Here is a 48,320-nt window from a genome sequence, read left to right on the forward strand (position 1 = left end):
GGGGGGGCTTCCTCATAGGACATCCCTTTGCCGCACACCCCCTCCACCATGCTCTGCATGGTCCCCCTCCCCGCCAGCGGGGAGGATTTGATCCCCCAAAAGGTTCAGATTGGCGCAAGGGTCGATTTGCTCTACAGCCTCCCCATTCCTTCCCTTGTCGTAGAGATATGATGCGCGTTTTCGCCGCTCTTGCCGTCCTGATGGCCAGCCCGATCGCCGTTCCGGCACAGGCGCAGAAACAGGCCGAAGTCCAGCCCAAGTTCAGCACGCCTGCCAAGGCCGCACAGGTGCTGGAGGCCAATGTCGCCGACCGCGCGCCCCCGCCGCCGATCACCGACAAGGAGAATCTCTGGCTGCTCGACCTGTCGACCGGTGGCCGGGTGACGATCTGGCTGCGCCCGGACGTCGCGCCCAAGATGGTCGAGCGGATCAAGACGCTGACCCGCCGCCATTTCTATGACGGCCTGACCTTCCACCGCGTGATCGACGGCTTCATGGCGCAGGGCGGCGATCCCAAGGGGGACGGTACCGGCGGCTCGGACCTGCCCAATGTTCCGGCCGAGTTCAACTATCTGCCGCATGTGCGCGGATCGGTTGCCGCCGCGCGCGCCGACGATCCCAACAGCGCCAACAGCCAGTTCTACATCGTCTTTCAGCCGCGCTTCGCGCTCGACAAGAAGTACACGGTGTTCGGCCGGGTGATCGACGGCATGCAATATGTCGACGCGATCGAGCGCGGCGAGCCGCCCGCGAACCCGAGCAAGATCGTCCACGCCTATGTCGCGGCGGACAATCCCCCGGCCTATGTGCCGCTGGCGCCTGCGCCCGCCCCCAGCCTGGGTGCGCCGGTGACGTTGCCCGGCGCGGCGGCCAAGCCCGCCCCTGCCCGTCGCCCCGCCCCCAAGGCGGCTCCGGCCAAGAAGGCGGCAACGGCCACCAAGTGAACGTAGATCTGTTCGACTTCGCGCTGCCGCCCGAGCGGATCGCGCTGTACCCGGCATCCCCGCGCGATTCGGCGCGGATGCTGGTTCTGGAAGGGGACGCTACCCGCGATGCGCGGGTGAGCGACCTGCCCGCCGTCCTGCGCGCGGGCGACCTGCTGGTCTTCAACGACACCCGCGTCATCCCCGCTCAGTTGGAGGGCACGCGCGGCGAGGCGCGGATCGGCGCGACGCTGCACAAGCGGGAGGGGACGCGCCGCTGGCGCGCCTTCATCCGCAACGCCAAGCGATTGCATGACGGTGACGTGATTGACTTCGGCGCGGGCGTCACCGCCACCGCGCGCGACCGGGCCGAAGATGGCAGCTTCGCGCTGGACTTCGCCGGGGACGAACCCGTCGAGCTGCTGCTGGAGCGGGCGGGCACCATGCCCCTGCCCCCCTATATCGCGCAGAAGCGGGGCGTCACCGAGAAGGACGCCGACGACTATCAGACGATGTTCGCCAGCGAACCCGGCGCGGTCGCCGCGCCGACGGCGGCGCTGCACTTCACGCCCGAGTTGCTCGCTTCGCTCGACGCGGCGGGGATCGAGCACGCCACGCTGACGCTGCATGTCGGCGCGGGCACCTTCCTGCCGGTCAAGGCCGACGACACGGTCGATCACAAGATGCACGCCGAATGGGGCCGCATCGACGCCGCCACCGCCGATCGGCTGAATGCGGTCAAGGCGCGCGGCGGCCGGGTGATCGCCGTCGGCACCACCTCGCTGCGCCTGATCGAGAGCGCGGCCGGAGAGGATGGCGTGATCCGCCCGTTCGAGGGCGATACCGCGATCTTCATCACGCCCGGCTATCGCTTTCGCGGGATCGACGGGCTGATGACCAATTTCCATCTGCCGCGCTCGACCCTGTTCATGCTGGTGTCGGCGCTGATGGGGCTGGAACGGATGCAGGCGGCCTATGCCCATGCGATCGCCACGGAATATCGCTTCTATTCCTATGGCGACGGATCGCTGCTGCTGCCGGAGCCCGCCGCATGATCCTGCTGGCGCTGCTGCTCCAGGCGGCAACGCCCGGCGCCAACGAAACGGTGACGGTGACGGCGCGCCCCAAGCCCTTTGCGCAGACGCCCGCGACCATGGTGGTCGAACCGGTCGCGATGATGATCGCCGCCTTTGATGCGGACGGCGACGGCAAGACCACGCGCGCCGAGATGGAGGCCGGGGTCAAGCGCTCCTATGACCTGATCGACACCGCGCATCAGGGTTCGATCGGCTATATCCAGTTCGCCGACTGGGCGGAGCGCTGGCTGGGCGACCGCAACGCGCTGCCCAGTCCGTTCGATGTCGACAAGGACACCGACAACCGCATCACCCTGGCCGAGTTGCAGGCCCATTTCTCGCGCCTGTTCTCACGCTTCGACCGCGATCAGGACGGCGCGATCACCCGCGCGGAGGCGTTGACCATCCGCACCATTCCCGCCGACGCCAACGGCCCCACCGGCCCGCTCGCGCCCAGAGACAGAAAATGACCGCCCGCTTCTCCTTCGCCATCCACGCCACCGACGGCCGCGCCCGCACCGGCACCATCACCATGAAGCGGGGCGAGATTCGCACCCCTGCCTTCATGCCCGTCGGCACCGCCGCCACCGTCAAGGCGATGAAGCCGGGCGACGTGCGCGCGAGCGGCGCGGACATCATTCTGGGCAACACCTATCACCTGATGCTGCGCCCCGGCGCGGAACGGGTGAACCGGCTGGGCGGCTTGCACGGCTTCATGGGCTGGGACCGGCCGATCCTGACCGATTCGGGCGGCTATCAGGTCATGAGCCTGGCCGAGCTGACCAAGCGGTCAGAGGATGGCGTGGCGTTCAAGAGCCATCTCGACGGCACCCGCCACCTGCTCAGCCCCGAACGCTCGATCGAGATCCAGCGGCTGCTGGGCTCCAACATCGTCATGGCGTTCGACGAGCTGGTCCCGACGACGTCGACGCGTGAGGTTCAGGCCAGCGCCATGGAACGCTCGATGCGCTGGGCCAGGCGCAGCCGCGACGCCTTTAACGCGGGTGGGCAACATGCCGAGGACAATGCGATCTTCGGCATCCAGCAGGGCGCGCTGGACGAAGGGTTCCGCAAGTCTTCCGCCGACGCGCTGATCGATATCGGCTTCGACGGTTACGCCATCGGCGGCTTGGCGGTCGGCGAGGGGCAGGAGGCGATGTTCGGCTGTCTCGACTTCGCGCCGGGCCAGTTGCCGGTCGAGAAGCCGCGCTATCTGATGGGCGTGGGCAAGCCGACCGATATCGTCGGTGCGGTCGAACGCGGCGTCGACATGTTCGACTGCGTTCTGCCAACCCGCTCTGGGCGCACGGGGCAGGCCTTTACCCGCAATGGCCCGATCAACATCCGCAACGCGCGCTTCGCCGAGGACCAGGGCCCGCTCGACCCCGCCTGTGGCTGTCCGGTTTGTGCGACCTGGAGCCGGGCCTATCTGCATCATCTGGTTCGTGCCGGGGAAATCCTGGGTGCGATGCTGATGACCGAGCATAATATCTGGTTCTATCAGCAAATGATGGCCGATCTGCGCGCCGCCATCACCGAAGGGCGACTGACGGCCTTTGCGGACGACTTCCGGGCGCGCTACGCTGCCAGGGAAACATCGGGCCAGTAGGAGAGTAACGATGACCGATCATATCGAAGACGCCCCCAACGAGATCCTCGCCGCCGCGAAGGAAGCCAAGGATCACGCCGTCGCCGCCGCCGAAGCGACCGCCGCGTCGGTCAAGGACAAGACGCGCAACTGGCCGCTGGGCAAGATCGGTCTGGGCGTGGGCATCGGATCGGCCGCGATCGCGGCGGCGGTGATGTACGGCACCCGCAACAAGTCCAAATAACGTAACGTCCAACAAAGAGGGTTTTCATGCGCCTTTTCCGTGCCGCGCTTCTGCTCGGCGTCGCCGCCCTTCCCTCGCTGGCGGGAGCACAGACCGCCACTCCAGCGCGCACGGAAAGCGTGAAGCCGATCGAATTCACCACGCGCACCCTGCCCAACGGCCTGCGCGTCTATGCCATTCGCGACACGACGACGCCCAACGTCTCGGTCCAGGTCTGGTATGATGTAGGGTCGAAGGACGATCCCAAGGGTCGCTCGGGCTTTGCCCACATGTTCGAGCATCTGATGTTCAAGGCGACGAGGAACCTTGTCCCCGAACAGATGGATCGCCTGACCGAGGATGTCGGCGGCTATAACAACGCCTCCACCGCCGACGACTATACCAATTATTTCGAGGTGGTGCCCGCCAACCACCTGCAGCGCCTGCTGTTCGCGGAAGCCGACCGCATGGCCGCGCTGGTCGTCGAGCCCAAGAGCTTCGCCAGCGAGCGCGACGTGGTGAAGGAGGAACTGCGCCAGCGCACCCTCGCCCAGCCTTATGGCAAGCTGTTCTCCATCTATTATCCCAAGCTCGCCTACACGACGCATCCCTATGCGCGGCCGGGTATCGGCAGCCTGGAGGAACTGGAGTCGGCGGGCATCGACGATGTGCGCGCCTTCCACGCCACCTATTACCGGCCCGACAATGCCGTGCTGGTCGTCTCGGGCAATTTCGATCCCGCCCAGCTGAACGCTTGGGTCGACCAGTATTTCGCCAACATCAAGCGCCCGGCCGCCGCGATCCCGCGCGTGACGGTGCAGGAACCGGCCCGGACCGAGGCCGTCACGCGGACCGTCTATGAGGCGAACGTGCCGCTTCCCGCCGTCCTCATCAGCTATCATATCCCGCCCGAGCGGAGCGCCGACACCCCCGCCATCATGGTGCTGAACGCCATCCTGTCGGCGGGTGAAAGCTCGCGGCTGTACGAGGATCTCGTCTATCGCGACCAGCTGGCGCAATCCGCCTCGACCTTCCTCGACACCAAGCAGTCGACCGGCAATCTGGTCGCCTATGCCATGATGGCGGGCGGCAAGCCGGTGGCCGAGGGCGAAGCCGCCCTGAAGAAGGAAATCGCCCGGCTGCGCGACGCCCCCGTCTCCGCCGCCGAGCTGGCCGAGGCGAAGAACGAGCTGCTGACCGCCGCGCTCAAGCAGCGCGAAACCGCCGAGGGCAAGGCGAACCTGATCGCCAACAGCGTCATCGTCGATGGCGACCCGACCGCCGCCGACCGCCAGATCGCCGCCGTCCAGAACGTGACCGCCGCCGATATCCAGCGCGTCGCCCGCGAGTATCTGAAGGACAGCCAGAGCGCGACCATCCGCTACCTGCCCGAGTCCGAGCGGCCCGCCAATGTCCGCGTGATGCCGATCGAGCTCGCGCCGACCGTGCAGACGGCGGCGCTGACCCCGCCCGCCAATATCGAGGTGGTCACGCCCGCGCCCGAGGGGCAGCGTATCCTTCCCCCCGCCCCCGGCGCGCCGATCGCGCCCACCCTGCCCCAACCGGTGGTTGCGACACTGCCCAACGGCCTGCGCGTGGTGACGGTGGAGCGGCACGAACTGCCGCTCGTCACCGCTTCGCTGGTGGCGCTGGGCGGTGCGGCGACCGATCCGGTCGGCAAGGCGGGCGCGAGCAGCCTGTCGGCCGAGCTGATGACCAAGGGCACCACCACCCGCTCGGCGACCGAGATCGCCCGTGCGGTCGAGAGCCTGGGCGGCTCCATCTCGGCGGGTGCGTCGGATGACGGCGCGACGATCGACCTGACCGTGCCCTCGGCCCAGGCCGACACCGCGATGACGATCCTGGCCGACGTCGCGACCCATCCCGCCTTCCAGCAAGCCGAGATCGATCGCGCGCGGACCCAGTCGATCGACGGCCTGAATGTCGCGATGAAGGACCCGGCGCAGCTTTCGGCCATGGTCGCCGACCGCGTCGTCTATGGCGGGCGGCCCTATGGTCAGCCGCTGTCGGGCACGCCCGCCTCGCTGAAGGCGCTGACCCGTGCCGACCTGACCGCTGCTTATGCGCGCAGCTGGAAGCCCGGTCAGGCGACCCTATTGTTCGTCGGCGACGTCACGCCAGCCCAGGCCAAGGCACTGGCCGAGCGGTATCTGGGCAGCTGGCGGGTCGCTGGCCCGGCATCGGCTTCGGTCAAGCCCGCCGAGCCCGCCTTCCCCGCGCCGCGCGTGATCGTGGTCGACATGCCCGACGCCGGACAGGCGGGCGTGGTCGTCGCCCGTTCGGGTATTCGCCGCGCCGATGACCGCTATTACCCGCTCGCCGTCGCCAATACGGTGCTGGGCGGCGGCTTCTCGTCGCGGCTCAACCAGGAAATCCGCATCAAGCGCGGTCTGGCTTACGGCGCGGGCAGCTCGGTTTCGGTGGGGCGCGATATCGGCATGATCTCGGCGCGGACCCAGACCAAGAACCCCTCCGCCGCCGAAGTGGTCGGGCTGATCGACCAGCAGATGCGCCTGCTCGGCACCGCGCCCGTCCCGCAGGACGAGCTGGCAACGCGCCAGGCGGTGCTGGTCGGTGGTTTCGGCCGGACGATCGAGACGACCGACGGTATCGCGGACATCCTCGCCAACTATACGCTCCAGGGCGTGCCGCTGGAGGAGCTGAGCCGCTACATCCCGCGCGTGCAGGCGGTGGATTCGGCGGCGGTGCAGTCCGCCTCCGCCGCGCTGCTCGATCCCAAGGCGGCAAGCATCATCGTCGTCGGCGACGCCAAGCAGTTCCTGCCCGCGCTGAAGGCCGCGCATCCCGATGTCGAAGTCATCCCGGCCGACGCGGTGAACCTGGACTCGCCCAAGCTGCGCTGATCGTCCCACTCCTCCCCAGGCGATGCTTGGGGAGGAGTTCTTGTCGGACGGCCGCACCGCCATCATCCGCCGATACGCAAAATCCTTAACCCTATCGGGTATAAGCGCCTGAGCGAACACGGACAGGCCAAGGACACTCCACGCATTGCAGGTGGCGAAGCGAACGATACGGCGGATGGTGCAGGGCTGGCTGATACTGGTCGGCGTGTTGCTGACGTTCGGCCTGGTGCTCGCCGCCCATGGGGCGTGGCGCCGGGCTTCGCGCCCTGTCCCGATCGCCAGTCCCTCGCCTGCCCCCCGGCCCACCACCCAGGCCCCCGCCCCCGCGCCGGAAATATTTCCCGCCGCCGACGGCAGCACGGGCACGGTCGCCCTGCCCAACCTGCCGATCCCGCCGGGCGCGGTCCTGACCGACAGCGGCGTGGTCGCCGCCGCCCCGTTCCGCTGGGGCCGCGCCACCGCGACCGACAAGGCGCGGGCGATGCAATGCCTGACCGCCGCGCTCTATTACGAGGCGAGCGGGGAAAGCATCGACGGACAGCGCGCGGTTGCGCAGGTCGTGCTCAACCGGGTCCGCCACCCCGCCTTTCCGGGCACCGTCTGCGGCGTGGTCTATCAAGGCGTCGAGCGTGCGCATTGCCAGTTCAGCTTCGTATGCGACGGTGCCTTGTCCCGCCCGCCCGCCATATCGGGATGGTCGCGCGCGGCGCGGATCGCGGCGGCGGCCTTGTCGGGCAGCGTCTATGCGCCGGTGGGCCTCGCCACCCATTACCACACCTATGCGGTCACCCCGGCCTGGAACCGGGCGATGGTAATGACCGATATGGTCGGCGCGCACCTGTTCCACCGCTGGAAAGGCTATTGGGGCACGGCGGCGGCGATGAGCCGGGCCTATGCCGGAGGCGAAGTCCTGCCGGTTGCGGTGCCTGCGCCCCAGCCGGAGGTGGTGGCAGTCGCGACGACCGACAACGGGACGCTACCGCCCGTGTCGGCGACTCTGCTGGTCCCGCCCCTGCCCGGCACGGTGGCCGCCCCCACGCCTGCGTCCGCTCCGCGCACACCACAAAAGACAATGCCCGCGGCACCTACCGGCACCACGGGCATCACGGAAAAGCTGATCCAATCGGGCGACATCCTCGACAAATGGAAGGATAGCGGCCGTCCGATCGATCGTCCCGGCGAGCCGCGCCCGGTCAGTCCGGGCACGGTCACCGCATCGGGTCAGCGACGATAGTTGCGGTCATGCTTCTCGAAGCGGACCTGGCGGCTCAGCACGTCATAGCGCCGGTCCAGATCACGCTGCTCGCCGATGCTCAGCCCACCGCCCGACCGGCGATAGCGATATTCCAGCTGGCTCAGGTCGCGCAGCTGCGAGCGCAGGCGAACCGCTTCACGCCGGTTGAGCGCACCCGAACGGATGCCCTGGTCGATCCGGGCATTCAGCTGCCCCTGGCGCTGCGCGATCGGCGTCCAGCGCTGCGCCTCGGCGATCGTCGGGACCGCGATGGTGGCAAAGCCCAGCGTAGCGAGAATCATGGCCTTCATGACGTTACTCCCATAAATAAGCGGGCGAATACTGGCCCGATCAGGAATATGGTGACGACCGTTCGCAAAGCTGTCGCACCATGATGACGAAAGTGTCATCAATTGTCGCAAGGCGATGCACTTCGTTCATCTGGAACGGCCCAACGCTCGAGCGGAGAACCTTCAAGACATGAATTGGGCCGATCGATTGCGCATCTTGATGCACGACCGACCGGCCCGGTCCTTAGGATAAATTGTGGACCGCGTTTAGCGGCAGCGGACGTTATCCCGCTCGATCGCACGACCTGCGAGCGCGCCGCCGGCCGCGCCCAACAGCGTGCCCAGCGTCTGCGATCCGCCCGACGTAATCGCGGCGCCCAGTGCGCCACCGGCGATGCCGCCGACGATCAGGCCCGTGGTGCCGTCGTTGCGGCGGCAATAATAGCGACCGTCCTGACCGACATAGACGCGGTCGTTCCGGCTGAGACGACGCTCGCGATAGCGCGCATTGTCGACATAATAGCGGTCGGCATAATAGCCGCCATAAGCCGGGTCGGGCCGATTATAATCATAGGCGTAACGCGGCCCACCATAATCGCCGCCCAAGCCGCCACCATAGGTCGAACAACCGGAAACCAGCGTCGCGGCCGCCACCAGGCCGAGTGTCCATGCACGCATCTCATCCTCCCTATCAGGTGATGCGGGTGGAAGCGCGCGGCGCGGGGAAAGGTTGCGATAGGTTAAAGGCTCACGCGGAAATTGGCGAGGTTCGGGTTATCCAGTTGATGCCGCTCGGCGGGAACGGCGGAAGGCTGTATCAATCGCCTCTCCCGCCAACCAAACGCCGCCCCTGCTTCAGCCTAGGTGAAGTCGAAGCCAAGGCAAATCCTGTCGGCGCAGGGCGCTATCGGACATGCCTCTCTGACGGGAAGGTTACTGCCGCACCTTTTCGATACAGGGCCTCTTAGCAAGAACTGGGATAGAATGGAGGCGATGACAACCAATGCCTCCTCCGTCCCGCAACTGACCCCGGCCTTCGCCGAGGTGGGGGCAGAGCAAGAAGTTTACTTCTTACAGCAGCGTCCCCCTTTACCATGCTGCGAATGCCGCCCCCCCGTACAGGGGCGGATGGTCACTCCGCCGCCTGGGCCTGCCGTTTATCGAGCAACGGTTTCAGATACTTGCCAGTGAAGCTGCGCGGTTCGGCGGCGACCACCTCCGGCGTACCGACCGCGACGATCTCGCCGCCCTTGACGCCGCCTTCGGGACCCAGGTCGACGATCCAGTCGGCGGTCTTGATGACGTCGAGATTATGCTCGATCACCACCACCGTATTGCCCTGCTCGACCAGGGCATGCAGCACTTCGAGCAGCTTGCGCACATCCTCGAAGTGAAGCCCCGTCGTCGGCTCGTCGAGGATGTAGAGCGTGTTGCCCGTCGCCCGGCGCGACAGCTCCTTGGCCAGTTTCACCCGCTGCGCCTCACCGCCCGACAGGGTCGTCGCCTGCTGGCCGACCTTGACATAGCCCAGCCCCACCTCGACCAGCATCGCCATCTTGTCGCGGATCGGCGGCACCGCCTGGAAGAACGCGGCGGCGTCCTCGACGGTCATGTCGAGCACATCGGCGATCGAGTGGCCCTTGAACTTCACCTCCAGCGTCTCGCGATTGTAGCGCGCGCCGTGGCACACGTCGCAGGTGACATAGACGTCGGGCAGGAAGTGCATCTCGATCTTGAGCACGCCGTCGCCCTGGCACGCCTCGCACCGCCCGCCCTTGACGTTGAAGCTGAACCGACCGGGCTTATAGCCGCGCGCCTGCGCCTCGGGCAGTCCCGCAAACCAGTCACGAATCTGAGTGAAGGCCCCGGTATAGGTCGCCGGGTTCGATCGCGGGGTGCGGCCGATGGGCGACTGGTCGATGTCGATCACCTTGTCGAGATGCTCGAGGCCGGTGATCTTCTCATGCTTGCCCGCCAATATGCGTGCGCCGTTCAGCGACCGCGCAGCGGCGGCATAGAGCGTGTCGATGGTAAAGCTCGACTTGCCCGATCCCGACACGCCGGTGATGCAGGTGAAGGTGCCGAGCGGAATGCTCGCGGTGACGCCCTGCAAATTGTTGGCCGTCGCCTTGTGCACGGTCAGCTTCTTGCCCGACCCCTTGCGGCGCTTGGCGGGCACGGCGACCTCGCGCGTGCCGTTCAGGTAATCGGCGGTGACGCTGGTCTTGGACTTGAGCAGTTGCTTGAGCGTCCCATGCGCAACGATCTGGCCGCCATGCACGCCCGCCCCCGGCCCCATGTCGATCACATAGTCGGCGGTGCGGATCGCATCCTCGTCATGCTCGACCACCAGCACCGTGTTGCCCAGGTCGCGCAACCGGCGCAGCGTCGCGAGCAGCATGTCGTTGTCGCGCTGGTGAAGCCCGATCGACGGCTCGTCAAGCACGTACAACACGCCCGACAGGCCCGAGCCGATCTGCGACGCCAGGCGAATGCGCTGGCTCTCGCCACCCGACAGCGTGCCGCTGGTCCGGTCGAGATTCAGGTAATCCAGGCCGACATTGTTGAGGAAGCCCAGCCGCTCGACGATCTCCTTCAGGATCGGCTGCGCGATGGCGCGCTGCTGGTCGGTGAGGTGCTCCGGGAGTCCGGTAAAGAAGGCCAGCGCATCGACCACCGACAGGTGCGTGGCGTAAGAGATGTCCTGCATGGCGATTTTGACCGCCAGCGCCTCGGGCTTCAGCCGCGCGCCGTGGCAGACTTCGCAGGGCTGCGACGACTGGTAGTTGGACAGCTCCTCGCGCATCCAGGCGCTCTCAGTCTGGAGCATCCGGCGGTTGAGATTGCCGATCACGCCCTCGAACGGCTTCTTCACGTCGTACGACTTCTTGCCGTCGATGAAGGTCAGCGTGACCGCCTTGCCCTTGGTACCGTGCAAAATAGCTTGATGCACGGACGGGTCGAGATCCTTCCACGGCGTCTCAAGCGAGAAACCGAACTCGCGCGCCAGGCTGCCCAGCACCTGCATATAATAGGGGCTGGGCGGGTTGGACTTGGCCCAGGGCACGACCGCGCCCTTCTTGATCGACAGCTCGTGATTGGGGACGACCAGATCCTCGTCGAAGATCAGCTTTTCGCCCAGACCGTCACAAGCCGGGCACGCCCCCTGCGGCGCGTTGAACGAGAACAGGCGCGGCTCGATCTCGGAAATGGTGAAGCCGCTGATCGGGCAGGCGAACTTCTCCGAAAACACGATGCGGCCATCGGGCGCGTTGTTGCCCAGCACGGCGGACTTGGGCGTCGCGGGCTCGACCGGATCGGCGGGGTCGACATAGGCCAGACCGTCGGCCAGCTTCAGCGCGGTCTCGAAACTGTCGGCCAGCCGCGTGGCGATATCCTCGCGCACGACCAGACGATCGACCACCACCTCGATGTCGTGTTTGAACTTCTTGTCGAGCGCGGGGGCCTCATCGATTTCGTAAAGCTGGCCGTCGATGCGGACACGAGTGAAACCCGCCTTCTGCCACTCGGCCATTTCCTTGCGATACTCGCCCTTGCGGCCGCGCACGACGGGGGCAAGCAGGTAAAGGCGCGTCCCCTCGGGCAGGGTCATCACCCGGTCGACCATCTGGCTGACCGTCTGCGCCGCGATCGGCTCACCGGTGGCGGGGCTGTAAGGAATGCCGACCCGCGCCCAGAGCAGGCGCATATAGTCGTAGATCTCGGTGACGGTCGCCACGGTCGAGCGCGGATTGCGGCTGGTCGTCTTCTGCTCGATCGAGATGGCGGGCGACAGCCCCTCGATATGGTCGACATCCGGCTTCTGCATCATCTCCAGGAACTGGCGCGCATAGGCCGAAAGCGACTCGACGTAACGCCGCTGCCCCTCGGCATAGATGGTGTCGAACGCGAGGCTGGACTTGCCCGACCCCGACAGGCCGGTGATAACCGTCAGCGTGTCACGGGGAATGTCGATATCGACATCCTTGAGATTATGCTCGCGCGCGCCGCGGACGGAAATCTTGGTCAGCATGGGGCAGGTTCTACTTCTGTTCCGGGAGGAATGCCAGAGGCGAGATAGGAAGGGCAGCGGAAGGTTTCGAGGGGGGCGGGCTTGCGGTAACGTGCAACGATCGCTCATGATCCCGTCCGTGCATGGGGATTGCACTTCCCGGCGGCTCCATGTGATATTGTATCACACCTTGCGTGGAGACGTGCCATCTTGTCGAAGACCCTGCACCTGACCGCCCTGCTGCTGCTGGCGACCAACACCGCCCCCGCCTTTGCGCAAAAGGCCGAGAAGACCGAGACCAAGGCCACCACCGAAAAGAAGGATGACGAGGCCAAGCGCCCGCCCCTGCCCGACGACAAGACGATCACCCAGAGCGCGCGGATCGGCGGCAAGCTGATCACCTACAAGGCGACCGTGGGCAAGATTTCGGTGCGCGACGACAAGGGCAAGGAGATCGGGCAGGTCGTCTATACCGCCTATACCGTGCCTGGCGGCGATGTGCGGCGCCCCGTCACCTTCGCCTTCAACGGCGGCCCGGGCGCGTCGTCGGTCTATCTGAACATGGGTGCGGTCGGGCCCAAGCGCGTGCCGTTCGGGGCGCAGGGCGATGCGCCGTCCGACGCGCCGATCGCCACCGACAATCCCAACAGCTGGCTGGACTTCACCGACCTGGTGTTCATCGATCCGATCGGCACCGGCTTCAGCCGCAGCCTGGTCGATGAGGCGGAGACCAAGAAAGACTTTTACGCCAACGACCCGGACATCAAATATCTGTCCAAGGTCGTCTATGACTGGCTGGTCCAGGCCGGGCGGCTGCGCTCGCCGAAGTACATCATGGGCGAAAGCTATGGCGGCTATCGCGCGCCGCGCATCGCCTATGAGCTTCAGTCGCAGATCGGCGTCGGGGTGAACGGGCTGGTGATGGTGTCGCCCTATCTCGACCCCGCCTCGGGCGACGATGCCACCGCGCTGTCACCGTTGCCGTGGATGATCGACCTACCCTCGATGGCCGCCGCGCAGCTGGAGCGGCAGGGCAAGCTGACGCCCGAAGCCATGGCGGGGATCGAGGCCTATGCGCGTGGCGACTACCTGCGCGACCTGATGCGCGGGCGCTCGGATACCCAGGCGGTCGACCGGTTGGTCACCCGCGTCACCGAGCTGACCGGGCTCGACCCGGCCCTGGTCCGCAAGCTGGGCGGGCGGGTCGATACGCGCACCTATCTGCGTGAGATTCACCGCAATGATTCGACCATCGGCAGCATCTACGACTCGAACGTCACCGCCTTCGACCCCTTCCCCTGGTCGTCGCAGCAGCGGTCCAACGACCCGCTGCTCGATTCGCTGATCGCGCCGACGACCAGCGCGATGGTCGATTTCGTGACGCGCGAAGTGGGCTGGAAGACGGATGCTCGCTATCACGCGCTGTCCTATGAGGTGAACAGCGCCTGGGATCGCGGCAAGCCCGACGACACGCCCGTCACCGACCTGCGCAAGGCGATCGCCAACGATCCGAAGATGAAGGTCATGATCGTCCATGGCTGGGACGACCTGTCCTGCCCCTATTTCGCGTCGCGGCTGATCGTCGACCAGATGCCGAGCTATGGCGTGGCGCAGCGGGTGAAGTTGAACGTCTATCCCGGCGGGCACATGTTCTATAGCCGGACGGATAGCGGCGCGGCATTCCGACGGGATGCGATGGCGATGTACGGGGGATAAGGTTCTTCGTCCGATACGGATTGATTCTTCCCTCGCCTATTCTCCGGCACGCTCCAGAACGGAGAGAACATCGCTCGCCACTATCAAAATCCTCCCGATGATCCCCATCGGGAGGATTTCAAACTATGGCGACGCCAGCGGCGATCGAGGCTTTCATACGGCGCTGGCAGGCGTGCGAAGGCGGGGCGGAGCGCGCCAATTACGCGCTGTTCCTGACCGAGCTGTGCGCGATCATCGGTGTCGCCCCGCCCGATCCGGCGCACGCCACCAGCACGCGTAACGACTATGTATTCGAGCGGGCGGTCGTCCTGCCCGGCGACGACGAGGACCGACGCGGCCGGATCGACCTCTATAAGCGCGGCTGTTTCGTGCTGGAGGCCAAGCAGAGCCGCGAAGGACTGGGCGCGAAGTCGCTCGCGGCCGAGGGACCGATGCTCCCCGGCCTGCTGCCCGACAAAGCCGGAGCCGCACCGCGCTCGCGCCAATGGGACGTATTGATGCGACGCGCGCGCGAACAGGCCGAGCAATATGCCAGGGCGCTGCCGGTCGAACATGGCTGGCCGCCCTTCCTGATCGTGGTCGATGTCGGCCGGGTGATCGAGCTGTTCGCGGACTTTTCCGGCCAGGGGAAGCATTACAAGCAATTCCCCGACCGCGCCCGGTTCCGCATCACGCTCGACGACCTGCGCCGCGAGGAGGTGCGCCAGCGTCTGGCGACGATCTGGGACGCGCCGCTCTCGCTCGACCCGACCCGCCATGCCGCCGCCGTCACCCGGGACGTGGCGGCGCGGCTGGCCAGTATATCCAAGCTGCTGGAGGAACGCGGCCATGACCCGGAAGGGGTCGCGCTGTTCCTGATGCGGTGCCTGTTCACCATGTTCGCCGAACATAGCGGGCTGTTGCCCGCAGGCGGCTTCGTCACCTTGTTGTCCGATGCGCGCGAACGGCCCGACGCGTTCGTGCCGTGGATCGAGGATTTGTGGCATTCGATGGATCGGGGCGGCGAGGCCAATGTCCTGCGCTGCGCGGTGCGGCGGTTCAACGGCGGCCTGTTCCACACCGCCGACGCCCTCCCCCTCAACCGCGAGGAGATCGGCGAACTGCTCGCCGCCGCCCGGCGCGACTGGCGCGATGTCGAGCCCGCCATCTTCGGCACGCTGCTCGAACAGGCGCTCGATCCGGTCCAGCGGCGGCGGCTGGGTGCGCATTACACGCCGCGCGCCTATGTCGAGCGGCTGGTAACCGCGACCGTGATGGAGCCGCTGCGCGACGACTGGGCGCAGGTGCTCAGCGCCGTCGAGGCCGAACGTCCCGACAATCCCCGCGCCGCCGTGCAGCGGGTGCGCGATTTCCACCGCAAACTGGCGAGCACGCGCGTGCTCGACCCGGCCTGCGGCACCGGCAATTTCCTGTACGTCACGCTCGAACTGATGAAGCGGCTGGAGGGCGAGGTCCTCGAAGTGCTCGCCGAACTGTCGGGCGAGGAAATCCTGCATCTGGATACCGAGACGGTGCACCCACGCAATTTCCACGGCATCGAATATAATGCCCGTGCCGCCGCTATCGCCCAGCTGGTGCTGTGGCTGAGCTATATCCGCTGGCAGTTGCGCAATGGAGGGCAGGTGTCCGACCCGGTGCTGGAGGATGTCCAGTCGATCGTCACCGCCGATGCGCTGCTCACCCCGTCGGGCGCGAAGACGCCCTGGCCCGTAGCGGAGTTCATCGTCGGCAACCCGCCCTTCATCGGCGGCAAGGACCTGCGCGGGCGGTTGCCCCAGGGCATGGTCGAGGCGCTGTGGCGCGCCTATCCGAAGATGCCGCGTGCCGCCGATTATGTCCTCTATTGGTGGGACCGCGCGGCGCAGGCACTGGCGGCCAAGGGCTCGCCACTGATCCGCTTCGGCTTCGTCACCACCAACTCGATCACCCAGACCTTCGGCCGCCGCGTCATCGCGCGTGCGATCGAAGGCCCGGTGCCGCTGTCGATCCTTCATGCCATTCCCGACCATCCCTGGACCAAGGCGACACCCGATGCCGCGATGGTGCGCATCGCGATGACGGTGGTGGCGCGCGGCTCGGCCGAAGGACGCCGCCTGCGGATCGTCCACGAAAGCGGGCTGGACAGCGACACCCCGACGATCCGCTTTGCCGAGACGATCGGGCAGATCAATGCCGACCTGTCGGTGGGGGCGAATGTCGGCAGCGCCCAGCCCTTGCTGGCCAATAACTGGCTCTGTTCTCGCGGCGTGTCGCTGCACGGCGCGGGCTTCATCATCTCGCCCGCCGAAGCCATGCTGCTGGGGCTCGGCAGTCGTGAAGGGCTGGAGCGCCATATCCGCCCCTATTGTCACGGACGCGACCTGACCGCGCGGACACGCGGGGCCATGGTCATCGACCTGCTCGGCCTGTCCGAAGCTGAGGTGCGGCAACGCTTTCCCGAAGTGTACGGGCATCTGCTGCGGACGGTCCGCGTCAGCCGACAGGCGCAATTCTCCAAATCGCCGACAGCCGATGCCGCCGCCTATCTGGATAAATGGTGGCTCATGGGGAAACCTAGAACTGAACTCCGCTCCGCGCTCGAAGGGCTGTCTCGCTACATCGCGACGGTGGAGACGGCCAAGCACCGGATCTTCCAGTTTCTGGATGCCGATACACTGGCGGACAACATGCTGGTATGCGTCGCATCCGAGGAAGCGCTTCACCTCGGCGTGCTGTCGTCCTCGGCCAGCCTGGCCTGGACCTATGCCAATTGCGGGCTGATGGGCGTTGCCAAGTTCGAGCAGGGCCACCGCTACACCAAGACCCAGGTCTTCGACCCCTTCCCCTTTCCCGAGGCGAACGGGACCGCGACGCGCACCATCGCTGATCTCGCCGAAGAGCTCGACGCGACCCGCAAGCGCATCCTAGCCGAGGTGCCCGACCTGACCCTGACCGGTCTCTACAATCTGCGCGCCAAGCTGGTCGCAGGTGCCCGGCTGATCGGTGAGGAGGAGCACCTGCGCCGCGCCGGATCGGTCGACCTGATCGCGCGGCTGCATGACCAGATCGATGCCGCCGTCATCACCGCCTATGGCTGGCCCGCGACCATTACCGCGCCCGAGATGGTCGAGCGGCTGGTCGCCCTGAATGCCGAGCGGCGGGCCGAGGAACGCAGCGGCAGGGTCCAGTGGCTCCGTCCCGATTTCCAGAGCCGCCGCGCGGGCGCGACGCCGATCGCCCCCACCGATCGCGCGCTGCCGCTGGCCGAGCCGACCACCGCCAAGCCCCTCTTCCCCCGCGATCTGGGTGGCCGCATCGCCAGCGTCTTTGCGCTACTCGCCACCGACCGCCCGCTGAGCGCCACCGCGATCGCCCAGCATTTCGCGCAAGGCCGCCAGGTCGAACGGGCGGTCGTCGCCGCGCTGCAAGGCGCGGTGCGGCTCGGTTATGTGGCGCAGGAACCCGATGGCTATCGCCTACGCCGGGTGGCGTGATGCCCGAACTCGCGTTAGACGCTCCAACGGTATACGAAATGGAGCAAGCGAGATGGCAGGGATGATCGGCGGATCGACGGCGGAGCGCGAACTGGCAAGCCTGTCGCCTTGGGCGAACCCCGCGCCCGTCATCACGGCGCAGGAACGCGCGCGCCGGATGGACCGCGCGCGCGAGTTGACCGCGCAGATGGGTGCCGATGCGCTGCTGATCGGGGCGGGCGCGTCGCTGCGCTACTTTACCGGCGTCGCCTGGGGCGCGACCGAGCGACTGGTCGCGATGCTGTTGCCGGTCAAAGGCGATCCGATCTTCATCTGCCCGGCGTTCGAGCTCGGCTCGTTCGAGGCGAGCCTCAGCATCCCCGCCACCGACATCCGCCTGTGGGAAGAGGATGAAAGCCCCTCCGCGCTGGTCGCGGACGCGCTGAACGGTGCGAAGACCCTGGCGATCGATCCGGCGTTGGCCTTCCTGTTCGTCGACCGCATTCGTCAGGCCGCACCGGGCGTATCGCTGGTCAGCGGCGCAGCCGTCGTGGACGGCTGTCGCGCGATCAAGTCGCCCGCCGAGATCGCGCTGATGAGCCAAGCGATGGACATCACGCTGGAGGTCCATCGCCGCGCCGCGCGCATCCTGCACGAAGGCATTCGCGCGTCGGAGGTGATCCGCTTCATCGACCAGGCGCACCGGGCGCTGGGTGCCTCGACCGGCAACTATTTCTGCGCAGTGCAATTCGGCCGCTCGACCGCCTTTCCGCATGGCCTGCCGCAGGACGACGTGCTGCGCGACGGCGACCTCGTGCTGGTCGATACCGGCACGCTGATCGACGGCTATCACAGCGATATCACCCGCACCTATGCGTTCGGCGAGGTCGGTGACGAAATCCGCCGCATCTGGGATATCGAAAAGGAAGCCCAAGCCGCCGCCTTCGCCGCCGTTCGGCCGGGCGAGCCTTGCGAGTCGGTCGACTATGCCGCGCGCGTGGTGCTGGACCGCTCGGGCCTGGGCCCCGACTATCGCCTGCCCGGCCTGCCGCACCGCACCGGCCACGGCATCGGCCTGTCGATCCACGAGCCCGCCTATCTGGTGCGCGGCGACAAGACCCCGCTGACGCCGGGCATGTGCTTTTCCAACGAACCGATGATCGTCGTGCCCGACCGCTTCGGCGTACGGCTGGAGGATCATTTCCACGTCACCGAGACGGGCGCGGCCTGGTTCACCGAGCCGCAGCCTGCGATCGACGATCTGGGGTGAAGGATCGCCATTTATCCTATTCCTCCCCTTGCAGGGGAGGTGGCAGGCCGAAGGCCTGACGGAGGGGTGTCCCGGCGGGAAAGGCGCGGCACATATGCGACCGGGGACACCCCTCCACCATGCTTCGCATGGTCCCCCTCCCCTTGCAGGGGAGGAATGCTGTCGATCCAGTCCCTTCGCGACTTCGCGTGAGCGTCGGCCTTACACCACCGTGAACCCGGCCCAGAACGGGTCCTCGCGGTCGATCCAGATCGTGTTGTAGCCGGTCGATACCGCAGAGCCCTGGATCGACGGCACGATCGCCGTCTGTCCGCCGAGCTCCGTCGCTTCCTCGACCCGGCCGATGAAACGGCTACGGATATAGCTTTCGTGCACGAAGCGGTCGCCGACCTTCAGCCGCCCCTTGGCCGCCAGATGCGCGAGGCGTGCGGAGGTGCCGGTGCCGCAAGGGCTCCGGTCGATCGCCCGCTCGCCATAAAAGACCGCGTTGCGCCCGTCCGCATCCTCGGCCGACGGCTTGTCGGCCCAGAGCACATGGCTGACCCCCCGGATCGAAGGTTCGAGCGGATGCACCGGCTCGAACTTCTCGCGCACCAGTTCGCGGATCGTGCGGCTGAGTTCCACCAACTTCGACGCGCCCAGATCGTCCAGCCCGGTATAGGCCCCCTGCGGCTCGACGATCGCGTAATAGTTACCGCCATAGGCGACATCGAGCGTCAGCGGACCGAAGCCCGGCACGTTGATCTCAATCCCCTCGGCCGCCAGATAGGCGGGCACGTTGCGGATGCGAACGGCGGTAACCTTCGCGCCGTCCTTCTCATATTCGATATGGATGGTGCCTGCGGGCACCTCGACCTTCAGCTTGCCCGGCTCGCGCGGGGTGATCAGACCGTTTTCCAAGCCGAAGGTGATCATCCCGATCGTGCCGTGTCCGCACATGGGCAGGCAGCCGCTCGTCTCGATGAACAAGATCGCCGCGTCGCTATCGGGTTCGCACGGCGGATAGAGGAAGCCGCCCGACATCATGTCATGCCCGCGCGGCTCGAAGCACAGCCCGGTGCGAATCCAGTCGAACCGCTCCAGAAAATCCAGTCGCCGTTCGGCCATGCTGGCCCCGCGCAGTAGCGGCGCGCCGCCCGCTACCAGCCGGACGGGATTGCCCGCCGTGTGGCCGTCGATGCAGAAAAAGGTATGGCGGATCGTGGGTGACGTCATCGGGATTCCCTTGCTGTAAAATCCGTATACGATATGACCAGCCTTATGCCCAAGCCGGAAAATAGCCCTTCAGCCTCGGACCGTCGCACGGCCATCGTGGTCGGCGGCGGCGTCATTGGCACGACCACGGCGCTCGCGCTGCAACGCGCTGGTTGGGCCGTCACGCTGATCGAGGCCGAGGAGACCCCGCGCGCCGCATCCTGGGGCAATGCGGGCCATATCGCGACCGAACAGGCCGAGCCGATCGCCTCGCCCGCTATGGTGCGCGGTTTCGCCAAGCGACTATTCGTCCGCGGCGGCGCACTGGCCCTGCCGCCGCGCGAGATCGCGACCTGGCTACCCTTCTCGCTCCGCCTGCTAAAGGCCGCCCGCCCCGCGCGGTACGAGCGCGCGCATCAGGCACTGGCCGCGCTGCTTGCCCAGGCGATGCCCGCATGGCAGCGGCACGTCGCCGCGCTCGGAGAACCCGATCTGCTCCGCCCCGATGGCCATGTCGTTCTATGGGAAACACCGGAAAGCGCCGCACGCGGTCTAGCCAACTGGCAGGCCGCAGATACCGGCACCGCGCGCTTCCGCCCGCTGACCGAGGCGGAGTTGCAGGACTGGCGCGCTCGCGTCCGCGCGCCCATCGCTGGCGGCATCCGCTTCGAGGGCAGCGGCCAGATCGCCGACCCGACCCGCCTTGCCGAAACCACGACCGCGCGCTTCGTGGCGGACGGCGGCACCCGCCTCGTCGCGCGGGTCGCGAGCATCGGCGACGGCGAGGTCCGCCTGACCGACGACCGCCGCCTGACCGCCGACCAGATCGTCGTGACGGCAGGCGTGGCGAGCGCCGCGCTGCTCCGCCCCTTCGGCCTGAAGGCCCCCATCATCGCCGAGCGCGGCTATCACCTCCAGACCGGCCCGGATGTCGACTGGCCCGCCGACCTGCCGCCAGTGGTGTTCGAGGACCGCTCGATGATCGTCACCCGCTTCGCCGAGGGCCTGCGCGCCGCCAGCATCGTCGAGTTCGCCCGCGCGCAGGCCAAACCCGACCCCGCCAAATGGAACCGCTTGCGTCGCCACATCACCGCGCTGGGTCTGCCGATCGGCGCGGATGCGAAGCCCTGGATGGGCGCACGGCCGACCCTGCCGGATTACCTACCCGCGATCGGTCGGGTGCCGAGGACGAAGGGCGTGTCCTATGCGTTCGGACACAACCATCTGGGGCTGACCCTCGCGCCGATTACGGGAGAATTGGTAGCGGCGATGCTTGAGGGAGCTACAACGGCGACCCCGATGCAATCATTTGCTCTAGAACGTTTCGGGTAACGCTAGCGCCTGCTTTTCTGGAGATTGCCCGTGTTTCTTGCGCTTCTCGCAACGCTGAACACTTCGCCCCCATGCGCACTGCCCTTTCCCATAGCCGCCGATCAAGCCGCCGCACTCGCCATTGCCAAGGTCGTGATAGCGGGCGCGCCCAAAATGCCGCCCAAGAAGGATATCGTGGGTTATGAGCTTGTCGCACGATACCTTCCCGATTCTCTGAGCTGGGAAATCACACAGAAGCCCATATCCGCGTTAAAGGGTCTCCGATTCCTCGATGGCGAAGGGCTCAGCATGGAAATCGCCGCCTGTGACGGCACGGTCTCGGACATCCGCCTGAACAGAGCGTCGCTCGCAAAAGTGCCAGAGGCAAAAGCCAGGTAGTCCTGTCTCGCCCTCCCCCCTCGACATCTTGCCCCCATTCGCTATCGGTTAACCACACATCGGGGGAGCGGCGACCGGGTCCGTGCAGATCAAGCGGCTTCGCATTTCGGGTTTCAAGAGCTTCGTCGATCCGGCCGATCTGGTCATCGAACCGGGGCTGACCGGTGTTGTCGGGCCCAATGGCTGCGGCAAGTCGAACCTGCTCGAAGCGTTGCGCTGGACGATGGGCGAGAACAGCGCGCGGTCGATGCGCGGGGCGGGCATGGAAGACGTGATCTTCGCCGGGACCGCCACCCGCCCGCCGCGCGACTTCGCCGAGGTCATGATCCTGGCCGAGCGCGAGGGCGAGGAGACCGAGATCGTCCGCCGGATCGAACGCGGCGCCGGCTCGGCGTACCGGATCGACGGGCGTGACGTGCGGGCCAAGGATGTGGCCCTGCTCTTCGCCGATGCCGCTACCGGCGCGCACTCGCCCGCCTTGGTCAGCCAGAACCGGATCGGCGCGGTCATCGCCGCCAAGCCCGCCGAGCGCCGCGCGATGCTGGAGGAAGCGGCCGGGATCGCAGGGCTCCACGTCCGCCGCCGCGATGCCGAGGGCAAGCTTCGCGCGACCGAGGCGAACCTGACGCGACTAGACGAGGCGATTGCCGATCAGGACGCCCGCATCGCCACCCTGCGGCGACAGGCGCGCGCGGCGGAGCGCTATCGCCTGATCTCCGAGCAGATCCGCCTGGCCGAGGCACGGATGATCTTCGCCCGCTGGCGCGACGCCGCCGGGGCCGCAACCACTGCCAAGGCCGAAGCCGAGGCCGCCGAGGCCCAGGTCGCCAGCACGACCGCTGCCGAGCGGGACGCCGCCCAAGCGCAGGAGGCGGCCGCGCTACTCGCCACGCGCACCCGCGCCGCCGCCCTCGCCGCGCGCGATGCCCTGAGCGAGGCGGGCCATGCCCTGTCGCGCGCGCGCGACCGCCGCCACGGCCTGCAACGCCGGATCGAGGAACTGGCGACCACCCGTGCGCGGTTGGCCGAGGACCGGGCGCGCGAGGACTCGCTGGCGCATGACGCGGCTGCCGCGATCGGGCGGCTGGTCGAGGAGCGCGAGGATCTGGACGCGCGCATCGCCCATGCCATGCAGGCCATGCCCCGGCTCGACGCGCTGCTGGCCGAGGCGGAGACGAAGAATCGCGATGCCGAGGTGGCGCTCGCCCGGGCGCTGTCCACCCAGGCGGCGGAGGCTGCCGAGCGCCGGATCGCCGAGGCTGCGCTCGCCCATGCGCAAGGTCGCCACGCCCGCGCCGAACGCGACGCCCGCGCGGTTGCCGCCGCGATCGAGGCGCTGCCCGACATGGCCGAACAGGAGGCCGCGCGCGAAGCCGCCGTCGCGACCCAGGCCGCCGCCCGGATCGATGCGGACAAGGCGCACGCCGCGCTCGGCTGGGCCGAGGAAAGCGAACTGACCGCCAGTGCCGAGCGCGATGCGGCCGAGGCGACCCGCGCCCGCGCCATCGCCGCGCTCGCCGCGCTGGATGCCGAAGCGGCAACGCTGACCCGCGCGACCGAGCGCAAGAGCGGCGACCGGCTGCTCGACGAAGTGCAGGCCGAACCCGGGTTCGAGCGGGCGCTGGCGGCGGCGCTGGGCGATGAACTGGATACGCCGCTGATCGACTGGCACGGCTCGGACGTCTCGCCCGGCGACCCCGCCCCGCCGATCGGGACGCTGAGCCTGGGCGAACGGATCGCCGCGCCGGCGACGCTCGCCCGGCGGCTGTCGCAGATTTTCCTGGTCGAGGTAGATTCGGGCCAGCCACTGGCGGTCGGTCAGCGACTGGTCACGCGCGAGGGGAGGCTGCGGCGCTGGGACGGCTATATCGGCGAGGGCGGCGGGGCGGCGGCGGCCGAGCGGATGGAGCGGCGCAACCGGCTCGCAGCGCTGGAGGCGGAGCGTCCGGCGGCCGAGGCGGCGGTTCAGGCCGCGACCGAGGCGCGGGCGGTGATCGAGGATCGCATCGCCCGCGCCCGCGCCGCCGCCGCCAGTGCGCGCACGCTCCACGCCACCGCCGTCACCAACTTGCGCGATGCCCAGCGCGCCGAGGACCGCGCGCAGGCCATGATCGAGCGGCTGTCCGCCCAGCGCGCCGACCTCGCCACCCGCGCCGAACGGATCGCCGCCGAGATGGAAGAGGCGCGTGCCGAATGCGACCGCGCGGAGGCGGCGCTGGCCGCGCTGCCCGACGGAACGGCCAGCGCGGCGGAGACGGCGCGGCTGCAGACCGAGACGCAGCTGGCGCGCTCGGCAGTGGCACTCGCCCGGTCGGAGCGGACGACACTGGAGCGCAGCCTGGCCCAGACCCGCGACCGGCTGGCCGCCGCGACGTCGGAAGCAGAAAGCTGGGACCAGCGCGCAGGCCAGGCGGCGGGACGGATCGCCGACATGGATGCCCGCGCCGCCGCACTGGACCAGGATGCCGCCGCGCTCGCCGACCGCCCGGCGCAACTCGCCGAGGAGATCGCCACCCTCGCCGCCGCGCACGACACCGCCAAGGTCGAGGCCGAACGTACGCAAGACGAAGAGGCGGAGGCCGAACGCACCCTCCGCGCCGCCGAGGCCGCTCATGCCGGGGCCAATGCCCTGTTGTCGGCGGCGCGGGAGGCGCGCGCGGGGGCGTTGGCACGGGTCGAGAATCACGAGCTTCGTCGGGTCGAACTGGGCCGCGTATCGGGCGAGCGCTTCGCCTGCCCTGCCCCGGTCCTGCCCGAAAAGCTGGGATTTGAGAGCGCGGGCGTCGGCTCGCCCCAGGCCGAGGCCGCCGCGCATGACAAGCTGTCCGCCGATCGCGAACGGATCGGCCCGGTCAACCTGGTCGCCGAACAGGAACTGGCCGAGCTGGAGGCGAGCGGCGCGGCGAGTGCCGCCGAGCGCGAGGATCTGGTCCAGGCGGTGGCACGCCTGCGCGGCTCGATCGGGCTGCTCAACCGCGAAGGGCGGCAGCGGCTACTGGAGGCGTTCGAGGCGGTGAACGGCCATTTCCAGACGCTGTTCGCGACGCTGTTCGACGGCGGATCGGCGCATCTGGCGCTGGTCGATTCGGACGATCCGCTGGAGGCCGGGCTGGAGATCATGGCACAGCCGCCGGGTAAACGACTCCAGTCGCTGACCCTGCTGTCGGGCGGCGAACAGGCGCTGACGGCGGTGGCGCTGATCTTCGGCCTGTTCCTGACCAACCCCGCGCCGATCTGCGTGTTGGACGAAGTCGATGCGCCACTGGACGATGCCAATATCGACCGATTCTGCGGGCTGCTCGACCGGATGACGCGCGAGACGGATACGCGCTATCTGATCGTTACGCACAATGCCGTGACGATGAGCCGGATGCACCGGCTGTTCGGCGTGACGATGATCGAACGCGGGGTCAGCCGGCTGGTGTCGGTGGACCTGCAGGCCGCAGAGACATTGCTGGCGGCGGAGTGAGGTTGGTCCACCGATCGCGCATGGCCGCCCCGCGGATCAAAGCTCTATCGACGCGAGACGCTGGCAATCTTCCAGCCGCCGTCTTCCTTGGCCAATTGGACGGAAAGCCGCCATGGCTTTGCGCCGCTGCCCAAGGTCACGACCGTCCGGGCAGTATTGCCGCGAACCATGGCCGGGGTCGATGCGACATGACCGATCCATGAGTCCATATAGTCCTGCGCCTTGACGAAGTAATCGGCCTCCATGCCGTCCGGGCTGGCGATCTGCCGGGCGATGCTCGCGCGGAGCGACTTGCTCACGTAACGGGCATAGACCTGAGGCTCGTCGGTCGGCTCCTTGTCGTGAGCCATCAGGCCGACATACCAGGTGTAAAAATCCCGTGCGACGGCATCAGGCGCTTTGAGCCGTGGCGCCGTAACCGCCATCGCGGTCGCATCGGCGGGGAGGTTGCCGATAACCATGGCCGAGGCCAGACATGCCAACGCGATCGTCCGAATGCCGGGCTTCATGGCCTTGCCTTTCCGGCGGGCACGCCCACCTGTTCTTCGGCACGGCTTGCGGTGCCTGCGCCGGGATAACGATAGATCTGATAGGATGGCTTCAGCTTGCGATAACTCGGTCCTGGATAAAAGCCGTGCAACTGCTTGAAATCGGAAATCCAGTAGCGGCCGTCATACATGCAGATGTGACCATGCGGATGGCCCTTGATCGGTTGAATGATCGCGATATCGCCAGCCCGAAAGCCGGTGGCCAGTGCGCCTTGGGAAACGAAACCGACCTTCGTGAGACTGCTGCCATAGTCTTTGGCAGATGTATGGCGAACCAGCGCCACACCGCCCGCCTCTACCGCTTCACGCACATATCTGGCGCATTGTCCGCGACTTGCTTCTTTCGCATGAAGCCGCAAATGTTTCAGCGCCGCGTCCACGTTCCACATCAGCCGATGCTCTCACCGTAGAGACCGCCCGCCATAATAAGGTGAGAATTGGACGACCGCAACGATTCACCGATCGACGCGCGATCACGGCAGCAGGAACGTCCCCTCGATCACCGTCACGCATCCGCCGCCCAGGATCACCCGGTCGCCGTCCAGTCGACAGGTCAACCGCCCGCCCCGCGCGCTGGCCTGTTCGGCGGTGAACGCGTCGTGGCCCAGCTTTTTCGTCCAATAGGGCGTGATGACCGCATGGGCCGCACCCGTCACCGGGTCCTCGTCGATGGCAAAGGCAGGTACGAAGACTCGGCTGACCACATCCACCTCGCCCGCCCCGCCGCGCGCGGTCAGGATGACGACATAGCGTCCCGCCCTGGCCAGTGCGGCAAAGTCGGGTGCACAACTCCGCACGGCTGCCGCCTCGTCGACCACGACGACGGAATAGCCCGCCGGATGGCGCAGCGTCTCGACCACGCCGTCGACGCCCAGCGCCTCGACCACGGCGGGCAGCGGCTCGGGTGACGGCGTGCGCTCGGGCAAGGACAGGCTATAGCCCAGCCCGTCGCGTGCCACCTCCAGCACCCCGGCATGGCGCGTGGCGAAGCGCACCCGGTTCCGCGTCGTATCTGACGACAGCACGACATGCCCGCTCGCCAGCGTGGCATGGCCGCACATCTCCACCTCGTCGCCCGGCGTGAACCAGCGCAGGCCGAAATCCGCCTCATCGCCGTCATGCGGCACGAGGAAGGCGGTTTCGGACAGGTTGTTCTCCTGCGCGATCGCCAGCAGCGTGGCGTCGTCCAGCCAGGCGGACAACATCATCACCGCCGCCGGATTGCCGCCAAAGGCTGCGTCGGCAAAGGCATCGACCTGGGTGAAGGGAATGCGCATCAATAGCCTACGCGCTTACCGAACCAGTGGGGGGTCACGTCCGCCTCGACCAGCGGATTGTCGGTGTCGACATGGCCTTCGGGATCGAGGTGGATCAGCACCTCGACCTTGGGGAAAGCGTGACGCAGCGCCCGCTCTACGCCTTCGACCACGTCATGCGCGGCGGCGACCGTCATGTTGCGGTCGACCTCCATATGGAACTGCGCGAAGTCGTGGCTGCCCGAGCGACGGGTGCGGAAGTCGTGAATGCCCTTCAGACCCGGCTGGCGCGCGGCGACGTCGAGGAAGGCGGCGCGCTGGTCGTCGGACCATTCCTTGTCCATCAACTGGTCGATCGCGGTCGAGGACGCCTGGAACGCCCCCCAGGCCAGCCACAGCGCGATGGCGATGCCGAAGATGGGGTCCGCGCCGTGCCAGCCGAGATACTGGTCCAGCACCATCGCGATGATGACCGATCCGTTGAGCATCACGTCCGACTGGTAATGGACATTGTCCGCCAGGATCGCGACCGATCCGGTGCGGCGGATAACGCTGCGCTGATAGGCGAGCAGAACGACGGTCGCGGCGATCGCGATCACCGACACGCCGATACCAAACTCGGCGTCGCTGGTCGGATTATCCGCGCCCAGCGCCATGACCGCGCGCCAGGCGATGCCCGCCGCCGAGGCGGTGATGAGCGCGACCTGGAACAGCGCCGCCAGCGCCTCCGCCTTGCCGTGCCCGAACCGATGGTCGTGGTCGGCGGGCGTCGCCGCCAGCCGCACACCGTACAGCGTCACCAAGCTGGCGAGCAGGTCGAGCGCGGTGTCGGCCAGCGAGCCCAGCATCGCGACCGATCCGGTCCGCCACGCGGCGAACCCCTTCAGCGCCAGCAGGAACAGCGCCATGCCGACGCTGGCCAGCGCCGCGCGGGTCGCCAGCGGAATGACTCTCTTACGTTCGTCCTGGGTCACGGAAACAGCAATCCTTCGTTCCAGCCACCTTCGGCCGTACGGGTGAAAACCCGGCGCTCATGCAGCCGGTGTTCGCGGTCGAGCCAGAACTCGATCCGTTGCGGGGTCACGCGATATCCGCCCCAATGCGGCGGGCGCGGCACGTCGCCGCCCTCGAACCGGGCACGCATCGCCTCGAACCGCGCCTCGAACGTCTCACGCGCGTCGAGCGGGCGCGACTGGTCCGAAGCCCAGGCCCCCAGCTGCGAATCGCGGCCGCGGCTGGCGAAATAGGCGTCCGACTCGGCATCATCGACGCGCGAGATGGGGCCCTCAATGCGAATCTGACGACGCAGCGACTTCCAGTGGAACAGCAACGCGGCCTTGCTGCCTTCGCCCAGCTCCTGCGCCTTGCGGCTTTCGCGATTGGTGTAGAACACGAATCCGCGCTCGTCATGACCCTTGAGCAGCACCATGCGCACCGAGGGCTGGCGCTGCGCATCGACCGTCGCCAGCGCCATCGCGTTGGAATCGTTGATTTCGCTCGCCCGCGCCTCGGCGAACCAGGCGCGGAAGAGTGCATGGGGATCGTCTGCCATGCGCCCGCCCATACGCCCATGGGCCGGGAAAACCAACGTCACGAACGGAAACGCTGAGTCCTGTCCTCATGGCTTTGACGACCAAGGATTTATTCAGACCAAATCGGCCCATCGCCAATCATGTGTTGCAACATCGGTCCGATCCGGCGATTTTCCCGCCCACATGGACCCCGCAGAGGACAGCCCCGCCCAGGCCGCCGCCTGGATCGCCGCCTATCGCGCCACCGCGGGTGAGGCGGACGTGATGGCGGGCTCCGACAACCCCGCCTGGCGCGCGATGCTGGAGGAACTGGCCGCCGTCGCCAGCGACCTGGCCCATGCGCGCGAACGGGTGCAGCGGCACGCCGCCGATATCGGCACCGGCTTCCGTATCATCGGCGAAACCGACGAGCGGCCTTGGCCCGTCTCCCCCGTGCCCCTGCTGATCGACAGCGGCGAATGGGCGGGGATTGCGGCGGGCGTGACCCAGCGCGCCGATCTGTTGGAGACGATCCTCGCCGACCTCTACGGCCCCGGACGGCTGGTGGCGGAGGGGCATATCCCCGCCGCGCTGGCGACCGGCAGCCCCTATTTCCTGCGACCGATGGTCGGCGTGACGCCGCCGGGCGGCCATCATCTGAGCTTCGTCGCCTTCGACCTGGCGCGCGGGCCGGATGGCGAGTGGCGGGTGCTGGCCGATCACCTGCGCAACCCGGCGGGCGCGGGCTATGCGCTGGAGAACCGGCTGGCGGTCAGCCGGACGCTGGGCGGCCTTCAGAACCGGCTGAACGTGGAGCGGCACGCGCCCTTCTTCGCCGCCTTTCGCGCCGGGCTCGCCGCCCAGTGCCGGAGGGCCGACCCGCGCATCGGCCTGCTGACGCCCGGCCGCTTCAACCCCAGCTATCCCGAACAGGCGCATCTGGCGCGCTATCTGGGCCTGTTGCTGGTCGAGGGCGCCGACCTCGCCGCGATCGAGGGACAGGTCTATGTCCGCACCGTCGCAGGGCTGAAACGGATCGACGCGCTGTGGCGGCGGCTCGATCCCCGGATGCTCGACCCGCTGGCCTTCGACAGCCATTCGCAGATCGGCGTGCCCGGCCTGATCGACGCCTATGTCGAGGGGCAGGTGGTGATCGCCAATGCACCCGGTGCGGGCGTGATGGAGAGCCCCGCCTTCTCCGCCTTCCTGCCCGCGCTGGCCAAGCATCTGTCGGGCGAGGCGCTCCGGCTGCCCAATATCGCGACCTGGTGGTGCGGCGGCCCGGCCCAGGCGGCGCATGTCGCCGAGCATCTCGACCGGCTGCTGATCGCCCCCGCCTTCGGCCCCCGCCCGCTGGGCCTGCCCGATGGCGCGCGGACGGGGGCGAGCCTGTCGGCCGAGGAACGCGCCACGCTGCGCGACGACATGGCCCGACGGCCGCAAGATTATGTCGGGCAGGAGATGGTCCGCCTGTCGACCATGCCCGTCGTCATCGGCGACCGGCTGGAGCCGCGCCCCTTCTCCCTGCGGGTCTTTGCCGCGCGTGATGCCGAGGGCAGCTGGACCGTCCTGCCCGGCGGGTTCGGCCGGATCGGCGAGCATCCCGAGGCGACCGCCGCGATGATCGGCGAGGGCCTGTGGTCCGCCGATGTCTGCATTCACGGGGCCGAGCCGGTGGCCCCCGTCTCGCTGCTTGCCGATCCCGACTCGCTGCATGTCCGGCGCAATCCGGGGACGCTGCCCAGCCGGGTCGCGGACAATTTCTTCTGGCTCGGCCGCTATCTGGAGCGGGGCGAGGCGCTGCTCGCCGCGATCCGCGTCATGCTGGGCAATTCGATCGATGTCGATGGCGGCGGCGCGCTCGACCCGCGCACGCTGGGGCGGCTGGTCGGGCTCATCACCGGCGGCGGCGCAGCCCCGCATCCCGACAGCCTGCGCCGCGCCGCGCTGACCCAGTTCGCGCGCACTGCGATGGAGGATGAGGGCTGGCACTCGGTGGCGCGGATCAACCGACTGGCGCGCGGCATCAGCGAAGGGTCGCGCGACCGGCTGTCCGCCGACATGGTGCGCCTGCTGGAAGCCCCCTTCCCCAGCCATCCGGGAATGCTCGACCGGGCGGGCTCGCTACAGCGGCGCTATGCCGCCATTGCCGGACTGTCCGCCGAGCATATGGTCAGGACCACCGCCTGGCGTTTCCACGATCTCGGTCGCCGGGTCGAACGCGCAATGGCGGTGGCAAGGGCAACGCGGCTGTTCGGCATGGCAGGCGCGTCGGCGGACGACCTGTCCACCCTGCTCGACCTCGCCAACAGCCAGATCAGCTATCGCCAGCGTTATCCGACCGGTATCGCGCGCGTCGCCGTGGTCGATCTGGTCGCGCTCGATCCCAACAATCCGCGCGCGCTAGCCTATCAGACCGCGCGCATCGCCGACTGCCTGTCGCGCCTGCCTGTCCTGTCCGACGACGACATGGCCGAGCCGCAACAGGCCCAGGCCATCGCGGTCCGCGCCGCGCTGGAAACGGCGGATGCCCGCACCCTCGACGCTGATACGCTGGGCGATGTCGAGCGGCGGCTGGGCCTGCTGTCGGAAGCGATCGCCAGGCGCTATTTCCTGCAAGGCGCGGAGCCGTTGCGCGCCGGGGGACTTACCCTGGCATGAGAGACGGGGCATGATCTACGACATCCGCCACATCACCCGCTTCGATTATGGCGCGCAGGTCAAATATGCCCGCTGCAACCTGCGTTTGAAGCCCATCGACTGGCCGGGCCAGACGTTGGAGACCTACGACCTGATCGTCGAGCCGGTCGGCCGCACCCGCTCCGCGCGGGCCGAGGCGGGGCTGGCGCATGTCACGCGGCTGGTCGTCGATCGCCCGGTGCGCAGCCTGACCATCGAGAGCCGTGCGCGCATGGTCGTCGACCGCCCGGTGCCGATGCCCTCTCCCAGCGATCCCACGCTGGCCGAGGTATCCGCGCTTGCCCGGTCGAGCCGCGACCTGTCGGCGGCGGGGCCCGCCAACTATATCTTCCCTTCGCCGCTCATCCCGCTCGACCCCGCCATTGCCGAATGGTGCGCGCCCGACCTGTCGCCGGATCGCGGCGCATTGGAGGCAGGCTTCGCGCTGGCGAACCGTATCCAGCGCGAATTCGCCTTCGATCCCGCCGCCACCCTGGTCGACACGCCCCCGGCCGAAGCCTTTCGCCAGCGGCGCGGCGTGTGCCAGGACTTCGCGCAGATCATGATCACCGGCCTTCGCGCTGCAGGCATCCCGGCCGCCTATGCCTCGGGCTATATCCGCACCCTGCCGCCGCCGGGCCAGGCGCGACTGGTCGGTGCGGACGCGACCCATGCCTGGGTGCTGATCTGGGGCGGCCCGCAAGCCGGCTGGGTCGGCGTCGATCCCACCAACGGCATCTGGATGGCGGGCGACCATATCATCGTCGCGGTCGGCCGCGACTATGCCGAGATCGCGCCGGTCGATGGCGTGGTGCTGGGCTCGGGCGCGCAGAAGATGGATGTCAGCGTGGATGTCGCGCCGGTCGAGCGCGCCGACACGCCGGAGGCCGCGCTGTCCGACTGATCGGCAACCTGCCGAGGAGAGGAACCAGCCGATGACCTTGAGATCCATGCCGCGCCGGGGCCGATCCATCCTCGCCGTCCTGTTGTTCGCGATCCTCGGCGCTCTGCTCGCCCTGCTGCTCTATGCGGCCATGGGCTATGCCGATGCCTTGCGCGATGCGCCCCGGCTGAAGGCGCGAGCGGACCGGCTGATCGCCGAGGGGCGCGGCCCCGATGCGCTGACACCCGCTGAGCTGCGGCAATTGATTCGCGTGGAAGACCCCGATTTCTGGCATCATCACGGGGTGGGCAATGACACGCCCGGCGCAGGTGTGACGACGATCACCCAATCGCTGTCCAAGCATCTGGCCTTCGCCGCGTTCAAACCGGGCGTTCGCAAGCTCCGGCAGACCACCTATGCCAAGGGGCTGGAGGCCCGCTTGTCGAAACGGCAGATCCTGGCCCTGTTTTTGGCAGAAGCTTCGTTCGGGCGCGGCCCGAAGGGCTGGATGCAGGGCGTGTTCACTGCCAGCGCGCAGGTTTACGGCAAACCACCCGCCGACTTGCCCCAAGCGCAATGGCTAAGGCTGGTCGCGGTTCTGGTGACACCGTCCGACTTTCACCTGTTCGGTCCGGACCCGCGCCTTGACGAACGGGTCCGGCGGGTCGAACGACTCTTCGCCGGGCGGTGCCAGCCAAGGGACAATGGTGATGTCATGCTCGACGGCTGCGCCTGACGAGGGAGCCGTCATCCCGTGGCGACGATATTCACCCCTCTTCGGTCACCGCATTGGGATTGTCCTTGTCCGGGTCGGGATGACCACCCTTGCCATGATAGGCCGCGCCGCTCTGGCCGCCGTGGAAGTCGCCCTTTCGCTCGGGTACGCCCTCGTAACCGCCGCCCTGGCTCTCGCCGCCCTTCTTGCCCGGCGTGTCCGACACGCCGTCCGGCGCACCTTTTTTGCCGTCTTTCCCAACGGCCTGCATCGGCTGAGTCATGATCCGTCTCCTTCTCCATGCTGCAACGCGTGGGACACGGATTGCGCTCCGGCGCGGACTTCCCCACATAGATCGGTAATACACTGCCAACGGGGAACAGAGTGGCCGATCCATATCAGACGCTGGGCGTGAGCCGAACGGCCAGCGAAGCCGATATCAAGAAAGCCTATCGCAAGCTGGCGAAGGAACTGCATCCCGACCGCAACAAGGACAATCCCAAGGCGGCGGAGAAGTTCAGCCAGGTCACCAATGCCTATGACCTGCTGAACGACAAGGACAAGCGCGCCCGGTTCGACCGGGGCGAGATCGACGGCGACGGCAACCCGGCCTCGCCCTTCGGCTATGGCGGCGCGGGCGGGTTCGGCGGCGGGGCCGGGCCCCGCCCCGGCGGCGCGGGCGGTTTTCGCCAGCAATTCGACTTTGGCGGCGAGGGTGCCGACATGTCGGATATCTTCGAGGGGATGTTCGGTGGCGCCGGTCGTGGCGGCTTTTCGGGGGGCTTTGGCGGCTTCGGCGGCCGGGGTCGTTCGGCCGCGAAGGGTGCCAATTCGGCCTATGCCCTGCGCGTGCCCTTCGTCGATGCCGCCGCGCTCAGCCCGCAGCGGATCACGCTGGCCGATGGCAAGACCATCGACCTGAAACTGCCCGCAGGCGTCGACACCGGCACCCAAATGCGATTGGGCGGCAAGGGCGAACAGGGCCCTGGCGGCCCTGGCGATGCGATCATCACGATCGAGGTCGTGCCGCACGCCTTCTTCACCCGCGACGGCGACGATGTCCGCCTGGACCTGCCCATCAGCCTGAACGAGGCGGTGCTGGGTGGGCAGGTGAAGGCCCCCACCGTCGAGCGTCCGGTGATGCTGACCATCCCCAAGGGCACGACGTCGGGCAAGACGCTGCGCTTGAAGGGCAAGGGCTTTCACAGGAAGGATGGCGGGCGCGGCGATCAGCTGATCACGCTCATGATCGACATTCCTGCCGATGATGCCGCGCTGCAACAGTTCGCGGCGGAATGGACCGACGGCAGGAACCCGAGGGCCGCCATGGGCGTCTGATCGTTCGATGAGCGATGCGAATGGCCTGACCCCTGAAGAACGTGCACATGAACATGGGAAGGCCCGCACCCGGCTGGACCGGCAACTCGCCAAGGTCCGGCCGGGCTCCTATGCCTTCGAAATCCTGAAGCGAACCTCGCTCGGCGTCTTCAACGACGGGTTCATCCATGCCGGGAACCTCGCCTATCTGGCGTTGATGACGCTGTTTCCGTTCTTCATCACCACGGCGGCGCTGCTCTCGCTGTTCGGCCAGAGCAACGAGACGCAGCATGCGGTGGAGAGCTTCCTCCATGTCCTGCCCCCCGATGTCAGCGATCTGTTGCGCAAGCCGATCGCCGATGTGCTGGCCGCACGGACCGGCTCGCTCCTCTGGCTGGGCGGGCTGGTCGGGCTATGGACGGTCGGCGGCTTTATCGAGACGATCCGTGACATCTTCCACCGTGCTTATGGCGTAAAAGCGACGGCCGCCTTCTGGAAATCGCGCCTGTCCTCGACGCTGGTCATGATCGCCTCGGTCGTGGTGGCGCTGCTGTCCTTCCTCGCCGCCGGTATTCTGACCGCGGCGGAGCAGTTCATCTACCGCCTCGTTCCCTTCGCCCAGGATATCGCGGGGTGGGTCGGCCTGTCGCGGCTGATCCCCGGCGTGGTGATGTTCGGTGCGCTCTACATGCTCTTCTACTCGGTCACGCCGGGCAAATATCGCGAGAGCGACTGCCCCAAATGGCCTGGAGCTTTGTTCACCGCCGCGTGGTGGGTCAGCATGACCGCGCTGCTGCCCTGGGTGCTGTCGAAGCTGGGCGGCTATGATCTGACCTATGGCAGCTTGGCGGGCGTCGTCGTGATGCTATTGTTCTTCTATCTGATCGGCCTGGGACTGGTTTTCGGTGCGCATTTGAACGCGGCACTGGCGGAACCACCGGAAACGGGGCTAGAGAGGGCGATTGATGGAAGTGAACCGGCAGGAGCGGTAACGGCGTGAACGGATTGATGGCAGGCAAGCGGGGGCTCATCATGGGCCTGGCCAATGACAAATCGCTGGCCTGGGGCATCGCCAAGCAGCTTTCGGAGGCGGGCGCAGAGCTCGCCTTTTCGTATCAGGGCGCGGCGATGGAAAAGCGGGTCCGCCCGCTGGCCGAACAGCTGGGCGTGGCGCGTCTGTTTGACTGCGACGTGTCCGAGATGGAATCGCTCGACGCACTGTTTGAGGGGCTGAAGGCCGAGTGGCCGACGATCGACTTCGTGGTCCATGCCATTGGTTTTTCGGACAAGTCGCAGCTGCGCGGTCGTTACTATGACACCACGCTCGACAATTTCCTGATGACCATGAACATCTCGGCCTATTCGCTGGTCGCCGTCGCCCAGCGCGCGCGGACGATGATGCCCGAGGGCGGCTCGATCCTGACGCTGACCTATTATGGCGCGGAAAAGGTCATCCCGCATTATAACGTCATGGGCGTGGCCAAGGCGGCGCTGGAGACGAGCGTCAAGTATCTCGCGGTCGACCTCGGCCCGGAGAATATCCGCGTCAACGCCATCTCGGCGGGCCCGATCCAGACGCTGGCGGCGCGCGGTATCGGCGACTTCAACTATATCCTGAAGTGGAACGAACTGAATTCACCGCTGCGTCGCACCGTGACGATCGAGGATGTCGGCGGCGCGGGCCTGTACATGCTGTCCGACCTGTCGTCCGGCGTGACGGGCGAGATCCACCATGTCGACGCCGGGTATAACGTCATCGGCATGAAGGCCGAAGACGCGCCGGATATCGCGCTTGCCTGAACACGCGTTGATTTGGGCTGGCGGAAGTGCGGCGATCATGGCGGTTATCCTCGTCGCTGCCCGTGCGTTTGGCGTCGGCACATGGAGTGGCAAGGGCAATATGATTGCCCTGCCGTTCATCGTCTTCATGATCAGTCTGAGCCAGATCATGGGCCGAGATGCGGTTCATCCCTGGATATGGGTAGCGGGCGGCGCTGCGATTGCCGCCGCCGGGGGTAGCCTGATCGGTCGCGTCGTACGATGACCATAACCATCCGCCCCGCCCAGGGGACCGACGTCGCCGCGCTCGACGCGCTGCTCGTCGCCAGCTTCCCTGCCCCCGCAGAAGCCGCCTTGGTCCGCGACCTGTGCGTGGAGGGCGACATGGTCCTGATGCTCGTCGCCATCGATGAAGATACCGACACGCTGATCGGCGCCATCGCGTTCAGCCGGATGGCTGTCGAGATCGGCGGCAAATCGATCAATTCGGTTGCCCTCGCCCCCATCGCCGTCGCCCGCGAATGGCGGCAGCAGGGTGTGGGCGAGGCGCTTGTCGCCGCCGGGCTCGAACGGCTGGAGAAGGAACGCGTCGTCCTGTGCTTCGCGCTGGGCGACCCCGCCTTCTATGGCCGGTTCGGTTTCGCCGCCGATGTCGCGAGCGGTTTCGACAGCCCCTATGCGGGCGACTATTTCCTGGCCGTCCCGCTGCAGGGTGGCCTGATCCCCTGCGGCGTGCGCGGGGCCGCCACACATGCGCCGGCCTTTGCCCGGCTGGGAGATGCTGCGTGAGCTTCAATAGTTTCGGCCGCCTGTTCCGCTTCACCACCTGGGGCGAGAGCCATGGCCCGGCGCTGGGCGCGGTGGTCGACGGGTGCCCGCCGGGTATCGCGCTGTCGGAAGAGGACATCCAGCCCTGGCTCGACAAGCGCCGCCCGGGCACCAGCCGCTTCACCACGCAGCGGCGCGAGCCCGACCAGGTCCGCATCCTGTCCGGCGTGTTCGAGGGGCGGACGACCGGCACCCCGATCAGCCTGATGATCGAGAATGTCGACCAGCGGTCCAAGGATTACGGCAATGTCGCGCTCGCCTATCGCCCCGGCCATGCCGATTATGCCTATGACGCGAAATACGGCTTTCGCGACTATCGCGGCGGCGGACGCTCTTCGGCCCGCGAGACGGCGGCGCGGGTGGCGGCGGGCGCGGTCGCGCGCGCGGTGATCCCGCAGGTCAAGATTCGCGCCTGGGTCGAGTCGATCGGCGGCGACCGGATCGATTACGAGGCGTTCGACGATGCGCAGATCGACGCCAACCCGTTCTTCTGCCCCGATGCGGCGGCCGCCGAACGCTGGGAAGCGATCGTCGACGGCGCGCGCAAGTCCGGGTCCTCGGTCGGCGCGGTCGTCGCCTGCGAGGCGACCGGCGTCCCCGCAGGCTGGGGCGCGCCACTCTATGCCAAGCTGGACAGCGAACTCGCCTCCGCGTGCATGAGCATCAATGCGGTCAAGGGTTTCGAGATCGGCGACGGGTTTGCCGCCGCCGCGCTGACCGGTGAGCAGAACGCCGATCCGATGCGCGCCGGCAATGGCGGCCCACGCTTCCTGGCGAACCATGCGGGCGGCATTGCGGGCGGGATCGCCACCGGCCAGCCCGTCACGATGCGAGTCGCGTTCAAGCCGACCAGCTCGATCCTGACCCCCGTCGATACGATCACCCGCACCGGCGAAGAAACGCAGATCGCCACCAAGGGGCGTCACGACCCCTGTGTCGGCATTCGCGGCGTTCCCGTGGTCGAGGCAATGGTCGCGCTGGTTTTAGCCGATCAGGCGTTGCTTCATCGCGGCCAATGCGGCTGACCAGAGGAACGGGCCTCCTCCTGCCTCGTTGATAACACGAGAAAAAAGCAGGAGAGAAACAATGCGTTATATGCATGTGATCGCCGCCAGTGCCCTGATCCTACCCGCCGCCGCCATGGCGCAGGTGTCGGGCGGGACGACTGGCGGGATGTCTGGACAGACCACCGCGCCGGGCCAGACGATGCCCGGTCAGATGCCGGGACAGACCACCACGCCCGGCCAGTCCACCATGGGCCAGCCCGGCGACACGATGAGCACGATGCCGAGCACCAGCACGCGCTCGACGACTCGGTCCAAGAACCGTTCGCGCACTACGACGCCGGACAGCACGGTCAATACGCCCTCGACCATGCCCGACACGACCGGCGGCAGCACGATGGGGAGCGATACGACTACCAGCGGTCAGGTCGGCAGCGGCACGACCGGTGGGACCACCACACCGCCGGGCAGCAGCGGTGGCATGCGCTGATCCCTTTCGGGTCAATCACTACGGGAAAGACCCGGTCGCGCGAGCGGCCGGGTCTTTTTGTTGGCGAACGGCTTCAACGAAGTCGGACGCTGTGGAGTTTACCAAAAAGGCCCCGACGTGTCGCCGGGGCCTTCCGAGATCAATCCGCGAAGGGATCGCGAACCAGGATCGTGTCCTCGCGTTCCGGGCTGGTCGACACCAGTGCCACGGGGCAACGGATTAGTTCCTCGATCCGGCGGATATACTTGATCGCCTGGGCCGGGAGGTCTGCCCAGCTCCGCGCACCCGCGGTCGATTCCTGCCAACCCTCCATCGTCTCGTAGACGGGGACGACCTTGGCCTGATCCGCCGCATGGGTCGGGTAATAGTCGAGCGTCTCGTCGCCCAGCTTGTAGCCGACGCAGATCTTCACCTCGTCGAACCCGTCGAGCACGTCGATCTTGGTCAGCGCGATGCCGGTGATGCCGCCGACCGCCGCCGACTGGCGCACCAGCACCGAGTCGAACCAGCCGCAGCGGCGCTTACGCCCCGTCACGGTGCCGAACTCATGGCCGCGCTCGCCCAGACGCTGGCCGGTTTCGTCCTCCAGCTCGGTCGGGAAAGGCCCGGAGCCGACGCGGGTGGTATAGGCCTTGGCAATGCCCAGCACGAAGCCGACGCCCGATGGCCCCAGGCCCGAGCCGCCCGCTGCGGCTCCAGCGATGGTGTTGGATGAGGTGACGAAGGGATAGGTGCCGTGATCGATGTCGAGCAGCACGCCCTGCGCGCCCTCGAACAGGATGCGCTTGCCGCCGGCACGCGCCTCGTTGAGGTCGCGCCACACCGGCTTGGCGAAGGGCAGAACGAAATCGGCGATCTCGCGTAAATCGGCCAGCAGCCGCTCGCGATCGACCGGCGGCTCGCCGAACCCGGCGCGCAGCGCGTCGTGGTGCGCGCACAGACGGTCGAGCTGCGGGCCCAGGTCGTCCAGATGCGCCAGGTCGCACACGCGGATCGCGCGGCGGCCGACCTTGTCCTCATAGGCCGGACCGATGCCGCGCCGCGTCGTACCGATCTTGCCCGCGCCGCTGGCGTCCTCGCGCAGACCGTCCAGGTCGCGGTGGATCGGCAGGATCAGCGGGCAGTTGTCGGCGACACGCAGCGTCTCGGGCGAGGCATGGACGCCCTGCTCGGCCAGACGCTCGATCTCGGCCTTCAGCGCCCAGGGGTCGAGGACGACGCCGTTGCCGATGACGCTGGGGGTGCCGCGCACGATGCCCGAGGGAAGCAGCGACAGCTTGTAGACATTCTCGCCGACGACCAGCGTGTGACCGGCATTATGCCCACCCTGGAAACGGACGACCATGTCGGCGCGCTCGGCCAGCCAGTCGACGATCTTGCCTTTGCCTTCGTCGCCCCATTGCGCGCCGATGACTGCTACATTTGCCATGGATGCTATGCTCCGCCTGCCGGACGGACCCCATGCGCCCTTCGACAGGACTCGGCGGATGGGGGTTTCCAATAATGTGCGGGGCGCGCCTAGCGGGACGCAGCCCCCTATGTCAACCGGCGATGGCCTGTGGCTGTCCGTCCGCCAGGATATGGGTGCAAAGCTGCGCCTCGGGCGTGTCACCCTCCTCCAGCGCCTGCACCGTCACCCAACCATCCGCCCGGAGCGACGCGCCCGTTTCAGGCGCCGTGCCGAAGGGCAGGAACAGCCGCCGCCGCTCGGTCGGCGGTGCGGTGGCGACGATGGCATCGGCGTAGAGCGAGAAGCCCGTGGCCTTCTCCTCGGTGCCGTCCTCGTGGAAAATGGTGTAGGTGCCGCCGCGTCCGACCTCGCGCGGGGGGCCCGCGACGAAGAGCGAAAAGCCCAACCAGCTCTGGAACTCGAAGCCATGCCGCTCGGTCGGGTCGAGCGTCATCGACACCCCCTGCCCCAGCGCCGCCGCAATCGCCTCCAACGCATCGAGGCGGCTGGCGAGCACACCCTGGGCGTCGAAGGCACGCAGCCGCTCCATCGCCGTCGCGAACGGCCCGGCGGCCTCGACCAGCGGCAGATAGTCGGGCGCGATCGCCGCGACCCCGCCCGCATCCTTGGCATCCAGCCGATCGCGCAACGCCGCCACCTGATCGGCCGCGACCGGCAGAGGCCCGGCGGCCAGCAGGTCGACCAGATCGGGCAGCGTGAAGTCGATCGAAATGCCCGTCGTGCCCGCGGCGACCAAAGCCTCAACCGCGACGCGCACCACTTCGGTCGCCGCCGCCGTCGAGTCGAGGCCGATCAGTTCCGCCCCGATTTGCCGCCACTCACGCGCGGGGGCGAGTTCGGAGCCGCGCAGCCGCACCACCGTGCCCGCATAGGACAGGCGAACCGGACGCGGGTGATGGCCCATGCGGGTCGCCGCGATCCGCGCCACCTGCGCGGTCAGGTCGGGCCGGATCGCCAGCGTGCGCTGCGACACCGGATCGACGAAGCGCACCGCGTCATGCAGCCCCCCCGCCTTCAACCGCGAGCCCAGCGCCTCGGCGAACTCGATCGACGGCGGGTCGGCGCGCTCATAACCATGCAGCCGCGCCGCCTCCAGCACCCGCGCCTCCACCGACGCGGCGGCATCGGCATAGGGGGGAAGACGGTCGTGATAGCCTTCGGGAAGGAGCGCGGTCATCGGGCTTTGTCCTTGAAGCATGCACAGTCGGATGTGGGGAAGCGGATCACGCGCGAAAAACCCTGTAGCTCGATCGTCGGTTGGGGACGGAGGATTTCGTGATTGGTCACTAAGGCCTGCGGCGTCAACCGCGATTGCCCACGGCAATTCTCGTTACGCATGCAACCCCTTGGTCGCTCAAGACTTTCGCATCTGTTGGCGGAACGACGATAGATAGCCGCCGAACCAAGGAGGAGCATGTTGCAGACGACCGACTACGGCCTTCCCGATCCATCGGGGCTGCTGCCCCCGCGGCCCATCATGGTGCGACGGACCGGATTTGCCGATCATTACAGGCTGCTGGTGTTCGGCATCCTGCTGGGTTTCGGCGCGCTGGCCATCGTCGCCACCATCTGGCCGGGCCTGTACACTGATTACCGTATCCTGCGTGCCCCGGTTGAGGTGCCGCAAGCCTCGATGGTCGATGGTGAATGCCGGATGCGCAAGTTCAGCGTGAACTGCAAGGCGACCATCGCCTATCCCCGCGACGGCGCAATCCGGTCGCGAGCGGTCAGCTTCTCCTACATGGCGTTCGGCAACGAGGATCGCGAAACCCGCATCGTCGCCGAGCATGGCCATCCCGACAATATCACCCTGTCGCTGGCGATCGAGGAGTTCTGGAACCGCTTTATCGGCTCGCTGCTGGTCGTGGTCGTCTTTGCGGTGTTTTCAGTCCTGATGATGCGGCGCTTCCTGCATCAGTCGGCCTCGATCAAGGCCATGCGCCAACCGGCACCGCTGCGGCCGGTCTGGGCACGCATCACCCAGCGCACCGACAAGAAGGACCGAAGCCGGATCACCTATGCGCCGATCGACCCCGCCTTGACCGGCAAGGCGATCGCCAGCGGCTTCACCCAGGACGAGCGGCCCTGGACCCATTACGACCCCGCGCAGGACGAGACGTTCACCCTGGCGGTGGTCCACCCTGCTGCCACGCTGCCGGTTCTGCTCGACGAGCGACTCGATCGACTGGACCTGACGCCAGACGAAGCAGACGCGATCCGTGCGCGTCGTGATGCGCTGCTTCCGCAGGAACCCGTCGTCTGATGCTCAAAAGGGCGGGAACGACAGAAGACCCGGCCCTTGCTTCGGCGATCGATCCGGGGGGCAAGACCTTCGCGCCCTTCGTCGAGCTATGCTATCCTGTGCACGTCAGCATCGTGGGAGGACTGCCCATGCCGATCAAAGATATTACCGGCCCACCCCGCATGACCGGTGCGGAAAGGGCGGAGATACGAGCTGCGATAACCGCCATTTTCGTAGCGGGCGGTCGTCCGCCGCCGAACTTTCCTCCACTGCGCAGCGACGACGGCCTCGAACCCATAGAGCCGCCATCCGGTCCCGCGCCGCGTCCCCTTCTCGGCGGAGCTGAGGCGACGCTCGACTGACCGCAAACCAAAAGGGGCCGGATGCCTTTTGGCACCCGACCCCTTTTTACGGAAATCCGACCCTATCGGATCAGAACACCAGACCCATCGCGGTCTTTACGCCCGGCAGCGCTTTGACCTTACCCAGCAGCTCCGCGTCCACCGCCTCGTCGACCGAGAGCAGCAGCACCGCCTCACCGCCCGCCGAGCGGCGGCCGAGGTGGAAGGTGCCGATGTTCACACCGGCCTCGCCCAGCGTGGTGCCCAGGCGACCGATGAAGCCCGGTGCGTCCTCGTTGACGACATAGAGCATCGGCCCGGCGAGGTCGGCCTCGACCTTGATGCCGAACAGTTCGACCAGGCGCGGGGCCTGATCGCCGAACAGCGTGCCCGCGACCGAGCGCTCGCCGTCCGCCGTCGTCACCGTCACGCGGACCAGCGTGTGGTAATCGCCCTCTCGGTCATGGCGCACTTCGCGCACATCGAGACCGCGCTCCTTGGCGAGGAACGGCGCGTTGACCATGTTCACCGTGTCCGAATGGACGCGCATGAAGCCCGCCAGCACCGCACCCGTGATCGGCTTCAAGTTGAGCGCGGCGGCCGCACCTTCCGCCTCGATCGCGATGCCGGTGACCGCGCCGTGCGACAGCTGGCCGACCAGCGAGCCGAGCTTTTCGGCGAGTGCCATATACGGTTTCAGCTTCGGCGCTTCCTCGGCGGTCAGGCTGGGCATGTTCAGCGCGTTGGTGACGCCGCCCGAGACGAGGAAATCGGCCAGCTGCTCGGCGACCTGGATCGCGACATTGACCTGCGCTTCGGTGGTCGACGCGCCGAGGTGCGGGGTCGAGATGAAGTTCGGCGTGCCGAACAGCGGGCTTTCCTTGGCCGGTTCGACCTTGAACACGTCGAGCGCCGCGCCGCCGATATGGCCCGAATCGAGTCCCGCCTTCAGCGCGTCCTCGTCGATCAGGCCGCCGCGCGCGCAGTTAATGATACGCACGCCCTTCTTGGCCTTGGCAAGATTCTCGGCCGACAGGATGTTGCGGGTCTGGTCGGTCAGCGGCGTGTGCAGCGTGATGAAGTCGGCGCGGGCGAGCAGCTCGTCCAGCGTCACCTTCTCGACGCCCATCTCCAGCGCGCGCTCGGGCGTCAGGAACGGGTCGAAGGCGACGACCTTCATCCGCAGGCCCAGCGCGCGGTCGGCGACGATCGAGCCGATATTGCCCGCACCGATCAGGCCCAGCGTCTTGGACGTCAGCTCGACACCCATGAAGCGGTTCTTCTCCCACTTGCCGGCTTGCGTCGAGGCATCGGCCTCGGGCAGCTGGCGGGCGAGCGCGAACATCAGTGCGATGGCGTGTTCGGCGGTGGTGATCGAGTTGCCGAACGGGGTGTTCATCACCACCACGCCCTTGGCGCTGGCGGCGGGGATGTCGACGTTATCGACACCAATCCCGGCACGGCCGACGACCTTCAGGTTCGTCGCGTGCTCCAAGATCTCCTTGGTCACCTTGGTCGAGCTGCGGATCGCCAGACCATCATATTGGCCGATGATCGCCTTCAGCTCTTCGGGCGTCTTGCCGGTAATTTCGTCCACCTCGACCCCGCGCTCGCGGAAGATCTGGGCGGCCTTGGGGTCCATTTTGTCGCTGATGAGAACTTTGGGCATGGTTCACCTCGTCGCCCCAGGCTGGCCGGGGTTGTGGAATGGGGAAGGTCCGCGGCCCGCTGGCCGGGAGTCATTCAGGAAAGGATCAGGCCGCCTTGGCGGCCGCGTAGGCCCAGTCGAGCCAGGGACCGAGCGCCTCGATATCGGCGGTTTCGACCGTGGCGCCGCACCAGATGCGCAGGCCGGCGGGCGCGTCGCGGTAGCCCGCCACGTCATAGGCCGCGCCTTCGGCTTCGAGCAGCGAGGCCATCTTCTTGATGACCGCCTCGTCTGCGCCCTCGACCGTCAGGCAGACACTGGTGGTCGAGCGGATCGCCGGATCGGCCGCCAGATGACCAAGCCAGTCGCGCTCCTCGACAATCTTGTTGAGGGCCGCCGCATTGGCGTCCGAACGCTTGATCAGCGCCTCCGCGCCGCCCAGCCCCTTGCCCCATTCGAGCGCGAGGATCGCGTCCTCGACGGCCAGCATCGACGGCGTGTTGATCGTCTCGCCCTTGAACACGCCTTCGGCCAGCTTGCCCTTCGACACCAGGCGGAACACCTTGGGCAGCGGCCAGGCGGGGGTGTAGGTCTCAAGCCGTTCGACGGCGCGCGGGCCCAGGATCAGGACGCCGTGCGCGCCCTCACCGCCCAGCACCTTCTGCCACGAAAAGGTCGCGACATCGATCTTGTTCCAGGGCAGGTCATAGGCGAACACCGCGCTGGTCGCGTCGGCAAAGGACAGGCCCTCGCGGTCGTCGGCGATCCAGTCGCCATTGGGCACGCGCACGCCCGAGGTGGTGCCGTTCCAGGTGAAGAGCACGTCGTTCGACCAGTCGACCGCATCCAGGTCCGCGATCTGGCCGTAATCGGCGCGCAGGACGGTGGGATCGAGCTTGAGTTGCTTGACCGCGTCGGTCACCCAGCCCTCGCCGAAGCTTTCCCAGGCGAGCGTGGTGACGGGGCGGGCACCCAGCATGGTCCACATCGCCATCTCGAACGCGCCGGTGTCGGAGCCGGGGACGATGCCGATACGGTGGGTGTCGGGGAGCTTCAGCAGCTCGCGCATCAAGTCGATGCAATATTGCAGCCGCTGCTTGCCGATCTTCGAGCGATGCGAACGGCCGAGGCTGTCCGTCGCGAGCTTGGCCGCTTCCCAACCGGGAGGCTTGGCGCAGGGACCGCTGGAGAAATAGGGACGCGCCGGTTTGGTGGCGGGCTTCGCGGGCGCAAGAGTGGCGTCAGCGGCAGTCGTATCAGTCATTTAAGACTCTCCTCACAGAGAGCACGCGCGGCGTTGGGACCGCGTGGCCCGTCGACGGCCCTAGCGATGTCGATCGAAGATGACAACCGCAATCGTCATGACGCAATATTCGGCCAGTTTTGGTGCCGAACCCGCCGAAGGAGGAAAGGTGATGCTGCGCGATCCCACGGGCCTGGCAATATGGTGCAAGAGATTGGCGTGGTTGTGGCTTGCTACCGAAGGCATTCTGGCCCTGTCCTGCATCGGCGAAATTTATATTCTGGGCGGCTTGGGTTCGCCGCCAGGCACCGCCGAAGCGATTGAAGACGCTGCCGATATTTCGGCATTGGCGAGCCTGCCTTATATGCTGGCCTATATCGTCTGCGGCATCCTCGTGGCGCGTTGGATTCACCGGATCAACCGCAACGCCCATCATTGGAGCGATAAGATGACCGTCGGCCCGAAATGGAATGTCGGCTGGTTCTTCGTACCGTTCGCCAATCTGTGGATGCCGTTCGCCGGGATTCGCCAGACCCGGGGGGCTACGATCGATTCGGAAAACCCCGATTCGGTGCCCGTGCCAGACTGGATGCGGCTGTGGTGGGGATTCTGGCTCGCCTCGACCTTGCTCGGCAATCTGACCTTTCGCCTGTCGGTGGCGGCGAAAACGCCTGAGTCGCTCATCGCGGTCGACTGGCTCTATGTCTTGTCGCTGGTCTTGGACGTGCCCTTGACCATCCTGCTGTGCCGCCTCTTGGCCGACATCTCGACATTGCAGAGCCAGCGTACCGCCCGCGAAGCGGACATGTCAGGCGCAGAGACATCGCCGCCAGCCTGACCATTAACACATCCATATCGAATTTCGATATTTACGTTGCTCGATAATCGATGATTTATTATCGATTATCGATAGTAATTTGATATGGAGGGACAGGACGCCATGACACGCTTCGCCAGTCACATCAGCACGCTGCTCTATGCCGCGCTGCTCGCCATTCTGGCGTTCGTCACGGCCGTCATCCTGGCGGCCGTCGGCGCACTGATCGTCGATGCGATCTCGCCCGGCGCTCTGGGGACGGTGCACGTCAACGCCCAGGCGCTGGACATGAAGACTCCCGGGGTGGTCACCGCCGCGCTGGCGGTCATGCTGATCGCCTTGGGTCTTGCGTGGGCGGCGCTGCTGCCGCTGATCCAGATGCTGCGCAGCACGGCGGCGGGCGAGCCCTTCACCCTCGCCAACGTCAAACGGCTGCACTGGATCGCGGGCACCATCGCGGCCGCCTATCTGCTGCAATTCGCACTGCCCCCCATCCTGCCTTTCGAGTCGCAGGGCATGGTCAAGCCGATGGGCGTGGACGGCGTGTTCGCGATCCTGCTGACCCTGGTGCTGGCGCAGATCTTCCGCGAGGGCGTGCGTCTGCGCGAGGATGCGGAAGGGACCATCTGATGGCGATCCGCATCAATCTCGACCGGCTGCTGCTCGACCGGCGCATGTCGCTGACCGAGCTGGCCGAGCGGATCGATCTGACGCTGGCCAATCTGTCGATCCTCAAGACCGGCAAGGCGCGCGCCATTCGCTTCACCACGCTGGATGCCATCTGCACCGCGCTCGACTGCCAGCCGGGCGACATATTGGAGCATGTCGCAGACACGCCTCCGCACGGCTGATCGGGGCTGGCCAAAGCGGCGGTAAAGGGAGCAAGGGGTCGCATGGTTCGCGTCCCCTTGTTTCTCGTCGTTCCGATCCTGGGGGCGGCGATTCTCTCCGCCTGTGGTCGTCCCGACCGGCCCGTCCAGCAGGCTTCGCGCCCCGAACCTTACCGCCCGCCGATCCGCGAAACCGCGCAGTGCGAGGCCGATCTGCGGCGCGAGGGGGTGGACTATCGCCGCTTGCCCGACAAGGAGCTGGGGCCGGGCTGCGGTCTCTACGGCGCGGTGCAACTGACCGATATCGGCGTGCCCGTCACCGGCGTCACCGCGATGCGATGCGGCAATGCCCGCGCCTTTGCCGGATGGGTGCGCAACGCCGTCGCGCCCGCCGCCTGGCAAATCCTGGGCTCGCCGCTGGCCAAGGTCGAGGGCATGGGCACCTATGCCTGTCGCAACATCGTCGGGAGCAAGCGGATCGGCGACCGGCGTTCGGGCCATGCACTGGCCAATGCGGTCGATGTCGGCGGCTTCGTGCTGAAGGACGGGCGGCGCATCACCCTGCTGAACGACTGGTATTCGAGCGATCCGCAGGTGCGGCATTTCTGGACGGTCATTCGCGCCTCGGCCTGCAAGCGCTTCGGCACGGTACTCAGCCCAGACTATAATGCGGCGCATCGCAACCACCTGCATCTGGAGGACGACAATGCGCGCTTTTGCCGGTAGCGCAGGGGCGTGGGATATCCTACATCACCCAAAATGACCGATAAGACCCAAGTACCGAACCGCGTCTTCCCCAATGCCAGCCAGGACGCCGAGAGCGCCAAGACGATCGTCTCGACGCCGCAGACCGAAAGCCCCGCCTATACGCTGGCCTTTCAGGACATGGACTTCCTGCTGCGCGAAGACCTTCGCCCCGTCCGTTTCCAGCTGGAACTGCTAAAGGCGCAGTTGCTGCTCGAAGAGGCCAAGATCGCCTCGACCTTCGTCTTCTATGGCTCGGCGCGTATCCCGGAGCCTGCCAAGGCCGAAGCGATGCTGGCGCTGGCGCATGACGACAAGTCGCGCAAGATCGCCGAGAACCTCGTCGCCAAGAGCAAATATTACGACATCGCGCGCGAGCTGGCCCAGATCACCAGCCGCCTGCCCCGCGACGATCGCGGCATGCGCCAGTTCGTCGTCTGCTCGGGCGGCGGTCCGTCGATCATGGAAGCCGCCAATCGCGGTGCGGCTGACGTCGGTGCCGAGTCGGTCGGCCTGAACATCGTCCTGCCGCACGAACAGGCGCCGAACCCCTATGTCACGCCGTCGCTGAGCCTGCAGTTCCACTATTTCGCGCTGCGCAAGATGCACTTCCTGCTGCACGCGCGCGCCTTGGCGGCCTTCCCGGGCGGCTTCGGCACGTTCGACGAACTGTTCGAGCTGCTGACCCTGATCCAGACGGGCAAGATCCAGCCCATCCCCGTCCTGCTGTTCGGCCGCGCCTTCTGGGAACGCGTCGTCAATTTCGAGGCGCTGGTCGAGGAAGGCGTGGTCTCCGAGCGCGACCTGAGCATCTTCACCTATGTCGAGACCGCCGAAGAGGCGTGGGACGTGGTGCGCAACTTCTACGAGGAACGCGCCCGCAAGGAAGCCGAACAGGCCTGATCCCCATCCATGCCATTCCTCCCCTTGCA

43 protein-coding genes are annotated in these 48,320 nt (G+C 67.1%); 29 read left to right on the top strand and 14 right to left on the bottom strand.

Annotation, left to right across the window (positions count from 1 at the left end):
* Nucleotides 1–170: 170 nt before the first annotated feature.
* The 7 genes from SSA01S_RS12040 (at nucleotide 171) to SSA01S_RS12070 (ending at nucleotide 7,929) form a co-directional block, all read left to right on the top strand.
* Nucleotides 171–944, top strand: coding sequence for a peptidylprolyl isomerase (locus tag SSA01S_RS12040; RefSeq protein WP_061780575.1), 774 nt, complete (start codon nucleotides 171–173; stop codon nucleotides 942–944).
* Nucleotides 941–1,978, top strand: a complete 1,038-nt coding sequence (gene queA / locus SSA01S_RS12045) for a tRNA preQ1(34) S-adenosylmethionine ribosyltransferase-isomerase QueA (RefSeq protein ID WP_061780545.1) — start codon at nucleotides 941–943, stop codon at nucleotides 1,976–1,978. The genes SSA01S_RS12040 and queA overlap by 4 nt, the downstream gene beginning before the upstream one ends.
* On the top strand, nucleotides 1,975–2,469 hold the full coding sequence (locus SSA01S_RS12050; protein ID WP_153002862.1) for an EF-hand domain-containing protein: 495 nt from the start codon (nucleotides 1,975–1,977) through the stop codon (nucleotides 2,467–2,469). The genes queA and SSA01S_RS12050 overlap by 4 nt, the downstream gene beginning before the upstream one ends.
* Entirely contained in the window at nucleotides 2,466–3,608 is a 1,143-nt protein-coding gene (gene tgt, locus SSA01S_RS12055; RefSeq protein ID WP_061780546.1) for a tRNA guanosine(34) transglycosylase Tgt, read from the top strand. The genes SSA01S_RS12050 and tgt overlap by 4 nt, the downstream gene beginning before the upstream one ends.
* Before the next feature lie 10 nt (nucleotides 3,609–3,618).
* Complete coding sequence (locus SSA01S_RS12060) at nucleotides 3,619–3,831, top strand: hypothetical protein (RefSeq protein WP_058731881.1); 213 nt, start codon at nucleotides 3,619–3,621, stop codon at nucleotides 3,829–3,831.
* Nucleotides 3,832–3,857: 26 nt separating this feature from the next.
* Nucleotides 3,858–6,695, top strand: coding sequence for a M16 family metallopeptidase (locus tag SSA01S_RS12065; protein WP_061780547.1), 2,838 nt, complete (start codon nucleotides 3,858–3,860; stop codon nucleotides 6,693–6,695).
* A gap of 151 nt (nucleotides 6,696–6,846) precedes the next feature.
* Nucleotides 6,847–7,929: a cell wall hydrolase gene (locus tag SSA01S_RS12070; RefSeq protein ID WP_244885679.1), complete on the top strand. Its 1,083-nt coding sequence runs from the start codon at nucleotides 6,847–6,849 to the stop codon at nucleotides 7,927–7,929.
* On the opposite strand, the gene SSA01S_RS12075 is transcribed toward SSA01S_RS12070, so the two are convergent.
* From SSA01S_RS12075 to uvrA, 3 genes are all read right to left on the bottom strand, one after another.
* On the bottom strand, nucleotides 7,917–8,240 hold the full coding sequence (locus SSA01S_RS12075) for a hypothetical protein (RefSeq protein WP_058734413.1): 324 nt from the start codon (nucleotides 8,238–8,240) through the stop codon (nucleotides 7,917–7,919). The two genes, SSA01S_RS12070 and SSA01S_RS12075, sit on opposite strands and share 13 nt — an antisense overlap.
* A gap of 246 nt (nucleotides 8,241–8,486) precedes the next feature.
* Nucleotides 8,487–8,897: a glycine zipper 2TM domain-containing protein gene (locus tag SSA01S_RS12080; protein ID WP_170171384.1), complete on the bottom strand. Its 411-nt coding sequence runs from the start codon at nucleotides 8,895–8,897 to the stop codon at nucleotides 8,487–8,489.
* Nucleotides 8,898–9,351: 454 nt separating this feature from the next.
* Nucleotides 9,352–12,252, bottom strand: a complete 2,901-nt coding sequence (uvrA, locus tag SSA01S_RS12085; protein ID WP_061780549.1) for an excinuclease ABC subunit UvrA — start codon at nucleotides 12,250–12,252, stop codon at nucleotides 9,352–9,354.
* Nucleotides 12,253–12,441: 189 nt separating this feature from the next.
* On the opposite strand from uvrA, the gene SSA01S_RS12090 reads away from it, so the two are divergent.
* From SSA01S_RS12090 to SSA01S_RS12100, 3 genes are all read left to right on the top strand, one after another.
* On the top strand, nucleotides 12,442–13,947 hold the full coding sequence (locus SSA01S_RS12090; protein ID WP_082795064.1) for a S10 family peptidase: 1,506 nt from the start codon (nucleotides 12,442–12,444) through the stop codon (nucleotides 13,945–13,947).
* A 125-nt stretch (nucleotides 13,948–14,072) separates the two neighbouring features.
* Nucleotides 14,073–17,420: a class I SAM-dependent DNA methyltransferase gene (locus SSA01S_RS12095; protein ID WP_061780550.1), complete on the top strand. Its 3,348-nt coding sequence runs from the start codon at nucleotides 14,073–14,075 to the stop codon at nucleotides 17,418–17,420.
* Between the two features lie 52 nt (nucleotides 17,421–17,472).
* A complete protein-coding gene (locus SSA01S_RS12100; RefSeq protein ID WP_061780551.1) occupies nucleotides 17,473–18,669 on the top strand; it encodes a M24 family metallopeptidase in 1,197 nt (398 codons plus the stop codon).
* 201 nt (nucleotides 18,670–18,870) lie between these two features.
* Here SSA01S_RS12100 and SSA01S_RS12105 read toward each other — a convergent pair whose 3' ends face one another.
* Nucleotides 18,871–19,884, bottom strand: coding sequence for a 4-hydroxyproline epimerase (locus SSA01S_RS12105; protein ID WP_206378868.1), 1,014 nt, complete (start codon nucleotides 19,882–19,884; stop codon nucleotides 18,871–18,873).
* A 33-nt stretch (nucleotides 19,885–19,917) separates the two neighbouring features.
* Here SSA01S_RS12105 and SSA01S_RS12110 point away from each other — a divergent pair, with 33 nt between their 5' ends.
* The 3 genes from SSA01S_RS12110 (at nucleotide 19,918) to SSA01S_RS12120 (ending at nucleotide 25,042) form a co-directional block, all read left to right on the top strand.
* The gene (locus SSA01S_RS12110; RefSeq protein WP_240954593.1) at nucleotides 19,918–21,195 is read left to right on the top strand and encodes an NAD(P)/FAD-dependent oxidoreductase; all 1,278 of its coding nucleotides are present in this window, start codon (nucleotides 19,918–19,920) and stop codon (nucleotides 21,193–21,195) included.
* Nucleotides 21,196–21,225: 30 nt separating this feature from the next.
* Complete coding sequence (locus SSA01S_RS12115; protein WP_061780552.1) at nucleotides 21,226–21,573, top strand: hypothetical protein; 348 nt, start codon at nucleotides 21,226–21,228, stop codon at nucleotides 21,571–21,573.
* Nucleotides 21,574–21,655: 82 nt separating this feature from the next.
* Entirely contained in the window at nucleotides 21,656–25,042 is a 3,387-nt protein-coding gene (locus tag SSA01S_RS12120) for a chromosome segregation SMC family protein (protein ID WP_061780553.1), read from the top strand.
* Between the two features lie 44 nt (nucleotides 25,043–25,086).
* Here the strand turns inward: SSA01S_RS12120 and SSA01S_RS12125 are convergent, their stop codons facing one another.
* The 5 genes from SSA01S_RS12125 to pdxH form a co-directional block, all read right to left on the bottom strand.
* On the bottom strand, nucleotides 25,087–25,551 hold the full coding sequence (locus SSA01S_RS12125; protein ID WP_082795066.1) for a DUF3828 domain-containing protein: 465 nt from the start codon (nucleotides 25,549–25,551) through the stop codon (nucleotides 25,087–25,089).
* The gene (locus SSA01S_RS12130; protein ID WP_206378921.1) at nucleotides 25,548–25,979 is read right to left on the bottom strand and encodes a hypothetical protein; all 432 of its coding nucleotides are present in this window, start codon (nucleotides 25,977–25,979) and stop codon (nucleotides 25,548–25,550) included. Before SSA01S_RS12130 ends, SSA01S_RS12125 begins: the two co-directional genes overlap by 4 nt.
* An 84-nt stretch (nucleotides 25,980–26,063) precedes the next feature.
* Complete coding sequence (locus tag SSA01S_RS12135; RefSeq protein ID WP_061780555.1) at nucleotides 26,064–26,867, bottom strand: PhzF family phenazine biosynthesis protein; 804 nt, start codon at nucleotides 26,865–26,867, stop codon at nucleotides 26,064–26,066.
* Nucleotides 26,867–27,820 (bottom strand): cation diffusion facilitator family transporter, encoded by a 954-nt coding sequence (locus SSA01S_RS12140; RefSeq protein WP_061780556.1) that lies wholly within the window; start codon nucleotides 27,818–27,820, stop codon nucleotides 26,867–26,869. Before SSA01S_RS12140 ends, SSA01S_RS12135 begins: the two co-directional genes overlap by 1 nt.
* Nucleotides 27,817–28,398 (bottom strand): pyridoxamine 5'-phosphate oxidase, encoded by a 582-nt coding sequence (gene pdxH, locus SSA01S_RS12145; protein ID WP_061780580.1) that lies wholly within the window; start codon nucleotides 28,396–28,398, stop codon nucleotides 27,817–27,819. The genes SSA01S_RS12140 and pdxH overlap by 4 nt, the downstream gene beginning before the upstream one ends.
* 163 nt (nucleotides 28,399–28,561) lie before the next feature.
* Here pdxH and SSA01S_RS12150 point away from each other — a divergent pair, with 163 nt between their 5' ends.
* The 3 genes from SSA01S_RS12150 to SSA01S_RS12160 are packed head-to-tail and all read left to right on the top strand — an operon-like array spanning nucleotide 28,562 to nucleotide 32,655.
* Entirely contained in the window at nucleotides 28,562–31,018 is a 2,457-nt protein-coding gene (locus tag SSA01S_RS12150) for a circularly permuted type 2 ATP-grasp protein (protein ID WP_061780557.1), read from the top strand.
* A gap of 10 nt (nucleotides 31,019–31,028) precedes the next feature.
* Entirely contained in the window at nucleotides 31,029–31,940 is a 912-nt protein-coding gene (locus tag SSA01S_RS12155; RefSeq protein ID WP_061780558.1) for a transglutaminase family protein, read from the top strand.
* Nucleotides 31,941–31,971: 31 nt separating this feature from the next.
* Complete coding sequence (locus tag SSA01S_RS12160) at nucleotides 31,972–32,655, top strand: transglycosylase domain-containing protein (RefSeq protein ID WP_240954669.1); 684 nt, start codon at nucleotides 31,972–31,974, stop codon at nucleotides 32,653–32,655.
* A gap of 31 nt (nucleotides 32,656–32,686) precedes the next feature.
* Here SSA01S_RS12160 and SSA01S_RS12165 read toward each other — a convergent pair whose 3' ends face one another.
* Entirely contained in the window at nucleotides 32,687–32,917 is a 231-nt protein-coding gene (locus SSA01S_RS12165; protein ID WP_061780560.1) for a hypothetical protein, read from the bottom strand.
* A 101-nt stretch (nucleotides 32,918–33,018) separates the two neighbouring features.
* Here SSA01S_RS12165 and SSA01S_RS12170 point away from each other — a divergent pair, with 101 nt between their 5' ends.
* From SSA01S_RS12170 to SSA01S_RS12200, 7 genes are all read left to right on the top strand, one after another.
* Entirely contained in the window at nucleotides 33,019–33,972 is a 954-nt protein-coding gene (locus tag SSA01S_RS12170) for a DnaJ C-terminal domain-containing protein (RefSeq protein ID WP_061780561.1), read from the top strand.
* A 7-nt stretch (nucleotides 33,973–33,979) separates the two neighbouring features.
* Nucleotides 33,980–34,951 carry a YihY/virulence factor BrkB family protein gene (locus SSA01S_RS12175; RefSeq protein ID WP_061780562.1) on the top strand — a complete coding sequence of 324 codons (972 nt, stop codon included), beginning with the start codon at nucleotides 33,980–33,982 and terminating at the stop codon, nucleotides 34,949–34,951.
* An 8-nt stretch (nucleotides 34,952–34,959) separates the two neighbouring features.
* Nucleotides 34,960–35,751 carry an enoyl-ACP reductase FabI gene (gene fabI / locus SSA01S_RS12180; protein WP_061780581.1) on the top strand — a complete coding sequence of 264 codons (792 nt, stop codon included), beginning with the start codon at nucleotides 34,960–34,962 and terminating at the stop codon, nucleotides 35,749–35,751.
* Nucleotides 35,744–35,995, top strand: coding sequence for a hypothetical protein (locus SSA01S_RS12185; protein WP_156477774.1), 252 nt, complete (start codon nucleotides 35,744–35,746; stop codon nucleotides 35,993–35,995). The genes fabI and SSA01S_RS12185 overlap by 8 nt, the downstream gene beginning before the upstream one ends.
* Nucleotides 35,992–36,519 (top strand): GNAT family N-acetyltransferase, encoded by a 528-nt coding sequence (locus tag SSA01S_RS12190; RefSeq protein ID WP_061780564.1) that lies wholly within the window; start codon nucleotides 35,992–35,994, stop codon nucleotides 36,517–36,519. Before SSA01S_RS12185 ends, SSA01S_RS12190 begins: the two co-directional genes overlap by 4 nt.
* Complete coding sequence (aroC, locus tag SSA01S_RS12195) at nucleotides 36,516–37,583, top strand: chorismate synthase (protein ID WP_061780565.1); 1,068 nt, start codon at nucleotides 36,516–36,518, stop codon at nucleotides 37,581–37,583. Before SSA01S_RS12190 ends, aroC begins: the two co-directional genes overlap by 4 nt.
* Before the next feature lie 61 nt (nucleotides 37,584–37,644).
* Entirely contained in the window at nucleotides 37,645–38,052 is a 408-nt protein-coding gene (locus SSA01S_RS12200) for a hypothetical protein (protein WP_061780566.1), read from the top strand.
* A 139-nt stretch (nucleotides 38,053–38,191) separates the two neighbouring features.
* On the opposite strand, the gene SSA01S_RS12205 is transcribed toward SSA01S_RS12200, so the two are convergent.
* Nucleotides 38,192–39,481, bottom strand: coding sequence for an adenylosuccinate synthase (locus tag SSA01S_RS12205; protein ID WP_061780567.1), 1,290 nt, complete (start codon nucleotides 39,479–39,481; stop codon nucleotides 38,192–38,194).
* Nucleotides 39,482–39,593: 112 nt separating this feature from the next.
* Nucleotides 39,594–40,700, bottom strand: coding sequence for an ATP phosphoribosyltransferase regulatory subunit (locus SSA01S_RS12210; RefSeq protein ID WP_061780568.1), 1,107 nt, complete (start codon nucleotides 40,698–40,700; stop codon nucleotides 39,594–39,596).
* Between the two features lie 237 nt (nucleotides 40,701–40,937).
* Between SSA01S_RS12210 and SSA01S_RS12215 the strand changes: the two genes are divergently transcribed.
* Nucleotides 40,938–41,786: a hypothetical protein gene (locus SSA01S_RS12215; protein ID WP_061780569.1), complete on the top strand. Its 849-nt coding sequence runs from the start codon at nucleotides 40,938–40,940 to the stop codon at nucleotides 41,784–41,786.
* Nucleotides 41,787–42,197: 411 nt separating this feature from the next.
* Here SSA01S_RS12215 and serA read toward each other — a convergent pair whose 3' ends face one another.
* Both serA and SSA01S_RS12225 read right to left on the bottom strand, forming a co-directional pair.
* Entirely contained in the window at nucleotides 42,198–43,775 is a 1,578-nt protein-coding gene (gene serA, locus SSA01S_RS12220) for a phosphoglycerate dehydrogenase (RefSeq protein WP_061780570.1), read from the bottom strand.
* An 85-nt stretch (nucleotides 43,776–43,860) separates the two neighbouring features.
* Nucleotides 43,861–45,018 (bottom strand): phosphoserine transaminase, encoded by a 1,158-nt coding sequence (locus tag SSA01S_RS12225; RefSeq protein WP_061780571.1) that lies wholly within the window; start codon nucleotides 45,016–45,018, stop codon nucleotides 43,861–43,863.
* A 151-nt stretch (nucleotides 45,019–45,169) separates the two neighbouring features.
* On the opposite strand from SSA01S_RS12225, the gene SSA01S_RS12230 reads away from it, so the two are divergent.
* The 5 genes from SSA01S_RS12230 to SSA01S_RS12250 all read left to right on the top strand — a co-directional run bounded on the left by SSA01S_RS12230 (nucleotide 45,170) and on the right by SSA01S_RS12250 (nucleotide 48,291).
* The gene (locus SSA01S_RS12230) at nucleotides 45,170–45,835 is read left to right on the top strand and encodes a DUF4328 domain-containing protein (protein WP_167348916.1); all 666 of its coding nucleotides are present in this window, start codon (nucleotides 45,170–45,172) and stop codon (nucleotides 45,833–45,835) included.
* Nucleotides 45,836–45,937: 102 nt separating this feature from the next.
* Complete coding sequence (locus tag SSA01S_RS12235; RefSeq protein WP_167348917.1) at nucleotides 45,938–46,444, top strand: DUF2975 domain-containing protein; 507 nt, start codon at nucleotides 45,938–45,940, stop codon at nucleotides 46,442–46,444.
* Nucleotides 46,444–46,665, top strand: a complete 222-nt coding sequence (locus SSA01S_RS12240) for a helix-turn-helix domain-containing protein (protein WP_058716023.1) — start codon at nucleotides 46,444–46,446, stop codon at nucleotides 46,663–46,665. Before SSA01S_RS12235 ends, SSA01S_RS12240 begins: the two co-directional genes overlap by 1 nt.
* 42 nt (nucleotides 46,666–46,707) lie before the next feature.
* The gene (locus SSA01S_RS12245; RefSeq protein ID WP_061780574.1) at nucleotides 46,708–47,370 is read left to right on the top strand and encodes an extensin family protein; all 663 of its coding nucleotides are present in this window, start codon (nucleotides 46,708–46,710) and stop codon (nucleotides 47,368–47,370) included.
* 33 nt (nucleotides 47,371–47,403) lie between these two features.
* A complete protein-coding gene (locus tag SSA01S_RS12250; RefSeq protein ID WP_058733971.1) occupies nucleotides 47,404–48,291 on the top strand; it encodes an LOG family protein in 888 nt (295 codons plus the stop codon).
* Nucleotides 48,292–48,320: the final 29 nt, after the last annotated feature.

The sequence above is a fragment of the Sphingomonas sanguinis NBRC 13937 genome (assembly GCF_001591005.1).
In the GTDB taxonomy this organism is placed as follows: Bacteria; Pseudomonadota; Alphaproteobacteria; order Sphingomonadales; family Sphingomonadaceae; genus Sphingomonas; species Sphingomonas sanguinis.

Excerpts from the sequence above, each read along its gene's own strand:
- SSA01S_RS12040 (WP_061780575.1), top strand. The coding sequence starts at position 171 with ATGCGCGTTTTCGCCGCTCTTGCCGTCCTGATGGCCAGCCCGATCGCC.
- SSA01S_RS12050 (WP_153002862.1), top strand. The coding sequence starts at position 1,975 with ATGATCCTGCTGGCGCTGCTGCTCCAGGCGGCAACGCCCGGCGCCAAC.
- tgt (WP_061780546.1), top strand. The coding sequence starts at position 2,466 with ATGACCGCCCGCTTCTCCTTCGCCATCCACGCCACCGACGGCCGCGCC.
- SSA01S_RS12060 (WP_058731881.1), top strand. The coding sequence starts at position 3,619 with ATGACCGATCATATCGAAGACGCCCCCAACGAGATCCTCGCCGCCGCG.
- SSA01S_RS12065 (WP_061780547.1), top strand. The coding sequence starts at position 3,858 with ATGCGCCTTTTCCGTGCCGCGCTTCTGCTCGGCGTCGCCGCCCTTCCC.
- SSA01S_RS12075 (WP_058734413.1), bottom strand. The coding sequence starts at position 8,240 with ATGAAGGCCATGATTCTCGCTACGCTGGGCTTTGCCACCATCGCGGTC.
- SSA01S_RS12080 (WP_170171384.1), bottom strand. The coding sequence starts at position 8,897 with ATGCGTGCATGGACACTCGGCCTGGTGGCGGCCGCGACGCTGGTTTCC.
- uvrA (WP_061780549.1), bottom strand. The coding sequence starts at position 12,252 with ATGCTGACCAAGATTTCCGTCCGCGGCGCGCGCGAGCATAATCTCAAG.
- SSA01S_RS12095 (WP_061780550.1), top strand. The coding sequence starts at position 14,073 with ATGGCGACGCCAGCGGCGATCGAGGCTTTCATACGGCGCTGGCAGGCG.
- SSA01S_RS12100 (WP_061780551.1), top strand. The coding sequence starts at position 17,473 with ATGGCAGGGATGATCGGCGGATCGACGGCGGAGCGCGAACTGGCAAGC.
- SSA01S_RS12105 (WP_206378868.1), bottom strand. The coding sequence starts at position 19,884 with ATGACGTCACCCACGATCCGCCATACCTTTTTCTGCATCGACGGCCAC.
- SSA01S_RS12110 (WP_240954593.1), top strand. The coding sequence starts at position 19,918 with ATGACCAGCCTTATGCCCAAGCCGGAAAATAGCCCTTCAGCCTCGGAC.
- SSA01S_RS12125 (WP_082795066.1), bottom strand. The coding sequence starts at position 25,551 with ATGAAGCCCGGCATTCGGACGATCGCGTTGGCATGTCTGGCCTCGGCC.
- SSA01S_RS12130 (WP_206378921.1), bottom strand. The coding sequence starts at position 25,979 with ATGTGGAACGTGGACGCGGCGCTGAAACATTTGCGGCTTCATGCGAAA.
- SSA01S_RS12135 (WP_061780555.1), bottom strand. The coding sequence starts at position 26,867 with ATGCGCATTCCCTTCACCCAGGTCGATGCCTTTGCCGACGCAGCCTTT.
- pdxH (WP_061780580.1), bottom strand. The coding sequence starts at position 28,398 with ATGGCAGACGATCCCCATGCACTCTTCCGCGCCTGGTTCGCCGAGGCG.
- SSA01S_RS12150 (WP_061780557.1), top strand. The coding sequence starts at position 28,562 with ATGGACCCCGCAGAGGACAGCCCCGCCCAGGCCGCCGCCTGGATCGCC.
- SSA01S_RS12155 (WP_061780558.1), top strand. The coding sequence starts at position 31,029 with ATGATCTACGACATCCGCCACATCACCCGCTTCGATTATGGCGCGCAG.
- SSA01S_RS12160 (WP_240954669.1), top strand. The coding sequence starts at position 31,972 with ATGACCTTGAGATCCATGCCGCGCCGGGGCCGATCCATCCTCGCCGTC.
- SSA01S_RS12165 (WP_061780560.1), bottom strand. The coding sequence starts at position 32,917 with ATGACTCAGCCGATGCAGGCCGTTGGGAAAGACGGCAAAAAAGGTGCG.
- SSA01S_RS12175 (WP_061780562.1), top strand. The coding sequence starts at position 33,980 with ATGAGCGATGCGAATGGCCTGACCCCTGAAGAACGTGCACATGAACAT.
- fabI (WP_061780581.1), top strand. The coding sequence starts at position 34,960 with ATGGCAGGCAAGCGGGGGCTCATCATGGGCCTGGCCAATGACAAATCG.
- SSA01S_RS12190 (WP_061780564.1), top strand. The coding sequence starts at position 35,992 with ATGACCATAACCATCCGCCCCGCCCAGGGGACCGACGTCGCCGCGCTC.
- SSA01S_RS12200 (WP_061780566.1), top strand. The coding sequence starts at position 37,645 with ATGCGTTATATGCATGTGATCGCCGCCAGTGCCCTGATCCTACCCGCC.
- SSA01S_RS12205 (WP_061780567.1), bottom strand. The coding sequence starts at position 39,481 with ATGGCAAATGTAGCAGTCATCGGCGCGCAATGGGGCGACGAAGGCAAA.
- SSA01S_RS12210 (WP_061780568.1), bottom strand. The coding sequence starts at position 40,700 with ATGACCGCGCTCCTTCCCGAAGGCTATCACGACCGTCTTCCCCCCTAT.
- SSA01S_RS12215 (WP_061780569.1), top strand. The coding sequence starts at position 40,938 with ATGTTGCAGACGACCGACTACGGCCTTCCCGATCCATCGGGGCTGCTG.
- serA (WP_061780570.1), bottom strand. The coding sequence starts at position 43,775 with ATGCCCAAAGTTCTCATCAGCGACAAAATGGACCCCAAGGCCGCCCAG.
- SSA01S_RS12225 (WP_061780571.1), bottom strand. The coding sequence starts at position 45,018 with ATGACTGATACGACTGCCGCTGACGCCACTCTTGCGCCCGCGAAGCCC.
- SSA01S_RS12230 (WP_167348916.1), top strand. The coding sequence starts at position 45,170 with ATGCTGCGCGATCCCACGGGCCTGGCAATATGGTGCAAGAGATTGGCG.
- SSA01S_RS12235 (WP_167348917.1), top strand. The coding sequence starts at position 45,938 with ATGACACGCTTCGCCAGTCACATCAGCACGCTGCTCTATGCCGCGCTG.
- SSA01S_RS12240 (WP_058716023.1), top strand. The coding sequence starts at position 46,444 with ATGGCGATCCGCATCAATCTCGACCGGCTGCTGCTCGACCGGCGCATG.
- SSA01S_RS12245 (WP_061780574.1), top strand. The coding sequence starts at position 46,708 with ATGGTTCGCGTCCCCTTGTTTCTCGTCGTTCCGATCCTGGGGGCGGCG.
- SSA01S_RS12250 (WP_058733971.1), top strand. The coding sequence starts at position 47,404 with ATGACCGATAAGACCCAAGTACCGAACCGCGTCTTCCCCAATGCCAGC.